Annotated in this window: 47 protein-coding genes, 2 pseudogenes and 1 riboswitch (2 of these 50 only partly in view); of the genes and pseudogenes, 31 read left to right on the top strand and 18 right to left on the bottom strand. The window is 70.9% G+C overall.

The window, feature by feature from the left end:
- Positions 1–140 carry the 5' end (the start) of a toll/interleukin-1 receptor domain-containing protein gene (locus AB0N81_RS10285; RefSeq protein ID WP_365357341.1) on the bottom strand. 949 nt of this gene lie to the left of the window's left edge, so only the first 140 of its 1,089 coding nucleotides appear in the window; it begins with the start codon at positions 138–140; its stop codon lies off the left edge, out of view.
- A gap of 527 nt (positions 141–667) precedes the next feature.
- Between AB0N81_RS10285 and AB0N81_RS10280 the strand changes: the two genes are divergently transcribed.
- From AB0N81_RS10280 to AB0N81_RS10260, 5 genes are read left to right on the top strand one after another with little or no spacing between them, the layout of a single operon-like run.
- Complete coding sequence (locus AB0N81_RS10280; protein WP_365357340.1) at positions 668–1,879, top strand: FxsB family cyclophane-forming radical SAM/SPASM peptide maturase; 1,212 nt, start codon at positions 668–670, stop codon at positions 1,877–1,879.
- Entirely contained in the window at positions 1,876–2,655 is a 780-nt protein-coding gene (locus AB0N81_RS10275; RefSeq protein ID WP_365357339.1) for a hypothetical protein, read from the top strand. Before AB0N81_RS10280 ends, AB0N81_RS10275 begins: the two co-directional genes overlap by 4 nt.
- Positions 2,656–2,679: 24 nt before the next feature.
- Positions 2,680–6,609 (top strand): FxSxx-COOH system tetratricopeptide repeat protein, encoded by a 3,930-nt coding sequence (gene fxsT / locus AB0N81_RS10270; protein ID WP_365357338.1) that lies wholly within the window; start codon positions 2,680–2,682, stop codon positions 6,607–6,609.
- Positions 6,610–6,638: 29 nt separating this feature from the next.
- On the top strand, positions 6,639–7,466 hold the full coding sequence (locus AB0N81_RS10265) for a hypothetical protein (RefSeq protein WP_365357337.1): 828 nt from the start codon (positions 6,639–6,641) through the stop codon (positions 7,464–7,466).
- On the top strand, positions 7,463–8,506 hold the full coding sequence (locus AB0N81_RS10260) for a hypothetical protein (protein WP_365357336.1): 1,044 nt from the start codon (positions 7,463–7,465) through the stop codon (positions 8,504–8,506). Before AB0N81_RS10265 ends, AB0N81_RS10260 begins: the two co-directional genes overlap by 4 nt.
- A gap of 1,233 nt (positions 8,507–9,739) precedes the next feature.
- Here the strand turns inward: AB0N81_RS10260 and AB0N81_RS10255 are convergent.
- Complete coding sequence (locus AB0N81_RS10255) at positions 9,740–10,507, bottom strand: NPP1 family protein (RefSeq protein WP_365357335.1); 768 nt, start codon at positions 10,505–10,507, stop codon at positions 9,740–9,742.
- A gap of 138 nt (positions 10,508–10,645) precedes the next feature.
- Here AB0N81_RS10255 and AB0N81_RS10250 point away from each other — a divergent pair, with 138 nt between their 5' ends.
- On the top strand, positions 10,646–11,917 hold the full coding sequence (locus tag AB0N81_RS10250; RefSeq protein WP_365357334.1) for an NAD(P)/FAD-dependent oxidoreductase: 1,272 nt from the start codon (positions 10,646–10,648) through the stop codon (positions 11,915–11,917).
- Here the strand turns inward: AB0N81_RS10250 and AB0N81_RS10245 are convergent.
- The 3 genes from AB0N81_RS10245 to AB0N81_RS10235 form a co-directional block, all read right to left on the bottom strand.
- Positions 11,914–12,456 (bottom strand): GNAT family protein, encoded by a 543-nt coding sequence (locus AB0N81_RS10245; RefSeq protein ID WP_365357333.1) that lies wholly within the window; start codon positions 12,454–12,456, stop codon positions 11,914–11,916. The two genes, AB0N81_RS10250 and AB0N81_RS10245, sit on opposite strands and share 4 nt — an antisense overlap.
- Before the next feature lie 56 nt (positions 12,457–12,512).
- Entirely contained in the window at positions 12,513–13,673 is a 1,161-nt protein-coding gene (locus tag AB0N81_RS10240; protein WP_365357332.1) for a serine hydrolase domain-containing protein, read from the bottom strand.
- Positions 13,674–13,859: 186 nt separating this feature from the next.
- Positions 13,860–15,341 carry an amidase gene (locus tag AB0N81_RS10235; RefSeq protein ID WP_365357331.1) on the bottom strand — a complete coding sequence of 494 codons (1,482 nt, stop codon included), beginning with the start codon at positions 15,339–15,341 and terminating at the stop codon, positions 13,860–13,862.
- 136 nt (positions 15,342–15,477) lie between these two features.
- Here AB0N81_RS10235 and AB0N81_RS10230 point away from each other — a divergent pair, with 136 nt between their 5' ends.
- A complete protein-coding gene (locus tag AB0N81_RS10230) occupies positions 15,478–16,062 on the top strand; it encodes a helix-turn-helix domain-containing protein (RefSeq protein ID WP_365357330.1) in 585 nt (194 codons plus the stop codon).
- Positions 16,063–16,122: 60 nt separating this feature from the next.
- Here AB0N81_RS10230 and AB0N81_RS10225 read toward each other — a convergent pair whose 3' ends face one another.
- Both AB0N81_RS10225 and AB0N81_RS10220 read right to left on the bottom strand, forming a co-directional pair.
- A complete protein-coding gene (locus AB0N81_RS10225; protein ID WP_365357329.1) occupies positions 16,123–16,494 on the bottom strand; it encodes a VOC family protein in 372 nt (123 codons plus the stop codon).
- 113 nt (positions 16,495–16,607) lie between these two features.
- The gene (locus tag AB0N81_RS10220) at positions 16,608–17,666 is read right to left on the bottom strand and encodes a vWA domain-containing protein (RefSeq protein ID WP_365357328.1); all 1,059 of its coding nucleotides are present in this window, start codon (positions 17,664–17,666) and stop codon (positions 16,608–16,610) included.
- Positions 17,667–17,858: 192 nt separating this feature from the next.
- Between AB0N81_RS10220 and AB0N81_RS10215 the strand changes: the two genes are divergently transcribed.
- Positions 17,859–19,280: an FAD-dependent monooxygenase gene (locus AB0N81_RS10215; protein ID WP_365357327.1), complete on the top strand. Its 1,422-nt coding sequence runs from the start codon at positions 17,859–17,861 to the stop codon at positions 19,278–19,280.
- A gap of 180 nt (positions 19,281–19,460) precedes the next feature.
- Entirely contained in the window at positions 19,461–22,202 is a 2,742-nt protein-coding gene (locus tag AB0N81_RS10210) for a glycosyl hydrolase family 65 protein (protein WP_365357326.1), read from the top strand.
- An 89-nt stretch (positions 22,203–22,291) separates the two neighbouring features.
- Here AB0N81_RS10210 and metE read toward each other — a convergent pair whose 3' ends face one another.
- The 4 genes from metE to AB0N81_RS10190 form a co-directional block, all read right to left on the bottom strand.
- Positions 22,292–24,610: a 5-methyltetrahydropteroyltriglutamate--homocysteine S-methyltransferase gene (gene metE, locus AB0N81_RS10205; protein ID WP_365357325.1), complete on the bottom strand. Its 2,319-nt coding sequence runs from the start codon at positions 24,608–24,610 to the stop codon at positions 22,292–22,294.
- Between the two features lie 163 nt (positions 24,611–24,773).
- Positions 24,774–24,995, bottom strand: a riboswitch (cobalamin riboswitch).
- Between the two features lie 78 nt (positions 24,996–25,073).
- A complete protein-coding gene (locus tag AB0N81_RS10200) occupies positions 25,074–26,054 on the bottom strand; it encodes a hypothetical protein (protein WP_365357324.1) in 981 nt (326 codons plus the stop codon).
- Positions 26,051–27,277, bottom strand: coding sequence for a hypothetical protein (locus tag AB0N81_RS10195; protein ID WP_365357323.1), 1,227 nt, complete (start codon positions 27,275–27,277; stop codon positions 26,051–26,053). Before AB0N81_RS10195 ends, AB0N81_RS10200 begins: the two co-directional genes overlap by 4 nt.
- Positions 27,278–27,357: 80 nt before the next feature.
- Entirely contained in the window at positions 27,358–27,873 is a 516-nt protein-coding gene (locus AB0N81_RS10190; RefSeq protein WP_365357322.1) for a GNAT family N-acetyltransferase, read from the bottom strand.
- Between the two features lie 131 nt (positions 27,874–28,004).
- Between AB0N81_RS10190 and AB0N81_RS10185 the strand changes: the two genes are divergently transcribed.
- Together AB0N81_RS10185 and AB0N81_RS10180 are read left to right on the top strand one after the other, a co-directional pair.
- Entirely contained in the window at positions 28,005–28,880 is an 876-nt protein-coding gene (locus AB0N81_RS10185) for an LLM class flavin-dependent oxidoreductase (protein WP_365357321.1), read from the top strand.
- A gap of 10 nt (positions 28,881–28,890) precedes the next feature.
- The gene (locus AB0N81_RS10180) at positions 28,891–29,847 is read left to right on the top strand and encodes a LysR family transcriptional regulator (RefSeq protein WP_365357320.1); all 957 of its coding nucleotides are present in this window, start codon (positions 28,891–28,893) and stop codon (positions 29,845–29,847) included.
- 25 nt (positions 29,848–29,872) lie between these two features.
- Here the strand turns inward: AB0N81_RS10180 and AB0N81_RS10175 are convergent, their stop codons facing one another.
- On the bottom strand, positions 29,873–30,532 hold the full coding sequence (locus tag AB0N81_RS10175; protein WP_365357319.1) for a TetR/AcrR family transcriptional regulator: 660 nt from the start codon (positions 30,530–30,532) through the stop codon (positions 29,873–29,875).
- Between the two features lie 54 nt (positions 30,533–30,586).
- Positions 30,587–31,528, bottom strand: coding sequence for an alpha/beta hydrolase (locus tag AB0N81_RS10170; protein WP_365357318.1), 942 nt, complete (start codon positions 31,526–31,528; stop codon positions 30,587–30,589).
- Between the two features lie 100 nt (positions 31,529–31,628).
- Here AB0N81_RS10170 and AB0N81_RS10165 point away from each other — a divergent pair.
- The 4 genes and pseudogenes from AB0N81_RS10165 to AB0N81_RS10150 all read left to right on the top strand — a co-directional run.
- Positions 31,629–32,945, top strand: a pseudogene (locus tag AB0N81_RS10165) (MFS transporter); the annotation flags it as partial.
- A 154-nt stretch (positions 32,946–33,099) separates the two neighbouring features.
- Positions 33,100–33,441, top strand: a complete 342-nt coding sequence (locus tag AB0N81_RS10160) for an HAD-IA family hydrolase (protein WP_365357317.1) — start codon at positions 33,100–33,102, stop codon at positions 33,439–33,441.
- Positions 33,442–33,496: 55 nt separating this feature from the next.
- Positions 33,497–34,744 carry an acyl-CoA dehydrogenase family protein gene (locus AB0N81_RS10155; protein ID WP_365357316.1) on the top strand — a complete coding sequence of 416 codons (1,248 nt, stop codon included), beginning with the start codon at positions 33,497–33,499 and terminating at the stop codon, positions 34,742–34,744.
- Entirely contained in the window at positions 34,741–35,493 is a 753-nt protein-coding gene (locus AB0N81_RS10150; RefSeq protein ID WP_365357315.1) for an SDR family oxidoreductase, read from the top strand. The genes AB0N81_RS10155 and AB0N81_RS10150 overlap by 4 nt, the downstream gene beginning before the upstream one ends.
- Positions 35,494–35,533: 40 nt before the next feature.
- Here AB0N81_RS10150 and AB0N81_RS10145 read toward each other — a convergent pair whose 3' ends face one another.
- Together AB0N81_RS10145 and AB0N81_RS10140 are read right to left on the bottom strand one after the other, a co-directional pair.
- Complete coding sequence (locus tag AB0N81_RS10145; protein ID WP_365357314.1) at positions 35,534–36,820, bottom strand: MFS transporter; 1,287 nt, start codon at positions 36,818–36,820, stop codon at positions 35,534–35,536.
- 307 nt (positions 36,821–37,127) lie between these two features.
- A complete protein-coding gene (locus AB0N81_RS10140; RefSeq protein ID WP_365357313.1) occupies positions 37,128–37,697 on the bottom strand; it encodes a helix-turn-helix domain-containing protein in 570 nt (189 codons plus the stop codon).
- A gap of 71 nt (positions 37,698–37,768) precedes the next feature.
- On the opposite strand from AB0N81_RS10140, the gene AB0N81_RS10135 reads away from it, so the two are divergent.
- The 4 genes and pseudogenes from AB0N81_RS10135 (at position 37,769) to pstS (ending at position 41,332) form a co-directional block, all read left to right on the top strand.
- Positions 37,769–38,674: an NADP-dependent oxidoreductase gene (locus AB0N81_RS10135; RefSeq protein WP_365357312.1), complete on the top strand. Its 906-nt coding sequence runs from the start codon at positions 37,769–37,771 to the stop codon at positions 38,672–38,674.
- A gap of 94 nt (positions 38,675–38,768) precedes the next feature.
- Complete coding sequence (locus tag AB0N81_RS10130) at positions 38,769–39,881, top strand: NAD(P)/FAD-dependent oxidoreductase (protein WP_365357311.1); 1,113 nt, start codon at positions 38,769–38,771, stop codon at positions 39,879–39,881.
- Positions 39,882–39,920: 39 nt separating this feature from the next.
- Positions 39,921–40,013: pseudogene (locus AB0N81_RS10125) on the top strand (NADP-dependent oxidoreductase); the annotation flags it as partial.
- A gap of 167 nt (positions 40,014–40,180) precedes the next feature.
- The gene (gene pstS / locus AB0N81_RS10120) at positions 40,181–41,332 is read left to right on the top strand and encodes a phosphate ABC transporter substrate-binding protein PstS (protein ID WP_365357310.1); all 1,152 of its coding nucleotides are present in this window, start codon (positions 40,181–40,183) and stop codon (positions 41,330–41,332) included.
- Here the strand turns inward: pstS and AB0N81_RS10115 are convergent.
- Positions 41,269–42,597 carry a cytochrome P450 gene (locus AB0N81_RS10115; RefSeq protein WP_365357498.1) on the bottom strand — a complete coding sequence of 443 codons (1,329 nt, stop codon included), beginning with the start codon at positions 42,595–42,597 and terminating at the stop codon, positions 41,269–41,271. The genes pstS and AB0N81_RS10115 overlap by 64 nt on opposite strands.
- A 247-nt stretch (positions 42,598–42,844) precedes the next feature.
- On the opposite strand from AB0N81_RS10115, the gene AB0N81_RS10110 reads away from it, so the two are divergent.
- The 3 genes from AB0N81_RS10110 to AB0N81_RS10100 all read left to right on the top strand — a co-directional run bounded on the left by AB0N81_RS10110 (position 42,845) and on the right by AB0N81_RS10100 (position 46,190).
- Positions 42,845–43,171: a hypothetical protein gene (locus AB0N81_RS10110; RefSeq protein WP_365357497.1), complete on the top strand. Its 327-nt coding sequence runs from the start codon at positions 42,845–42,847 to the stop codon at positions 43,169–43,171.
- 571 nt (positions 43,172–43,742) lie between these two features.
- Positions 43,743–45,080: a cellulase family glycosylhydrolase gene (locus AB0N81_RS10105; RefSeq protein WP_365357309.1), complete on the top strand. Its 1,338-nt coding sequence runs from the start codon at positions 43,743–43,745 to the stop codon at positions 45,078–45,080.
- 90 nt (positions 45,081–45,170) lie between these two features.
- Entirely contained in the window at positions 45,171–46,190 is a 1,020-nt protein-coding gene (locus AB0N81_RS10100; RefSeq protein ID WP_365357308.1) for a LacI family DNA-binding transcriptional regulator, read from the top strand.
- Between the two features lie 73 nt (positions 46,191–46,263).
- Here the strand turns inward: AB0N81_RS10100 and AB0N81_RS10095 are convergent, their stop codons facing one another.
- Entirely contained in the window at positions 46,264–47,301 is a 1,038-nt protein-coding gene (locus AB0N81_RS10095; RefSeq protein ID WP_365357307.1) for a LacI family DNA-binding transcriptional regulator, read from the bottom strand.
- Complete coding sequence (locus tag AB0N81_RS10090) at positions 47,298–49,709, bottom strand: glycoside hydrolase family 2 protein (protein ID WP_365357306.1); 2,412 nt, start codon at positions 49,707–49,709, stop codon at positions 47,298–47,300. Before AB0N81_RS10090 ends, AB0N81_RS10095 begins: the two co-directional genes overlap by 4 nt.
- Positions 49,710–49,978: 269 nt before the next feature.
- On the opposite strand from AB0N81_RS10090, the gene AB0N81_RS10085 reads away from it, so the two are divergent.
- From AB0N81_RS10085 to AB0N81_RS10045, 9 genes are all read left to right on the top strand, one after another.
- On the top strand, positions 49,979–51,298 hold the full coding sequence (locus tag AB0N81_RS10085) for an ABC transporter substrate-binding protein (RefSeq protein WP_365357305.1): 1,320 nt from the start codon (positions 49,979–49,981) through the stop codon (positions 51,296–51,298).
- A gap of 87 nt (positions 51,299–51,385) precedes the next feature.
- On the top strand, positions 51,386–52,354 hold the full coding sequence (locus AB0N81_RS10080) for a sugar ABC transporter permease (RefSeq protein WP_365357304.1): 969 nt from the start codon (positions 51,386–51,388) through the stop codon (positions 52,352–52,354).
- Positions 52,351–53,247 carry a carbohydrate ABC transporter permease gene (locus AB0N81_RS10075; protein ID WP_365357303.1) on the top strand — a complete coding sequence of 299 codons (897 nt, stop codon included), beginning with the start codon at positions 52,351–52,353 and terminating at the stop codon, positions 53,245–53,247. The genes AB0N81_RS10080 and AB0N81_RS10075 overlap by 4 nt, the downstream gene beginning before the upstream one ends.
- A gap of 63 nt (positions 53,248–53,310) precedes the next feature.
- Positions 53,311–53,550, top strand: coding sequence for a hypothetical protein (locus tag AB0N81_RS10070; RefSeq protein WP_365357302.1), 240 nt, complete (start codon positions 53,311–53,313; stop codon positions 53,548–53,550).
- A gap of 18 nt (positions 53,551–53,568) precedes the next feature.
- On the top strand, positions 53,569–53,706 hold the full coding sequence (locus AB0N81_RS10065; protein ID WP_365357301.1) for a four-helix bundle copper-binding protein: 138 nt from the start codon (positions 53,569–53,571) through the stop codon (positions 53,704–53,706).
- Positions 53,707–54,098: 392 nt separating this feature from the next.
- Positions 54,099–54,866, top strand: coding sequence for a methyltransferase domain-containing protein (locus AB0N81_RS10060; protein ID WP_365357300.1), 768 nt, complete (start codon positions 54,099–54,101; stop codon positions 54,864–54,866).
- Between the two features lie 81 nt (positions 54,867–54,947).
- Positions 54,948–56,099 carry an iron ABC transporter permease gene (locus AB0N81_RS10055; RefSeq protein WP_365357299.1) on the top strand — a complete coding sequence of 384 codons (1,152 nt, stop codon included), beginning with the start codon at positions 54,948–54,950 and terminating at the stop codon, positions 56,097–56,099.
- The gene (locus AB0N81_RS10050; RefSeq protein WP_365357298.1) at positions 56,100–56,975 is read left to right on the top strand and encodes an ABC transporter ATP-binding protein; all 876 of its coding nucleotides are present in this window, start codon (positions 56,100–56,102) and stop codon (positions 56,973–56,975) included.
- Positions 56,972–57,235, top strand: partial view of an ABC transporter substrate-binding protein gene (locus tag AB0N81_RS10045; protein WP_365357297.1) — the start only. 750 nt of this gene lie beyond the right edge of the window; 264 of the gene's 1,014 nt are visible here — the first part of the coding sequence; the start codon lies at positions 56,972–56,974; the stop codon falls past the right edge of the window. Before AB0N81_RS10050 ends, AB0N81_RS10045 begins: the two co-directional genes overlap by 4 nt.

Genomic DNA, 57,235 nt, shown 5'->3' with positions numbered 1-57,235 from the left:
GCGAGCGCGCCGAGGACGCCGCTGACGCCGAATCCTTCCTGGATCCGCAGCTGATACTCCAGGTCGGTGTGGAAGCGCGTCAGCGCACGCCAGCCGTCGGCAGGTACACAACTCGTATAGAAGAAAGCGGTTGGATCCACGCGCCCCTCACAAACTCCCGCCGTTGGCCCGGCGTGATGGACATTCGCGCAGACTCGGTCACAACAGATGGCCGGTCGGTCAGCGGCGACTCTTACGAGGCCGGTTCGCACTCCCTCAGTACCCCTGAGGATAGGCTTACGTGGCTCTCGTCGATACACTCACAGGTACCTGTTGGGAGCGTTCGGTGAGCGCACCGAGGCACACACGGGCGGGGGGCGAGTGGTCCGAGAACGCGCAAGTCCCGGACTGTAGCAGGAACCACAACTGCCCTTTGACACCCGTGCGTTCGGTCGGCCCCGTGCCGGCCGGCCTCCCCGCGTCGCCGAGCCGGGACGGTCGGGGGCTTGCGTGATGGGACGCGACGCGGCACAACACACGGCACACGCACCGGCGTTGACCGCGGACAGTTCCCCGCACGCCCCACCGGAGGATCCCGCACTGCGCGGCCTGCCCCGCAGCGCGCTCGTCGAGGCCCTGCTGCGCAACGCCGGCCGAGGCGCGGGACCCGAGCGGCCGAGGTGGGAAAGTGCGGTGTGAGGCCGAACCTCGCGCCGCCTCGCCGCCATCCGAACCGGCCGCGAGATTCACCCAGTTCGTCGTCAAGCTGTACAGCCGCTGCAACTTCGGCTGCCCCGACTGCTACATCTACGAGCACCGGGACCGCGGCTGGACCAGCCAACCCCTGGTCATGGGCCCCGCGGTGATGAGACGGCTGTCCGGCAGAATCGCCGAGCACCTGCGCCGTCACCGCCCCGAACGGGTCCAGGTGATCCTCCACGGGGGTGAACCCCTGCTCGCCGGGCCCGCCACCCTGGAGCGCTTCGCCCGCCGGCTGCGCGACGACTGCAAGAGCCTCGCCACCCAGGTCGACCTGCTCGTCCAGACCAACGCCTCACGGCTCGACCACGCCTTCCTGGAAATCTTCCGCCGGTACGGGGTCACGGTCGGCGTCAGCGTCGACGGCACCGCCCAGTCGCACGACCGGCGTCGCCCCGACCGCGCGGGACGGGGCACCTACACCGACGTGGCCCGCGCGCTTTCGCTGCTGCGCACCCCTCGCTACCGGCCCCTGTACGGCGGCTTGTTGTGCGTCGTCGACATCGACGCCGACCCCGTGGAGACGTACGAGGCGCTGCTGGAGCACGAACCGCCCTCCGTCGACCTCCTGCTGCCCCACGCCACTTGGCAGTTCCCACCGCCAAGACCCCCGGACGCGGGGGAGGCGCCGTACGGCCGCTGGCTGGCCGCCGTCTTCGACCGCTGGTTCGACGCCCCTCGGCGGGAGACCGCGCTGCGGCTCTTCGACTCCCTGCTCGACCTGCAACTGGGCGGCACCAGCACCAGCGAGGTGTGGGGCCCCTACGGATCGGACGTCGTGGTGATCCAGCCGTCCGGGCTGATCGAGTACAACGACATCCTCAAGACGGTGAGCGCGCAGGCCGCCCGGTCCGTACTCCACATCGGGGCCCACGACTTCGACCGTGCCGCCGCCGATCCGGGATTCGCCGCCGAGCGCGCCGGTCTGACCGGGCTCTGCGCCCAGTGCCGTTCCTGCCCGGTCGTCGACATCTGCGGTGGCGGCCTGCGCGCCCACCGCCACCGCCCGGACAACGGCTTCGACAACCCGTCGTGCTTCTGCGCCGACCTCCGGTTCCTCATCGACCACGTGCGGGAGCGGACGACGCAGGGCGTCACGACGCTGCGCGCGCGCCTCGACCGAGAGGGGCGGAGCACATGAGCATGCACCGCGAGCCCGACGTTCCCTACTACTACATCAGCCACGCCCTGCCGGTGCCGTCCGACCCCTGGCTGCGGACCTTCCACACCGATGTGCAGACCGAGATGCGCCGGCGCCTGGGCCCCGACCCGGGCTACCGGGGCCTGCTGGCGGAGCCCTTCCACGATCCCTCCGGGGCCCAGTGCCCGGACACGACGCCGGCCATGCGCTGCCGCACGCTGCTCGGCCTGCTCACCGAGCGCTACTACAAGGAGCCCCGCACGCTGCGCGACCTGGCCGTCTTCCGCCGTCGGCAGCTGTGGGAGCAGCACCAGACCGGGGAGTGCTCCTCCGGCCTCGTGCTGGTCCTGTGGAACACCGATGGGCTGCCGCCGCGCGGGGAACCGGACACACTGACCGTGCCGGTGGGCGACTACACCAGGTCCGGGCTCGCGGGGCTCGTCGGCGCCCCGCACGCCCGCGGCGGCTATCTGAAAGTGCTCCGGGCGGTCGTCGAACGGATTCTCACCGGTGCCCGTCACTCGCCTCCCGTGATGACACCCGAGGACCTGTACGGCACTGTTTCCCCAGGCGTTTCGGGAATGCCGCGTATTCCGCTCACAGCCAGAAGGTTCCTTGATAGGCAGTTCGCGCCGGTGCGAGTACCGTGGCAGCCAACGCACGCCGCACCACCGTCCCACCGCGCCGAATCACGATGGGACGAAGCTCCCCACCGGTCCTGGTTCTCCACTCCGGAGAGCGACGAGCGGCCCATCCTCCGGGGACCTCACAGCTGACGCACCCACGCTGGAGCGACATCGATGAGCAGCGCCGAGCCGGCCGGTTCCCTCCGTGGTGGAACCCAGGCGACTGTCGTCACCTTCTACTCGTACAAGGGCGGAGTCGGGCGGACCATGGCCTTGGCCAACGTCGCCTGGCTGCTGGCCGACGCCGGACATCGCGTCCTCGTCGTCGACTGGGACCTGGAGTCGCCCGGACTGCACCGCTATCTGCGCCCCTTCCTCCGGGACCCCGAACTGACCGACTCCACCGGCGTGGTGGAGATGGTCCAGGAGTACGGCCGGGCCGTGGAGGCACTGGCGGCCGAGGAACTGCCCGACGCCGAGCGTGAGGACAGGTTCGCCGAACTGCTGGAGCGGCACACGCAGGTGGGCATGCACACCGACTCGCTCGCGTACCGCTTCTCGAACCGCGCGGGCAGGATCGACTTCCTCGGCCCCGGCTGCCAGGACGGCCTCTACGGCCGGCGCGTCGCGACCTTCGACTGGTCCCGCTTCTATCTGGAGCAGAGCGGCCGGTTCTTCGCGCAGGCGCTCAGGGACAGCCTACGCGCCGAGGAGTACGACTACGTCCTCATCGACAGCCGCACCGGTCACTCCGACAACGCGAGCCTGTGCACGCTCCTCCTGCCCGACGTGGTCGTCGTCGGCTTCAACTTCAGCAACCAGTCCATCGAAGGGTCCGCCGCCGTCGCCCGGCAGGTGCGGGAGCAGTCCGCCGGCCGGATCAGGGTGCTGCCGGTCCCGATGCGCGTGGACATCTCCCACCGGGAACAGGCCGAGATCCGCCGCTCCCGGGCCCGGGACCAGTTCGCGGGAGCGGTCGGCCCCACCCTGCTCACCGGCGAGGAGCAGTACTGGCGCGAGGTCGAGGTGGGCCATCTGGCGAACGTCGCGTACGAGGAGATCCTCATCCCCTTCGCGCTGCAGAACTACGAACGGTCCCTGCAGAAGCAGGCGTACGAACGCCTCGGCCAGGAGATCACCGGTGACGCCGGACTGACCTTCGCCGCCGTGGCACCCGCCGACCGGGAGCGCTACGTCGGCGCGTTCGCCGCGGTGCCCGCCGCCGCCCGTGTCGTACGCCTCGTGTTCGAGCCGCAGGACCTGCGGTGGGCGGACTGGATACGTGCCGAGCTCTTCGCGAACGGGGTGATGTGCGAGTTCGACCGCGGTCCCGGGGACCGGGCGGTCAGGGGAGACGCGGCCGTCACCTATCTGATCCTGATGTCGTCCGCCATGGCCTGCTCCTCCCGGCTCACCGGCATGGCGGCACACATACCGAACCCGGGCGAGCTCGTCGACCGGCCGAAGGTCGACGTGGCCTGGCTCGAGGAAGTCGAGGTGCATCCGCCGTTCCGGGACCGGCCGGGCCCCAGGCTGTACACGCTGGAGGAGGATGCCGCCCGCAACTCCCTCCTCACGCACTTCCTTCCCGGCGAGCGCCGCGGCGTGCCGTGGGCGGACCGGTCCGAGGCCGGCCCCCGCTTCCCCGGCAGGCACCCCCAGGTGTGGCACGTCCCGCCGCGCCGGCAGGGGGAGTTCCTTGGCCGGGAGGACTGCCTCAAGCAGCTGAGGAACGCGCTGCCCCCGGGTCAGGCCGCGAAGCGCCCGGTCGTGCTGCACGGCCCGTCCGGGGTGGGCAAGCGGACCTACGCCCTGGAGTTCCTGAACCGCTTCCGCGCGGACTACGACATCGTGTGGTGGATCCCGGCCGACAGCGCCGAGAGCGTCGTACGCGAACTGGTGCTGCTGAGCGAGCGGGTGGGCGCCTCCCGGCGTTCCTCGCCCCGGGCCGTGGACGCGCTGCGCGAGCTGATGGAGGGCCGGCACGGCGGACCCGAGCGGCTGCTCCTCGTGTACGACGACGCCCGGCACCCCGACGAGATCGAGAGCCTCCTGATCACCAGCAGCAAGGTGCACGTGCTGATCACGTCCGAGAACCCGGACTGGGGCACGCTGGCCCTGCCCGTCTGCGTCGAACCGCCGTCCCCCGAGGAGGCCGTCCGGTATCTGCGCCGGAAATCCCCCCAGCTGACCCGCGAACTCGCCGAACAGCTCGTCGCGGTGGGGGAGACGCTGCCGCAGCTGCTCGACCAGATGGCCGCGTACCTGCAGAGCACCGCGCGCCCCCCGGAGGCGGTGGTGACCGAGCTCGTGCACGCCATCCGCAACCGGCAGGCGGTCGGCCTCGAGCTGGCCTCCGCGGTGTGGCAGAGCGTCACGGAGGACCTGGGCAAGGAGCGTCCGGCCGCGCTGGACCTGCTCAGGATGCTGACGGCCCTGTCCCCGGAAGGAGCGGGCTGGGACCTGCTGGAGTCACCGGCCTCCCTGGAGTTCCTCGGGCTGCCCGAGGGCCCGGAGGGCAGGGCGCAGCTCGGGTTCGCGGCCCGCGGACTGCTCAGCAGGTCCCAGGCGCGCCGCGGCCAGAACGGCAGGCGGCTGACGGCGTCCCGGATGATCCTCTCGGCGCAGCGCCGGGAACTGGAGCCCGAGGAGGCGGCGGAGCTCGCCTCGGGGGTCCGCGGGGTCCTCGCGGCCTACGCGCCGCCGGACGACCGCGTCGACGACCAGGACATGTACCCGCGCTACGCGGAGCTGGACCTCCACGTCGAGTCCTCGGGCGCGGCGCACGACGACGACCTGGCGGTACGCCGCTGGCTCGTCAACCAGGTGCGCTACCGGCGCCTCACCCAGTGCCTGGACGCCGCGTTCAGCCTGGCCCAGCGGCTGGAGCGGCTGTGGACCGCCCGGTCGGCCGCCGACGACCGGGAACGGCAACTTCTCCTGCTGCGCCTGCGGGTGGAGCTCGCCAACATCCACACCGACGCCGGACGGTACCCGGAGGCCAACCGGATCAACGGCGCGGCCCTGGTGGAACTGCGCAGGCTGCAGGACCTGGATGGCGAGTTCGCGCTCCGCAGCGCGCTGGGGCGCGGCGGCGAGCTGAGGGCCCTGGGCCGCCCGCAGGACGCGCTCGCCGAGGACCAGTCAGTCCGGGACATCCTGCGCTCCAAGTACGGCCCGGAGAACCACTTCGCCCTCATGGCGGGCAGCAACCTCGGGCTGTCACTGGACATGGTCGGCCTCCCGAACGACTCGCTGGAGCAGCACCGGGAGGTCCACGAGCAGCGGGTACGGGTGTCCGGAGAGCTGCATCCGCTGACCCTGCGCAGCTCCGTGCACGTGGGCAGCAGGCTGCGCGAGATCGGCCGCTACGACGACTCGTTGAGCCGACTCCAGGAGATCTACCGGCTGACCCAGACGGACGAGAACCTCGGCTGGAGCCATCTGACGACCCTCCTCGCGGCCTGCTCGCTGGCGTCGACGCTGCGGCACATCGCCACGCTGTCCCCCGGCCTGCCCCCGCAGACCCGGCGGGGCAAGGCGGACACCGCCCGCATGCTGGACGTACGGGCGGCCGACGCCTTCGCCGTGTACGGCGGCCCCCACCACCCCGAGGCACTGGTGGCGCGCGTGGGGCTCGCCGCCGACCTGCGGTTCCTGGGCCAGATCGGTGGGCCGAAGGGCGCGAAGGCGCTCGCCGAGGAGAACCTCGCGGCGTACCGGGAGTGGGGGGAGGACCATCTCTTCGCCCGGATCTGCGAGGTGAACCTCGCGCTGGTCCTGCGCGACGCGGAGGACGAGAGCGCCACCGCGCTCAGCGAGCGGGGCCTGCTGGGCCTGCGGGAGATCCTCTACGTGGACCCGCACCACCCGCTGATCCTGGCAGCCGCCCTGTGCCACGCCAACATGCTGGTCTACGCGGGCGATTCGCGGGCCGCGCGGGAACTCGACGAGGAGACGCACCGCGGACTGCTGGAGAAGTTCGGCCCCGACCACCCCCTCACGCTGACCGTGGCCGCGCATCTGGGGCTGCGGGAGGACACGTCGGGCCGCGCCGACCCGGACAACCGGATCGGCATCGAACTCGACATTCCGAAAATCTGAGCCGGACAGCACGGAGCAAGGAGGATCCGATGGCGTATCCGTGGACGGGGTCCATCGGCGTCCCGCACGCGGTGGCGGTGCTCGCGACCGCGCGCGGCTGCGGGGCGACGGTGCTGACGGCGGCGGCCGGTCTGATCGTCGACGACGCCGTGGGCCGTGTCGGGCAGTCGGTGGTGCTGATGGACGCCGACACCGACGGCGGAGGGCTGACCGACCTCACCCGGTACTGGAACGCCACCTCGGAGGCCGGGGCCGACGGGCTCCTCGGCTTCGCCGCGGACCGCATAGACCTGACCAACCGCTCCGTGCACCGCTATCTGCGGCACGTGCACACCGGTGACCCCCGGCGCCAGGACATGGCGGTGTTCCCGCTCGGCCCGGGGGACAAGCCGGGCGAACGCCTGCCGACGGACGGCACGCTCCAGGAGATCGTCGGCGCCGCCGTGGACCGGCTCATGGACCTCCAGGGCTGTCTGATAGCCGACTGCGGTGTCGGCCGGACACCGGTCACACTGGAGGTCTGCAAGCGCGTCGAACACATCATCCTGATCGGCCAGGCGGAACCGGTGAGCGACGGGGACATCGCCCAGAGCCAGGCGTGGCTGACAGAACGCGGACTGGGCGAGAAGGTCCTGGGCTGGGTGTGCAACAGCCCGAACGGGGCCCGGCTCCCCGCGGCCGAACCCGCCGGGGTGCCTCCCGCGCTGATGCGGCTGCCGTACGACCGGGACGGAGCGGCGGCGGTCTCCCTCGGGCGCCTGCCGGGCCGCGGCAGTCCACTGGTGCAGGCGCTCAGCGAGCAGATGACGGCGCGCTGGCCGGACGTTCTCGACGACGGGGCCATGGGGGCGGAATGAGCGACGACAGGACTGTGCCCGGGGCGACGACGGAACAACGGTCGTACGACCCGCCGAAAGTGCACCGCGCGTCTCATGTGACCGACGACAGCGACGTGTTCATCCGCCTGTGCGAGAACGCGCTCAGCGAGACGGGGCTCCATCACGTGGCCGAGTACCGCTGGGGAGTCTTCAGCTACTCGGCGGACATCCTGGAACGGCTGCCCACGTCACAGGGCAGCGGGTTCGGCGGGACGGAACAGGAGCTCAGGCGCGACCGGTTCGTGCGCCTGGGGCGTCAACTCCACTACATCCTGGGCAGGATGGACCACGTGCTGCGCTCTGTCGACAGCGGCAGGCTCATCCGCAGCGTCCTCCGGGTGGGCGACGGCGCCGTCTTCCACTACTACTTCCGCGCGGACGACTGCCTGACCGGGGTCTCCCTGGGCGCCGAGACCGTGACGGCGGGCGACCGGGCGATGGCCGAGCTGGTGAGCGCGTTCCGCCAGGAGATCGGCCTGCCCCTGATGAATCCGGGCGGCTTCGACTCCGACTCGTCGCTCCCGGTGGTGGAGCGGTCGGTCCTCAAAGAGCCCCACCGGGTCGCGGAGGGCGACTGGGGCACGGCGGAACCCGAGATGCTCGCGCGCTGCGCCGAAGCGGTGTCCCCCGACGCGCTGCACTACGCCGGATACGTCGCTCCCGGCACGGGCCGGCTCAGCGCCGACGTCTTCAACGACCCCGCGCTGTCGCGCTTCTTCGGCGTCGGCGGTCTCACCCGGGACGAGCGGCGCACGCGCTACGCAGAGCTCGGCGAGCGCCTGCACTACGTCGTGGCGCGGCTCAACCAGTCCCTGCGCGCGGTGATGCCGGGGCAGCTCTCCCGGGTGGTCCTCGACGTCGAGGAGGGCGCCCTCTTCTACGTCGACCGGCCCGACGACCACTTCCTGCTCGGAGTCTCCCTGGACCAGAGCCAAGTGACCCGCGCCGACCGGCGGATGGACCGGCTGGTGCGCCTCGTCTCGGCCACGACGGGCGAGAAACCGGACGAAAAGCTCTGAACTCCGAAGCCGCGGGTGACCATTCGTTCGCACGGGTACACCATGCGTACGAACCGCGGGCATTCCGTGCCGGTGCGCGCCTCGCTGCTGGGACGCTCTTCGTCGTACGGAGTCGGCCGGATCGGAGCGGGCCATGGCAAAGACGCTGAGAGCGGCGCGCCATCTGTGGATCATGCTCGCTGTCCTCGGCTCCTCCTGGGCCCTCTCCTCCGTCACCGGCATCGGCCTGCTGACCGACTCCGACGCCTACCCGCTGATCGTTTCGGCGCTGCTCGCCGTCGGACTGTACGGATCGACCGCGGGCATCGACCTCGCCGAGGCGCGCCGCGATCTGCGCACGCTGCTTCTCGCCGTCACCGTCGGTGTGCTCGCCAAGGCCGCGCTGATCGTGCCGGTGCTCTGGCTCGCGGTAGGAGAACCGGCGTACCTGATCCTGGCGATCGCGGTCGCCCAGATCGATCCGCTCTCGGTGGCGGCGCTGCGCTCACGCTCCCGGATGTCGGAGCGCGGCAAGACCGTGCTGTCCGTCTGGTCGTCCTTCGACGACCCGGTCACCGTCCTGCTCACGGCCTACCTGGCCCCGGCGGCGCTGAGCGCACTGGACGGCGCGGACTCCTCTGCGCTGCCGGTCACCCCGGACGCGTATGCCCTCACCACGCTGGGCAACGCGGCTCTGGTCGTCGTGGCCGCGCTCGCCTGGTACCTGTCGCGGCCACGGCGGGGGGACGGCCACAAGGCCGCGCTCCTGCGCTCCGCCGGCTCCCTGTCGGTGCTGGCCGGCGTCCTCGCCGTGGCCTCGGTGTACGGCCTGATGCTCGGGGTGGCGGTCGTCGGCCTCTTCTACCGGCCGCCGCCGCTGCTCCCGGTGCTCGGTCCGCTGCTGGACGCCGCCTACCACGCGGCGCTGGTCGCTCTCGGGGTGCTGCTCGTCGACGGGGTCGAGCCGGGGCCCGGCATCGCCCTGGGGGCGGCCGCTTTCGGCTCGCAGGTGGCCGTCGGGTGGGTCATCGCCAGGGACCTGGACCACTACGACCGGGTGTCCCTTGCGCTGGGTCAGCAGAACGGTGTGACGGCGGTCGTCCTGGCCCTGTCCCTGGAGCCGGCGTTCCCGCGCACGGTGGCCATCGTCGCGCCCGCCATCGTCACCGTCAACGTCCTCCACTTCCTGGCGAACGAGCTGTGGAACCGGCGGCAGCCGCCTCCCGACACGCCGGACGTGCCGCCCCGCGGTGCTCAGGCGTTGACGTCGAAGGGAACGCCGGAGGGCAGTGCCGCGGCCAGATGGCTCGGGAAACTCGCGTCCTTCAGACCGAAGTTGGCGCTGCCGAAGTCGTGGGCGCTCAACTTGTCGCGCAGGCCCGGAGGGTAGCCGTTCCAGCCGACGAGGGCGGGGAACTGCCAGCTGCCGCGGTGGTTCTCGGGCGGCTCGTCGCCCGCGGTCGCGGGGCGGAAGCAGTGGGTGCCGATGCCGTCCTTGTGGTAGATGATCTTCGGGTGGGTGCCGTCCCAGCGGATCTGGTCGCGCGAGTGGATGCGGAAGCCGCCGTGCGCGGAGGTGGCGACGTACTCGGCGCGGCCGTCCTTCACCCACACCACCACGTGCTCCCAGTCGTGCCGGTGGCCGCCGAGCCCGCTGCCCGCCACGGCCTGGTCCTTCTCGAAGTAGAGGCCGTACATGACGGCGCACCAGCCGTTGTTGCACTTGGTGCGGGCGTAGCCGTTGGTGCCTGCGAGGTCGCTCGCGTCGTGGCACTGGCCGTTGACGGCGCCGCTCGGCTCGAGGCCGCCGTTCACGGTTCCGTCGGGGCCGATGGCGGGGGTCGGGTAGCAGCCGTCGCCGTCGTAGTCGTACGCGGGCTGGAACGTCTGCTCCGTGCCGTCGGCGTCGGCGGGCAGGGCCGGCGGAGGGGCGGCGACCGCCGACCCCGCGAAGGCCACTACCAGGGCGAGGGCTCCGCCCACGGACAAGGACGTTCTGCGGATCGCTCTGCTCGGCTTCACTGGCGTCTCCTGAGGGCTCCGGATGCACGACAGAGTTGTCATGCCCTCACCATCTTTGGGTCACGCCCGATCTTGACAACTGTTCATGCACCTGACACCAGTTGGCGCACCACACACTTTGAAGGGGGCGACCGGCGCATGACCAGGTCCGACAGCGCGGGGTACGACTACGACGTCGTCATCGGCGGAGCCGGCCTCGCCGGCAGCGCCGCGGCGATCCTGCTCGCCCGACGCGGAGTCCGTGTCGCCCTGCTGGAACGCCGCTCGAACCCAGAGGCGTACAAGGTGCTCTGCACCCACTCCCTCACGGCCAACGCCTATCCGGTGCTGGACGAACTCGGCCTCGTCCCCGCCATCGAGAAAGCGGGCGCCGTCCGCAACGAAGCCCGCTGGCACACCCGTTGGGGATGGATCGAGCCGAGGGCCGCGCCGACGGGGCCCGGTCTCCCGTACGCGTACAACATCCGGCGCAGCACCCTGGACCCGATGATCAGGTCACATGCGGCGGAGACCCCCGGTGTCGACCTGCTCATCGGACACCAGGTGACCGGGCTGGTCAGGAGAGCCGGGCGGACCGTGGGGGTGCGCGCGGCGACGCCGCAGGGCGAGCGCGAGATACGGGCCCGCCTGGTGGTCGGTGCCGACGGCAAGGACTCCGCCGTGGCGAAGTTCGCCGGAGTGCCCGCCCGGACCCACCAGAACGCGCGGTTCGGGTACTTCGCACACTTCCGCGACCTTCCGCTGCACGGCGGGATCAGCCACGTCTGGTTTCTCGAACCGGACATGGCGTACGCGTTCCCGAACGACGACGGCGTGACGGTCGTGGCCGTACTCCCGGACAAGAAGCGACTGCCGGCCTTCAGGGCGGACCTGGAGGGCAGCTTCCTCGACTTCTTCCGCGCCCTGCCCGATGCGCCGCCCATCGACTTCGCCGAGCGCGTCACGAAGATCACCGGCACCGTCGACCATCCCCTGCACAGCCGCAAGCCGACCGCGCCGGGCGTCGCGTTCATCGGCGACGCGGCCCTGACCGGCGACCCGCTGTGGGGAGTCGGGTGCGGATGGGCCCTGCAGTCCGCGCAGTGGCTGACGGAGGCGATCGCCCCGGCCGCGACCGGACGGGGCGATCTGGACAGGTCGCTCACGGTGTACGCGCGCAGGCACCGGCGTCGGCTGAGCGGTCACCAGTACCTGGCCGCCGACTTCGCGAAGGCCCGGCCGTTCAACCCCATGGAGCGGCTGATGTTCTCGGCGGCGGCGCGCGACGCGTCCATGGCGCGGCACATGCACCTGTTCGCGTCCCGGCTGATCGGGCCCCTGCGTTTCCTGAATCCGGCGGCGCTGGCCAAGGCCTCGGCCGTCAACCTCAGGCACCGCGGGGCGGCCGGGCGCTCCGGGCCGGCAGCCTAGGCGTCGAGTCCCGGCTTCCAGTCCTGGGCGAGGAGCCCGAGCAGCACCTCGTCCAGGAACTCGCCCAGGACCCAGGCCGACGAGCGCAGCACGCCCTCGCGGACGAATCCGTTGCGTTCGGCGGAGCGCAGCATCGCGGTGTTGTCGGACAGCGTCTCGATCTGCAGCCGGTGCAGGCCGCGCACGACGAATCCGTAGTGACACAGCACCGCGACCACGTCCGTGCCGTACCCCTTGCCGCGGGCGGACGGCAGCAGCCCGAGGCCGATGTGCGCGGCCCGGTTGTGGGTGTCGATGCCCCACAGCGTCGCGGTGCCGACCAGGGTGCCGCTCTCCAGATCCACCACGGAGAACGGGACGATCGCGTCGTTCTTGTCGTCCGCCAGGAGCCGCGGGTCCTTCGAGCCGGGCGTGATCGGCCGCCACGGCCCGCCCTCCGACCGCGAACCGTTGACCACGTCGTCGTAGAGCTCGGTCCGCAGAACCGGGATGTCGTCCTCATGCCGGGCCCTGAGCCCGACCTTGCCGCCCTTTAGCATGCGGTCTTCCTATCCGACCGGGCCGAAGGGCGGCAAACGGATTTGGCCGGGTGCCGTCAGGTGCCGCAGAACTCAGCCTCGATCACCGCGTTGCTGTCGCCCGTCCAGTCACCGTTGAAGTTGAAGGCGAGCGAGTGGCGGCCGTCCCGCGTCGTCACCGCCTCGGTGGTCGAACCGAGGATGCCGCCGTGGTGGCCCCAGACCTGCCGGCCGCAGGTGAGTTCGCGTCGGGCGATGCCGAGGCCGTAGCGGGCCCCGCCGTACTCCGCGCCCATCGAAACGGTCGTCATCATCTCGGCCAACTGCTTCTTCGGCAGGAGTTCGCCGCGCAGCAGGGCCGAGTGGAAGCGGTTCAGGTCGGCGGAGTCGGAGATCATGCCGCCGCTCGTCCAGGCGGCGGACGGGTTGAACTCCGTGACGTCGTACGACGGGCCCGCGGTGTCGTCGGCGAGCTTCGAGTACGCCCTGCTGCTGGGCCGGGGGACGCGCGGGTCGGTCACGGGGGCCGTGGTGTCGCGCAGTCCGAGCGGCTCGGTGATGCGCCGCCGGACCTCGTACGTGTACGGGTGCCCGGTGACCTTCTGGATGATCATCCCGGCGAGAATGTAATTGGTGTCGGAGTAGTGCCAGGACGTGCCCGGCGTGTCATACGGCTCGTACCGCATGGCGATCGCCACCAGCTGCTCCGGGCGCCAGGTGTCGTAGCGGTGTTCGAAGAAGCCGTCACGCAGTCTGAAGGCGCGGGCGAAGTCGGGGTCCGCGTAGTAGTCGTAGATGCCGCTGGTGTGGTTGAGGAGCTGGCGGACGGTGATGACGCTGCCGTCGTGGCCGTTCCCGCGCACGACGCCGGGCAGCCAGCGGTCGACCTTGTCGTCCAGGTCGAGCCTCCCCTCTCCCGCGAGCTGGAGGAGGACCGTCGCCACGAAGGTCTTGGTGATGCTGCCGACGCGGTAGTGGTCCTCGGCGCCGCGCGGGCGCCCGGTCGTGAGGTCGCCGACACCGGAGGTGCCGGTCCAGGTTCTGTGGTGGTCTCTCGCCTGGCCTGTCACGCCGGGCACGCCGTCCCCGACGGCGGCGTCCATGGCCCGTTGGGTGGCGGTGTGGCGGTCGCTCACGGGGGTGGGGGCATGGAGAGCGGGGGCGGCCGGGGGAGCGGCTGCGGCGGGTGCGGCGAGCGACCCCGCGGCAGCCGCTATCGCCGCCGCCAACGCCGTCATGCCCACCAGGGTGGTCCGTGCTGTTAGTGCTGTTCGTGTTGTTCGTGCTGACATCTGTGGTCCCCTTCGTCGTTGCAGCAGGTGACACGGGGGACCGGGCGGGCCGGTGAGCAGGTTGCCTGTCCGCGCGGGGGTTGAGTACGTTTCAGCCGTTCTTCACTGGCGGCGCGTTGGCCGAGGACCCGTTCATCGACGGTCCGTTGAGGTTCCCGCCCACACCGTGGGGGTCCGGCCCGACCACGGGCTTGCCTGTTCGAGCTGTCCGGCGAGGCGGAAGAGACGGCCTTCGCGCCCGTATCCGGCGGCGAACTGCATACCGATCGGGAGCCCCGTCCCGGCGTCGGCCGTCACCGGCACGGACATGGCGGGTGTGCCCGCCACATTGAACGCCGTCGTGAACGGTGAGCGGTCGTTGAGGCGGTCGATCCACCCCAGGCCGTCCAGCGCGTCCGACCCCTCGGCGAAGGTGCCCAGCGGCAGGGGCAGGTCGGGCAGGGTCGGGGTGAGCAGCACGTCGTGGGTGTCGAAGTGCCGTGCCAGGCTGCGGGCGACCCGGTTCCTGACCGCGAGCGCGGCGACGAACTGGGCGCCGCTCACCCGCTGCCCGTAGTGGTAACCGGCCAGGGTCACCGGCTCGAGGGTCGAGGTGTCGACGGGCCGGCCGAAGGCGGCGGCCAGCTCGTCGACCGACGCCGTGAGATTCGCCGTCATCAGGCGCGCGGTGGCCAGGACGAACTCCTCCCAGCCGATGCCGAGGTCCACCTCGGCCTCCACCACCTGATGGCCGAGGGATTCGAGCAGCCGGACAGTACGGGAGAGGGCGTCGGACACCGGTGCGGTGGTGCGGCTTCCGCCCCATGCCTGGGGGAGGACGCCGATCCGCAGCGAGCCCGGGGCTCGGCCCACCTCCTCCACGTACGGCCGGGCCGGCTGCTGTGCGAAGTAGGGGTCGCCCGGCTCCGGGCCGCGGAACTGGTCGAGCAGCGCCGCACTGTCGCGGACCGTGCGGCTGACGACGCCGGGCACCGCAAGACCGTTGAAGACCTCGTCGGCGCCGGGGCCCATGGAGACGCGACCCCGGGTGGGCTTCAACCCGAAGAGACCGTTGCAGGAAGCGGGTATGCGCAGCGAGCCGGCGGCATCGGTGGCGTGTGCGGCCGGGACCACCCCGGCGGCGACGGCCGCGCCCGCGCCACCGCTGGAACCGCCCGCGCTCCGCTCCGGGTCCCACGGGTTGCGGGTCGGACCGTACGGCGCCGGTTCCGTGGTGATGCTGTAGGCCATCTCCGGTGTCGCCGTACGCCCGAACGTCACGAGGCCGGCGCGACGGAAGCGAAGCATCAGCGAGGAGTCGGCGCGGGCGACGTTCCCGGCGGCGAGACGGCTGCCCAGTTCCATCCGCCTCCCGGCCATGGACACCCCGATGTCCTTGATGAGGAAAGGCACGCCGGCCAGCGGTGCCGACGGAGTGGCGGCTGGGTTGGGGCCGGGGCCGGGGCCGGGGCCGTCGTCCGTCGGCCATGTCTCGACGACGGCGTTGATCCGCGGATCGACCGTCCGTACGGCCTCGCGGGCGGCAGCTTCAAGTTCGGCGGAGGTCACCTCGCCTCCGGCCACCAGCTCCGCGAGTCCGACCGCGTCGTGCTTCACGTACTCGGCAACTCTCACCGCACACTCCCAACATAGATGACAATACCGGTCAGTCCCTCACGATACCGAACGGTATCGTGAGGGGCGACTTGGTATCGTAGCGAGAGGTGGGAGGCCCTCGCCGACCGGACGTCTCACGGAGCAGGCAACAGGTATGGCATCGACCGACAGCAGGCCGAGCAGGGTGGCGAAGCTGCCGCCGCGTGAGCGCATCCTCGACGCGGCGGAGGAGCTCTTCCAGAGCGAGGGGATCCGACGGGTGGGCGTCCAGGCGATCGCCGAGCGGGCCGAGACCACCAAGATGGCGATCTACCGGCACTTCGAGACCAAGGACGCCCTCGTCGCGGAGTGGCTGCGCATCGTCGCCGCCGACTACCAGGCGGCCTTCGACCGGGTCGAGGCCGAGCACCCGGGCCGGCCGAGGGAACAGATTCTGGGCCTCGCCCGCTTCATCGCCGACGGACTGCCGGCGCTCTCGTACCGGGGCTGTCCGTTCATCAACTCCCTTGCCGAGCTGCCCGACCGCTCCCATCCCGCGCGGCAGGTGATCGAGGACCACAAGGCCCGGCAGACCCGCAGGCTGGTCGCGATGTGCGCCGACGCCGGGCTGCCCGACCCCGAACAGACCGCGGCCGAGATCACTTTCGTGCTCGAAGGCGCCCAGGTCAGCACGCAGAACGGGAGCATCGATCAGGCGGGGGACCGGCTGATGAGAATCGTCGAGGCGATCATCGCCTAGGGCCTGTCAGCCCCAACCTCAGCCCCAACCTCAGCCCCAACCCCAGTTTCAACCTCAGCTTCAGCCTCGGCAGATGCAGAAGGGGTGCCCCGCCGGATCGGTGAGGACCCGCGCCCTGGCCGCCTCGTGGGGCTGGTGATCCGGCTTGCCCGCGCCGAGCTCGAGCAGCCGGGCCTCCGCCTCGTCCAGATCGGCGACGTCGAAGCAGAGGTGCAGTTGCTGGGGGACGCTCTGGCCGGGCCAGCGCGGAGCCCGGTAGTCGTCGACCCGTTGGAAGCCGATGAAGAGTCCGTCGCCCCGGTTGAGACCCGCGAAGTCGGCGTCCGACTTCGGGTGCGGCTCGAGGCCGGTGGCCTGCTGGTAGAACGCCGCCAGCGCCAGTGGGTCAGGGCAGTCGAGCGTTATCGCAGCCAGCTTCATGTACGGGGACATGGCACCTCCGGACCGATCAGTGGGCATTCGCGCTGACCACCCTAGAGGTGGCGCCCTGAGAGGTGGCGCCCTGAGAGATGGCGCCGAGTCGGCCGGCCTCGGCGCAAAGGTTCTCAGAGCATGATGAGCAGACGCGTCTTCGGCTTGAGTTTCCTGTTCACGGAACGGCTCTGCACATAGACCTCCAGCTTGGGATTGTTACCCGCCTTGACGGAGACGGTGCCCTGAATTCCCGTGCCGAAAAGAAGGCTGCGCGCCGCGTCTCCCGTGTAGGCGCGGTCGGTTTCCTTCTCCACCACGATGACTTCCTTGTTCGGCTGCACCTGGGCCCGGGCGCCCAATTGGTAGTAACACGCGCCGCGTTCGTACGACACGCCCGGATGTGAATTGACGAAGGGGCGGATCTCGATCTCCTTGTCGACCTTCAACAGCCGGTACCTGTCGGCGGGAATCGGTTCGAGGTTCGCCCGCACTTCGTCCACCGAAATGTCCTGGCCGACCGCGAACAGGTTCTTCGTGCCGCGCATGCCCTGCTCCCGGCCCCGGAGGAAGCTGGTGGCGGCGGCGCGCACGGTGCCGATCGCCTCCTCGACGCCCTGCTGGGAATCCGCGTCCCAGATGGCGATGTTCCCGGCCGGGAAGCCGTAGTTCTGCGCGGTCCGCTTGGCCAGGGAGTTCGGCACGAGGATCGCGGAGGTCCAGTGGCCGGGGAGGCCGCCCATCTTCGCCGCGATCCTGTCGAGCCAGGGGCCGAGGATGGTCATGTCGCCGTCGTGCCGCCGATCGCCGCCCGACGCGTTCTCCTCGCCGTCCGTCACCACGATCTGGAGGAAACTGTGCTCGCCGTACTCCTCCCATATGTGTCCCAAGTCGTCCAGGGACTTCAAGGAGGCCTCGATCAGAGCCGTGGCGCCGTTGTTGACCCGGTACAGGCCGCGCATGGACGGGAGATGCTTCACGTCCATGTCCCAGACCAGGTTCTCCACCCTGTGGTCGAAGGAGTACAGGCTGATCCGGGTCTCGTGGCCGAGGCTGTCGGATTCGGCCTTCAAGCCCGCCACGAACTCGTCCACAACGCGAATGAGTTGGCTCTGGTGCTGATGCATGGAACCCGAACAGTCCACTACCAAAGCGACGTGATTCACCTTGTGCTGAATCTTGTTTGCGGACATGCTTTCGCTCCCCCTTCGAGGCTCCCCGAGTGATGTGTTCACTCTATGGGGAGGCACTGACAATCGCGTTTGGCGTTGTCCGCGTGGACTCGCGCGAGGCCGGCTCGCATGGCCGGTTGCAGAGAGGGGAGTTTGACCTCAACTCCCTTACGGGATAGGCCCGTACGAGCGGCAGGGCGGAGGGTTGTGGTCATGAGGTCACACGACGGGGTGCCCGGCAGGGGTGGCCGAGCGGTGGTGCTGGGCGCGGGGATGGCGGGGATGCTCGCGGCCGGTGTCCTGTCCGGCTGGATGGACGAGGTGGTGCTCGTCGACCGGGACCGCATGCCGACGGGGGCCGGGCCGCGTCGGGGGCTGCCGCAGGCCCGCCACGCGCACATGGTGATGTCCGGCGGCGCACGCGTCGTGGAGGAGCTGCTGCCGGGCACGGTCGAGGCATGGGTGGCGGCGGGCGCGCGGAGAGTGATGGTGACGGAGGGGATCGTCGTGCTCGGGCCGGGGGGCTGGTTCCCGCGCAGGCCCGGCACGAAGTTCCTCGTCTCCTGCACCCGGGACCTGCTCGACGCGGTGGTGCGCGAGCGTGTCCTGGCCCTGCCGCAGGTGGTCCTGCGGGACGGCACCGAGGTGGTGGAGCTGCTCGGTGCCGCGCGCCGCGTGACCGGAGTGGCGGTACGGGAGACCGGCGGCGGCCCGGTCGACAATCTTGAGGCGGATCTGGTGGTCGACGCGTCGGGCCGCGGCTCGCAGGCCGCCCGCCACCTCGCGCGCCTCGGGCTGCCCGCCGTCCGGGAGGAGACCGTGGACGCAGGACAGGTCTACGCCACCCGGCTCTTCATTGCGCCCTCGGGCACGGAGCACTTCCCCATGGTCAGCATCCAGCCCGACCCACGCTCCGGGGGCCCCGGCCGGGGCGCCACCTTGCTGCCCGTCGAGGACGGCCGGTGGCTGGTCACCGTCGCGGGGACCCGTGGTGCCGAACCCGCCAGGAACGCCGCTGACTTCGAGCCGTTCGCCCGGAGCCTGCGCGATCCCCTCCTGGCCGACCTCATATCCCGTGCGGAGCCCCTGACCGACGTCCACCTCACCCGCAGCACCGTCAACCGCCGCCGCCGCTTCGAACGGCTCACCGCCGCACCGGACGGGTTCATCGCCCTGGGCGACGCGGTCGCCACCTTCAACCCCGTGTATGGACAAGGGCTGTCGGTGGCGGCGCACAGCGCGGCAGCACTGGACCGAGCCCTGCACCGGCGGCAGCCCCAAGCCGCGGGGTTCGCCCGGCACGTCCAGCGGGCAGTGGCCCGCACCACGGCAGGACCCTGGGACCTGGCCACCGGCGAGGACCTCAACTACCCCGGCACCAAAGGGAAACGACCGCCGCCGACGGCCCGGCTGCTGCGCGGCTACACCCAGCGGATGATGCGGTCCGCCACCGGCAACCCCGCAGTCCTGATGGCGCTGACGGACCTCATGACCCTGTCCGCGTCACTGACCTGCCTCGCCAGGCCCGCGGTGCTGCTCGGCGTCGCGCGGGGCCCCGGCCGCGACGCGCAGCACAGCCCGCCCATCACAGCCGAGGAACTCGCGCTGTGCGGGCTCGGCGGCACACGACGCTGAACCGACCGCCCCGCCCCCCTCTGCACTCGCCACTACGTGGCCGAAATTCATCACCTCCCCGCACCGTTACTGCTGGCATGCCTTCGAGACTTGACCAGAAGCGCACAGCTATTGACGTGACTCGTTCATGAAATTTATGGTCCCTGGACCCTCGCAGGTGAACCAGAGTGACGGAGAACAATGACGTACTCCCTCGGTGCGCTGCCGCGTGCCGCCCGACTGACCGCGGTGCTGCTGGCGGGAGCCCTCGTCGCCTCGGTGCCGCCGGCCGCCTCCCAGACGGCGCAGACGGCCCGGAGCAGTGACGACGACACGGCTGCGGAGTGCCGGAAGGGTGACGGCTGGACGCTCGCCACCACCACCCGCGCCGATGCCGCCGACACGCACCACGCCTTCGTCGGCAACGGCTATCTGGGCCAGCGGGTGCCGCCGAACGGGTCCGGTTACACCGACAGCGAGGCCAAGACCGGCTGGCCGCTGTTCACCCCGCGCTACGACGGCTCCTTCGTGTCCGGCCTGTACGCGCACAACAAGAAGACCGCCGAGGACCGGCAGGCTGTCGCGGCGCTGCCCACCTGGACCGCGCTCACCGTCGGCACCGGCGGGCCCCGGGGCGATACCTTCAACTCTTCTACACCGGCCGGACACATTTCCGACTATCGTCAGTCGCTCTTTCTCCACTGCGGCCTCGTCCGTACGTCGCTGACCTGGACGGCCGCCGACGGCCGCCGCACCGACCTCGTGTACGAGGTGCTCGCCGACCGCGCCGATCCGCACGTAGGTGCCGTACGCATGAGCATGACGCCGCACTGGAACGGCAGGGCGACCGTCACCGACATGCTCGACGGCCGGGGCGCGCGGCGCATCCGGCAGACGGGCGGCGGAGACCGGACCGGCGAGAACCGCGGCGGCCGGACCGCGCCGAGCATGGACGTCGCCTTCCGCACGGAAGGCACGAAGACCGAAGGGGCCGTCGCCTCCACCCTGCACGCCGGCCGCGGAGCGCACACCGTCACAGCCCAACGGGCCAAGCGCGCAAAGGACCTGACCACACGTCAGGAATTCGCCCTGCCGGTCCGGCGCGGACAGTCGTACGACTTCACCAAGTACGTCGGCGTCGACACGGCCCTGACCTCGCGAGCACCGCGCCGGGACGCCACCGCCGCCTCACGACGGGCCGCCGACCGCGGCTGGCAGGACCTCCTCCGCTCCCACACCGCCGCCTGGTCCCGGCTGTGGCGCGGCGACATCCAGGTGCACGGGCGGCGCGAGATGCAGTCGTGGGTGCGCTCCGCACAGTACGGGCTGCTCTCCAACACCCGTGAGGGTGCGGCGAACAGCATCGCCCCGGCGGGGCTGACCAGCGACAACTACGCGGGCCTCGTCTTCTGGGACGCCGAGACCTGGATGTACCCGGGCCTGCTCGCCACCCGCCCCGAGCTCGCCAGGTCCGTGGTCGACTACCGCTACCGGACCCGCGCGGCCGCCCGCGAGAACGCCCGCGAACTCGGCTACCGCGGTCTCTTCTACCCCTGGAACAGCGGAAGTTCGGGCGACCTGGCCAAGGAGTGCCACAGCGTCGACCCGCCGCACTGCCGCACCCAGGTCCACCTCCAGTCCGACATCTCCCTGGCGACCTGGCAGTACTACCTGGCCACCAAGGACACGCGCTGGCTGCGCGAGCGCGGCTGGCCGGTCATGAAGGGCATCGCCGAGTTCTGGGCGGGCCGCGTCAGCCGCAACAAGGACGGCAGCTACTCGATCAAGGACACGGCCGGGCCCGACGAGTACAGCAACGGCGTCGACGACGCGGTCTTCACCAACGCCGGCGCCGTGACCGCCCTGCGCCACGCCACCCGCGCCGCCGAACTGCTCGGCAAGCGGGCCCCCGCCGAGTGGAAGGCCGTAGCCGACCGCATCCGCATCCCGTACGACGAGCGCCGCAAGGTCTTCCAGCAGTACGACGGTTACGACGGCAGCACCATCAAGCAGGCCGACACGGTCCTCCTGATGTATCCGCTGGAGTGGAAGATGCCCGAGGGCGCGGCGGCCGCCACCCTCGACTACTACGCGGAGCGCACCGACCCGGACGGCCCGGCCATGACGGACTCGGTGCACGCCATCGACGCCGCGGGGATCGGTGAGCCCGGCTGCTCCACGTACACCTACCTGGAGCGTTCCATCAAGCCGTTCGTACGCGGCCCCTTCGCGCAGTTCTCCGAGGCCCGCGGCGACAAGGCGGGCGCCGAGGACCCCCTGTCGGGCTCGCCCGCGCACGACTTCCTCACCGGCAAGGGCGGGTTCCTGCAGACCTTCACCAACGGCCTGACCGGCATGCGGATGCGGGAGAACCGTCTGCACCTCGACCCGATGCTCCCTCCGCAGCTCGACCGCGGCGTGACCCTGCGCGGACTGACCTGGCAGGGGCGCACGTACGACATCGAACTCCGCGCCCACCGCACCACCGTGCGCCTCACCGACGGTGAGCCGATGACGCTCGACACGCCGCAGGGCGAGCAGATCGTCGGCAAGGGCAGCCCCGCCGTCCTCAAGACCCGCCGCCCCGACCTGACACCCACCACCAACGCGGCCCGCTGCACCGCCGCCGAAGCCTCGTCCGAGCAGCCCGGCATGTACGCGGGCGCCGCCGTCGACGGCAACTCCGCCACGGCCTGGGTCCCGGACGGCGCGCGCGGCCACCTGACGACGGACCTTCACAAGCCCGTCCGCGTCCACAAGGTCACGCCCGTCTGGACCGCCACCGAGCCGGCCGCCCACACCGTGGAACTCTCCCTCGACGGCCGCCACTGGCACCGCGCGGAGACGGACGACGCGCGACTCGCACGGTACGTACGGGTGACGGTGCGCGGCGACGAGGGCGCGAAGAAGCACCCCGGCATCGCCGAGCTGAGGGTGGACTAGCGAGGCACCAGGCAGCGAGGGGAGCCGGTGTGCTCTGCCGGGCGGGAGCTGGTCGCTCCCGCCCGGCCGCACCGCGCCGCGTCAGGCCGTCAGAGCTCGGCCAGCTCCGCCCGGACCGTCCTGGCCGCCGAGACCAGGTTCTCCAGGGACGTGCGGGTCTCGGGCCAGCCGCGCGTCTTGAGACCGCAGTCGGGATTGACCCACAGCCGCTCGGCGGGAATGGCGTCAAGTCCCTTGCGCAGCAAGGCCGCTGCCTCCTCGGCGCTCGGCACGCGCGGGGAGTGGATGTCGTACACACCGGGTCCCGCCTCGCGCGGGTACCCGTGGGCGGCGAGTTCGCGCGCGACCTGCATGTGGGAGCGGGCCGCCTCCAGGCTGATGACGTCGGCGTCGAGGTCGTCGATGGCCTGGACGACGTCGCCGAACTCGGCGTAGCACATGTGCGTGTGGATCTGCGTGTCCGGACGCACCCCGCTGGTGGTGAGACGGAACGACTCCGTGGCCCACGCCAGATAGCCGGGGTGGTCGGCGGCGCGCAGCGGCAACGTCTCGCGCAGCGCGGGTTCGTCGACCTGGATGACCCGGGTCCCCGCCCTTTCCAGGTCGTCGACCTCGTCGCGCAGGGCGAGGGCCACCTGCCGTGCGGTGTCGCCGAGCGGCTGGTCGTCGCGGACGAACGACCACGCCAGCATGGTGACGGGGCCGGTGAGCATGCCCTTGACGGGACGGCCGGTCAGGGATTGGGCGTACGTCGTCCAGCGCACCGTCATCGGCTCGGGACGGGAGATGTCACCGGCGAGGATCGGCGGCCGCACATAGCGGGTGCCGTACGACTGGACCCAGCCGTGCTGTGTGGCGAGGTAGCCGGTGAGCTGCTCGGCGAAGTACTGCACCATGTCGTTGCGCTCGGGCTCGCCGTGCACCAGGACGTCGATGCCCGTCTTCTCCTGGAAGGCGATCACTTCCCGGATCTCGGCCCTGATGCGCTCCTCGTACCCGGCGCCGTCGATCCGCCCGGCCCGCAGATCGGCGCGGGCGGACCGCAGTTCACCGGTCTGCGGGAAGGAGCCGATGGTCGTCGTCGGCAGGAGCGGGAGGCCGAGGGCGGCGCGCTGGGCAGCAGCCCGCTCCGCGTACGGCTGGGAACGCCGGGCGTCGGCGCCGGTGACGGCTCCGGTACGGGCTCGGACGGCCGGGTCGCGGGTGATGGGGGAGCCCGCCCGGGAGGCCAGATCAGCGCGGTTCGCGGCGAGTTGGGTGGAGATCGTGTCGGTGCCCTGGGCCAGGCCCCGGGCGAGGGTCACGATCTCGCCGGTCTTCTGGCGGGCGAAGGCCAGCCAGCGCAGGATCTGTGGCTCGATGTCACGTTCGAGGGCGGTGTCGATGGGAACGTGGAGGAGCGAGCAGGAGGCGGCGACGTCGACCCGGTCGGCGAGGCCGAGCAGGGTGCCGAGGGTGGCGAGCGACTGCTCCAGGTCGTTGACCCAGATGTTGCGGCCGTTGACGACACCGGCGACCAGCCGCTTGCCAGGCAGCCCGCCGACGGCGGCGAGCGCGTCGAGGTTGGCGGCGGCCGCCTCGGTGAAATCGAGGGCGAGGCCGTCGACCGGGGCCTTCGCGAGCACCGGCAGGGCATCGCCGAGCCGGTCGAAGTACGAGGCGACAAGCAGCTTGGGGCGGTCCGTGAGGGCGCCCAGGTCGCGGTAGGCGCGCTCGGCGGCGTTCAGTTCGGCCGGCGTGCGGTCCTGGACGAGGGCGGGCTCGTCGAGCTGCACCCACTCGGCGCCCGCCGCCCGCAGGTCCGCGAGCACCTCGGCGTACACCGGCAGGAGACGGTCGAGGAGGGTCAGCGGATCGAAGTCGGCGGCCACACCGGGCGCGGGCTTGGCCAGCAGCAGGTAGGTGACCGGGCCGACGAGGACGGGCCGGGCCGAAAGACCCAGCGCCCGCGCCTCCTCGAACTCGGTGACCTGCTTGGTGGAGTCGGCGCTGAACACCGTCCCCGGCCCCAACTCCGGCACGAGGTAGTGATAGTTGGTGTCGAACCACTTCGTCATCTCCAGCGGCGCCACGTCCTGCGTGCCGCGCGCCATCGCGAAATAGCCGTCGAGCGGGTCCGTGTCGACCGCGGCGCGGTGCCGTTCGGGGACGGCGCCGACCATGACGGTGGTGTCCAGAACGTGGTCGTAGTGCGAGAAGTCGCCGGTCGGAACTTCGCCGATGCCGGCGTCGGCGAGCTCCCGCCAGTTGGCCCGGCGCAGTGCGGCGGAGGCGGTACGGAGGGCGTCAGCGGTGACACGGCCCTTCCAGTAGCCCTCGATCGCCTTCTTCAGTTCGCGGTTGCGGCCCTGACGGGGGTAGCCGTACACGGTGGCTCGTGCTGCCGCGGCTGCGGTCCTGCTGGTCACGGAGATCTCCTTCGCGAGATGAATCCCTGAGATCCCGGGGACGGGACGAGAGCGCGAAGGGGCGACCTACCGGACAGTACGAGTGCGCGCGGTGGCGCGGTCGTCCGTCCGATATGTGCGCCGACCCGCCCTCGAGGTCACCGGGATGTCCGCGCCCGAAACGGTTCGTGCGCGGACAGCGGGCAGGTCTTCGGACTCGCGGGCACATCCTCACGGGGGAGGACACCTACTGGCCGTCGCTTCCCGGGACCGGTCTCCGGTCCCAGTGCGTGTGACGGCGGTCGTTCCCGCTCACCGCTGCGGGGCAGTCCCGGATTCTCACCGGGTTCCCTCTTACGACGCTCCCGCCTGGCGGACGGGGCGAACCAGCTGCACTGATCACCATACGGCGCCGTCCGCAGGCGGGCCGGGCCGGGACCGGATCCGAAAGGTGAGCTGCGACACGCGGCGCCGGACCGGCCGGCTATCCCGAACACTCCCGGGCCCGGCGCCCGGCGCCGCTGAGCAGGTCGACGCGCTGTCCCGCCCCTTCCTTGAGGACGTAGAGGGTGCCGTCCTCGGGCGTCCAGTAGCGGGGAACCAGAAAGACGCGGTCTCCGGAGACGTGGAACAGACGCAGCCCGCCGTACTCGTACGCGTACCGGCTGCCCTGGTCGGTGACGCGGCGGAAGCAGCTGCCGCCGCCGCGGATCATCAGATCCTTCTCGCTGAAGACGACGACGGCGGGGAAATCGCCGCTGAGCAGGGTCCGCTCGGTCAGCTCCGCCCGGCCGCGGCCCGCGATCGCCGCGTACGTCGACACGGCCCAGAACAGCGACAGGACACAGACGAAGAGCGTGAGCCCCCAGAGGCGCAGGTCCGGGCGGTCACGGGTGCGGGCGTACGCGGTGAGCGCGAAGCCGCCGATCGTGGTGAGCGGCAGCAACAGGTCGAACAGCCAGGGACTGAGCGGATACAGCGGTACGAGGGCGAGGGGCACCGCCCACGCGAATCGCAGCACGCGCACGGCGCGGGCGAGCCGTTCCGGTTCGCCCGCCGCCCAGCGGAGCAGTCCGAGCGCGCCGAGCGCGATGCCTGCCGCGCACCAGGCCGGGAGGTAGAGGGCCCCGACGCTGCGCAGCAGGTAGTCGCTGGTGGAGAAGTGGAAGACGGTGTCGCGCAGACCGAGGGCTTTGGTCTCGGCGTCGGTGCTCGCCCAGCCGAAGTAGAACAGGACGGCGGTCAGGAGAGTGACGAGGGAACCGATGGCTCCGACGATCTCGACCCAGCCGATGGCGGGTTCGGGGAGGGCCGGGGGCGGGGCCGGAGCTGGAGCCGGGCCCGGGGCGGGGTCCGGAGTCGGCGCTGGGGCGGGCTGTGGGGCAGGGGAGGGCCGGGGTGCCGGATCAGGGTCGGCGGGCGGTTGCGGTCCGGGTTGCGGCCGCGGTTCAGGAGGCCCGGTCATCGGTGCAGGGCGCCGGACATGGGTGACGCGGAGGAGGGCGACGGAGACTGCTGGACGCCGCTCCAGTCGACGGTGAACGCCGCCTGCTTGGCCACCCTCGCGCCGCTCTTCGTCACGAGCGTCACGTCGATGACCGTCGGACGCCGGCCCTCGAAGCGGTCGGGTCCCGGCAGGTCGACGGTGACCGTCCCGTCCTTGCAGCACCGCACCTTGTCGTCCTCGTCGCCGAAGGGTTCGAGGACGACCGGAGCCGTCAGCTCCGCGGCACGCAGCTCCACGGTGTCCGGCGCGTCGGGCCACGTGCCGTAGAAGCCGATCGACGCGCCCGGCGCGACGCTGCGATCCGTGGCGCTGATCGTGTTGCCGCAGGCCGCGACACCCGCGGGAGCGGACCGCAGCACCACCGGCTCGCCGGGATGCCGCTGGTGGTACGCGACGAAGCGCTGCAGAACCGCGAAGGCGTCACCGTCCTTGCAGAGGTAGTCGTCGGTCCCCGGCCGGTAACCGGCCGCGCGCAACCCCGCTTCGGCCCTGACCGCGATGTTCAGCCCGTCCCGCTCGCCGTGCGCGGCCTTGCAGATCCCGGCCAGCCCTTCGATGACCTTCCAGGACGCGGGCGACGCCGAGTTGTCGGGCCGCTTGTCGGGGTCGACCGCGCTGTCGTACGCCTGCCGGCACTCGCCCTTCTGGAGCGCGTCATACATGCTGTCGGGCTCGGGCGCCTCGTCCGTGTTGGGCGACTTGGGCCCCCACGGCAGCCAGCCCGGCGGCTTCCCGCCCCCGCGGCCCCCGTCGCCGTCCCGGTCGCTGTCACCCTCCCCGCCACCGTCCTTGTCGCCGTCGCCGTCGCCGTCGCCGTCGCCGTCGCCGTCGCCGTCGCCGTCGCCGTCCCGGCCGCCGGTCTGCCACGAGCCTTCCGTCGAACGCCCCGATGAACCACCCGATGAACCGCCCGACGGCCCGTCCGTTCCTCCGCCCGTCGGGCCGCCCCCGCCGGAGCCACCGCTCCCGCTCGCGGTGCCCGTGCCACCGCCGACGGAGTTCGCGCCCGCACTGGTGCCCCCGTCCGAGGAGCCTCCCCCGGCCCCGCCGCCCCGCGCCCCGCCATCGGGCGACGCGACCCCGCGTATCCCGAAGAACAGCCCCAGCACCAGGACGAACCCGACGGCGGCAAAGGCCCAGACCGGCACCCGAACAGCGCCCGAACCGGAGCGAACAGCCATGACGGCACCCCCGTATCGCCTCCCCACATCATGCTGCCGCGGGATGGCGCCCGGTATCCCTTTGGCGGAGTCCGCCCAGCTCAGGGACGCCAGTACAGTGCCGGGTCGGGATGGTCGACGAAACCGAGGTCCCGGTACAGCGGTTCGCCCTCGGAGGACGCGTACAGGTCGACGCGGGACGCCTCCTGCGTACGGAACCAGTCGAGCAGCGCCCGCATGATCGCGCGGCTGTGGCCCCGCCTGCGGTACCGGGGGTCGGTGACCACACCGATCACGTGCCCGACCCGGCCGTTGCGGTTGTGGGGGCCGGGGAACCACTGCTCGACGGTGCCGATGCCGCAGGCGGCGAGGCCCTGTTCGCCGTCCACGACGAAGATGCGCGCGGCCTCCGTCGTCAGCTTCTCCTCGAGTACGGCGGCGAGTTCGCGGCGCCAGTCGTCCTCCTGCGACGAGGGGTTGAAGTACTCCCCGCCGAGGTTCTCGAAGAGCAGCGCCCGTAGGCGCACGAGTTCCGGGAGGTCGGCTTCGGCCGCCCTGCGAACGGCGGTAGTGGGCATGGTGAGTTGGTCGGTGGCGGGTCCGGTGGGCTGGCTCATGATGATCAGCCTCACGGATGACCTCACGCATCTCAACCCTTACCTGCCTCAACCCTTAAGTGTCTCAACCCTTATCCGCCTTACGGGGAAAGGCTGTTGATCACAGGTGAGGAGCGGGATAGGAAGGCACCATGACGACTCTCGGCGTGGTGTTCCGTCCCCAGCTTCCCCCCGAACGCCTGCGTGCCATGGTGCGCACGGCCGAGGACGCGGGCCTCGCGGAGCTGTGGCTCTGGGAGGACTGCTTCCTGGAGAGCGGCATCGCGAGCGCGGCCGCCGCCCTCGCGTGGTCCGAGCGGCTGCGCGTGGGGGTCGGTCTGCTGCCCGTGCCGCTGCGCAACGTCGCCCTCGCCACGATGGAGGCGGCCACGCTGCACCGGCTCTTCCCGGACCGCGTCATGCTCGGCGTCGGGCACGGCGTGCAGGACTGGATGGGGCAGGTGGGAGCCCGCGCCGAGTCTCCGCTGACCCTGCTGCGCGAACACCTCGACGCGATGCGCGCCCTGCTGGCCGGCGAACGCGTCACGACGCGGGGGAGGTACGTCCGGCTCGACGACGTCGCGCTCGACTGGCCGCCCGCTTCGGCCCCCGCGGTCTACGCCGGTGCACGCGGCCCCCGCTCGGTGCGGCTCACCGGCGAGGCGGCCGACGGCACCGTCCTGGACGCGAGCACGTCACCGGACGGTGTGCGCCGGGCCCGTCGGCTCATCGCCGAGGGGCGGGAGGCGGCAGGGCGCGACGGCGCGCACCCCGTGGTGGTCTACCTGCTCACCGCGACAGGACCCGACGGCGAGGCGAGGCTGCGCGCCGAGCTCCGCGGCGAAGGACTGGACGGCATCGCCGGCCTTGGCGCCGCCGGGGGCGCCGAGGACGTGGCGCAAGCCGTCCGGCAGCTCGCCGAGGCGGGCGCCGACACGGTCGTCCTGCAGCCCACCGCCGACGAACCGGACCCGGAAGGGTTCATCCGCTTCGTGACCGACGAGGTGAGCCCGCTGATCACCCCTTAGGCTCCCGGACATGGGAAAGAGCAATGCTGATGGAGGGTCCGGGGAGGCGCCGCCCGGTGCGCCCGGTGCCGCGCCGCTGGACCTGAACCAGCTGCGCACGTTCCTGGCGGTCTACCGCTCGGGGTCCTTCACGGCGGCCGCGCGTCTCCTGGGCCTGTCGCAGCCCACGGTCACCGCGCAGATCCGCTCCCTGGAGCGGCAGCTCGACCGGGAGCTGTTCGAGCGGCTGCCGCGTGGCGCGGCCCCCGCGCCCTTCGCCGACGAGCTGGCGTCCCGGATCGTCGACCCGCTGGACGCCCTCGCGGAGGTCGCGGGCCACGGCGGTGACGGCTCCGCCGAGCCGGTCCATGTGGCGGGCCCCGCGGAACTCCTCTCCCACTGTGTGCTGCCCCGCCTCGCGCCGCTGGTGGAGAAGGGCGTGCTGCTGCGGATCGCGACCGGCCTGACGGAGGAGCTCTTGGAGGAGATGCGCGCGGGCCGGCACGACCTGCTGATCGCCACGGCCCGGCCCCGCGGCCGGGCGCTGGCCGCCGTGCCGCTGGCCGACGAGGAGTTCGTCCTGGTCACGTCGGCGGTCTGGGCGGAGCGGATCGGCGGGCCCGCGCGGATCGCCGCCGACGGGCCCGCGGCGCTGCACGGCGTCCCCCTGGTGGCGTACGCCGAGGATCTGCCCATCGTCCGCCGCTACTGGCGTCACGTCTTCGGCAAGCGGCTGGTCTGCAAGCCCGCCGTCACCATGCCCGACCTGCGCGCGGTCAAGGCCGCCGTCGTGGGCGGCGTCGGATTCAGCGTGCTGCCCCGCTATCTGTGCCTCGACGAACTCGCTTCGGGGGCCCTGGTCCTGCTGAATGATCCGGACGACCCGCCCATCAACACCGGCTATCTCGTCCAGCGTCCCGGCTCCTCGGACAACCCGCACGTCGCCCTGGTCAGGGACCATCTGCTGGAGTCCGCCCGCGGCTGGTAGCGGGGCGCCGGGGAGCCGTCGTCGGTCAGGTCCCGGGCGGCGCGGGGTCCCGCAGTTGCAGGCCGTTCGCCCAGATCGTGTTGAGTGTCGTGACGAGCCGCTCGTACGGAATGCGCTGCCCGAGCACGAAGACCATGTAGGCCATCCGGCTCACCATCACGGACAGGGCGTGGGCGGTGGTCAGCGGGTCCAGGCCGGTGTCGGCCTGGCCGTTCTCCTGGAGGGTGCGGATCAGCTTGGCGTTGCGCCGGGCGAAGGCGTTGCCGCGCTCGATGCGCAACGCCATGAACTGCTCGTCGACCTGGGCGACCTGCTCGAACAGCGCCATGAGGCGGGCGTTCTTCTTGTACGCGCGCAGGTACTCGCGGTTCGACGCGTCGATGAGTTCGCGGGGGTCGGTGATGCCGGTGCGCTCGCGCAGGTGCGGGTGGAGCATCTCCTCCTGCACCTGCTCGACGAGCGCCTGGAAGATCTCTTCCTTGCTGTTGAAGTACGTGTAGAACGACCCGGAGGCGACGTGTGCCGCCTTGGAGATGTCCGTGATGCGGGCGTCCAGATACCCGTCGCGTTCGAAGACCTCGCGCGCGGCGGCGATCAGGGCATTGCGCGTCCTGACGCCGCGGGCGCTGCGGGGCGTGATCGGTTGCTTCTGACCGCCGTCTGCGGCCGGGGCCTGGGCAGCCACTGCGATCCATTCACTGTCGGTCGAACCTGTACGTATCGGTGGCAGCGGATGCTATCAGCCGACCGTGGAGAGGAACTCGAGAAGAGCGGCGTTCACCTCGTCGGGCCGCTGCTGCTGGATCCAGTGGCCGGCGCCTTCGAGCACGATGTGGCCGCGCTGGTCGGTCAGCATCCGGTCGAGGTCCTTCGCGGGCATGAACTGTCCGACGGGGTCCTTGGAACCCGTGACGAACAGCGAGGGCTGGGTGACGCGACGGTCGGCCAGGTGCTCGGTGAGCTCCCAGTTGCGGTCGAGGTTGCGGTAGTAGTTGAGGCCGCCGGTGAACCCGGTCCGCTCGAACGTGTCGACGTAGTAGGCCAGTTCGTCGTCGTCGAGCCACGGCGGGGGAGCCGAAGGGTCGTCCTCCCGCTCGGCCCACCGGGAGGAGTAGATCTCCCGCGCGGTCAGCGTCCTGCGCACGTTGCGGCTCAGGGCCGCGTCCGCGACGCCGGGCTCCTGGAACCACACCATGTAGAAGTCCTCGCCGAGGCGCTTGCGCAGGATCGGCAGCGGCGGCGCCGGAGCCCGCCGCGCCACCGGCACACTCATCCCGGCCACCGCACGCACCCGCTCCGGATGGGCCAGGGCCAGCTGCCACACCACCATGGCGCCCCAGTCGTGCCCCACGAAGACGGCGTCGTCCGCGCCCACGTCGTCGAGGATCGCGGTGAGGTCTCCGCAGAGCGTCAGGATGTCGTACGCGCCGATGTCGGCGGGACGTGAACTCCCGCCGTAGCCCCGCATGTCGGGGGCCAGGACGCGGTACCCCGCCTTCGCCAGCGCGAAGACCTGGTGCCGCCAGGAGAACGCCAGCTCGGGGAAGCCGTGGCACAGCACCACCGCAGGCTTGCCCAAACGTCCGTCGCCGTGGTCGAAGACGCGGAGAGTGATGTCGCCCGAGGTGACCTCGCGCGTCGCGAGACTCTCCCAGTCGGCGATCGGGATGTGTGTCGTCATGTGCAGAACCTCCGAGGTCCGCAGAGCCAGGACGATGAACTCGCACTGGTCGGTGCGGTGTCCAAACTATTGAACTTGACGTTGGGTTCAAATATACAGGGTGCCCCTTGAGCCGACGGCGAGGAGCGAGCCCTTGACATCGTCCCCAGCGCGATCGTCCCGAACACACTCGGCCACTTCAGGGGGCGGCGACTCCCGGACATCCGGCAAACTGCTCGCCGCGGGGCTGATCGGCAGCTCGATCGAGTGGTACGACTTCTTCCTCTACGGGACCGCGGCGGCGCTCGTCTTCCCCGACGTCTTCTTCCCCGAATCCTCGGCGATGGCGGGGACGCTGCTGTCCTTCAGCACCTTCTGGGCCGGGTTCCTCGCCCGTCCGATCGGCGGCGTGGTCGCGGGCCACCTGGGGGACCGGTACGGCCGCAAGGCCATGGTCGTCGCCTCCATGTCCCTGATGGGCGCGTGCACCTTCCTCATCGGCTGCCTGCCCGGGGCCGATGTCGTCGGCGTCCTCGCGCCGGTGCTCCTGGTGCTGCTGCGCTTCGCCCAGGGGCTGGCGTGCGGCGCGCAGTGGGGCGGCATCGTCCTGCTCCTCACGGAGTCGGCCTCGCCGAAACGCAAGGGGTACGTCGGCACGTACGGCCAGATGGGAGTCTCGCTCGGCGTGCTCATCGGCAACGGCGCCTTCCTGCTCGCGAGCCGGGCCGCGTCCGACGAGGCGTTCCTGAGCTGGGGCTGGCGCGTCCCGTTCCTCGCGAGCGGTGTCCTGCTGCCCGTGGTCATGTACGTCCAGCGGCGCGTCGAGGACTCACCCGACTTCCGCCGGCTGGCCCGCGAGTCCGCGAAGGGCGAGCGGGCCGAGGTCGCCAAGGCCCCGGTGGTCGAGGTGATCCGGTCGCGCTGGCGCACGGTCCTGCTCGCGGCGGGGCTCCTGGCCGGCACGAACTGCCTCTTCTACGTGAGCATCGCGGGCGTCGTCAGCTATGGCGCCGACGACCTGGGCCTGGACCGCGACGACCTTCTCCTGGTCACGCTGCCGGTCACCGCACTCGGCGCCCTCTTCGTGCTCGTGTCGGGCCACCTGTCCGACCGGGTGGGGCGCAGGCCGATGATCCTCGTGGGGGCGGCGCTGATCGTGGTGTGGGCGTTCCCGTACTTCTGGCTGGTGAACACCCGGTCCCTGGGGCTGCTCGCGCTGGCGGTGGCCGTCGGGAGCATCGGCCAGTCGCTGACGTACGGGCCGATCGCCGCCTACATCGGCGAACTGTTCGACCCGCGCGTCCGCTACTCGGGCGCCTCGCTCGCCTACCAGCTCTCCGCGCTGACCGTCAGCGGCGGCACCCCGCTGATCATGACGGCGATCATCGGCGGCACCGGCTCGACGACATGGGTCTCCGTGTTCATCGCCGCCATGGGCCTGGTCACCTTCGGCTGTGCGTGGGCCCTGCGGGAGACGAACCCGGCCGCCGTGCGGTCGGACCCGCTGGCGGTGCCGGGGGCGACGGCGGCCGGCGGTCGAAGGGCCGGGACTGGTGCGCCGCATCCAGGAGCGCCTGCGCCCGGACCCGGACATGATCGCTCTGGTGGCGGCGTTGCGGGCCTGCGGACACCGCGCCGGACTGCTCTCCAACTCGCTCGGCGACCACTGCTACGACGGCTTCGACCTGCCCGCGATGTTCGACGCCGTGACGGTGTCCGGGGACATCGGGGTGCGCAAACCGTCCCGCCGTGCGTACGCCACCGCATGTGAGCGCCTCGGTGTACGGCCGGAGGAGACCGTGATGGTGGACGATCTGCCGCAGAACATCGCGGCGGCCGAACGGCTCGGCATCGCCGGGATCGTGCACCGCGACGCGGCCACTACGGCGGCGGAGCTGGCGCGGCTCCTCGCGCCGCCGACCGCCGGCGCGTGAACCAGACTCAGCTCCGGACCAGGAGTGCCGGACCAAGACCGTTGGAGGACGACGCGTGTTCGATGTGACCGACAGGGCCAAGCAGTACCAGGAGCGGCTGCTCGCCTTCATGGACGAGCACGTCCACCCCGCCGAGGCGGTGTACGAGGCGCAGATGGCGGAGTCGGGCGACCCGCACTCCCACCCGCCGGTCCTCGAAGAGCTCAAGGCCGAGGCGAGGAAGCAGGGCCTGTGGAACCTTTTCCACCCGCACCCCGAATGGGGCCCGGGCCTGACGAACCTGGAGTACGCGACGCTGGCGGAGATCATGGGCCGCAGCGCCCACCTCGCCCCCGAGGCCACCAACTGCAACGCCCCGGACACCGGCAACATGGAAGTCCTCACGCTCTTCGGCACCGAGGAGCACAAGGAGAAGTGGCTCAAGCCGCTGCTCGCCGGCGAGATCGCCTCCGCGTTCGCGATGACCGAACCCGCGGTCGCCAGCTCCGACGCCCGCAACATCGAGATGCGGATGGTCCGCGACGGCGACGAGTACGTCCTCAACGGCCGCAAATGGTGGACCTCCAACGCCCTGCACAAGAACTGCCGCGTGCTCATCGTCATGGGCAAGACCGACCCGGAAGGACCGAGCCACCGCCAGCAGAGCATGATGGTCGTCCCGCTCGACACCCCGGGCGTCACGATCCTGCGCAATCTGCCGGTCTTCGGCTACCAGGACCGCGAGGGCCACGCCGAGGTGCTCTTCGAGGACGTCCGTGTCCCCGTCACCGCCCTGCTCGCGGGCGAGGGCGACGGCTTCATGATCAGCCAGGCACGGCTCGGGCCCGGCCGCATCCACCACTGCATGCGCACCATCGGCATGGCCGAGCGTGCCCTCGACATGATGATCGACCGCGCCCAGTCGCGCACGACGTTCGGCGCGCCGCTCGCCGACCGGGCCAATATCCAGGACTGGATCGCCGAATCCCGCGTCGAGATCGACATGGCCCGGCTGCTCACCCTCAGGGCCGCGCACCTGATGGACACCGTCGGCAACAAGGAAGCCCGCACGGAGATCGCCGCCATCAAGATCGCCGCGCCCGAGGTCGCGCTCAAGGTCGTCGACCGGGCGATCCAGGTGCACGGCGGTGGCGGCGTCAGTGACGACTTCCCGCTCGCGAGCATGTACGCCCACCTGCGCACCCTGCGCCTGGCCGACGGCCCCGACGAGGTGCACAAGCGCACCATCGCACTGCGCGAACTGCGTCGCCGCGAGACCGAGCGCAACGCCCGGGACGCGCGGGACCCTCAGGACGCGCGATGAGCGGCCCGCTGGACGGCAAGGTCGCCGTCGTCACCGGCGCGTCGCGTGGCATCGGCCTCGCGGCGGCCGCCGCCCTGCGCGACCGCGGAGCGCAGGTCGTGATCACGTCGCGCAGCGAGGAACGCGCCGAGGAGGCGGCAGCTCAACTCGGCGGTGGCGTGGCCGGGTTCGGCGCCCACGCCACCGACGAGGCCGCCGCGCGGGCCTGTGTCGACCACACCGTCGCGACGTACGGCAGTCTCGACATCCTGGTCAACAACGCCGGTACGAACCCTGCGTACGGCCCGGTCATCGACCAGGACCACGGGCGCTTCGCCAAGACGATGGACGTCAACCTGTGGGCGCCGATCCTGTGGACGTCGCTCGCGGTGAAGGCGTGGATGGGGGAGCACGGCGGGTCCGTCGTCAACACCGCCTCCATCGGCGGCCTTTCGGTCGCCCAGGACGTCGGCATCTACCACGTCTCCAAGGCCGCGCTCATCCACCTCACCAAGCAACTCGCCCTGGAACTCGGCCCGAAGGTCCGCGTGAACGCCATCGCGCCCGGCGTCGTCCGCACCAAGCTGGCCGAGGCGCTCTGGCAGGAGAACGAGGCGCGGGTCGCCGCGGCCACCCCACTGGGCCGCATCGGCGAACCCGAGGACCTGGGGGAGGCCGTGGCCTTCCTCGCCGGGGACGGCGCACGCTGGATCACGGGCGAGACCCTCGTCGTGGACGGAGGGCAGCTTCTCGGGGGCGGGCCGTTGTGAGCGGCCCGTGATGTCTCCGCCGGCGCGGTCCGGGCGGACGTCACAGGGGCAGCGTCCGCCCGAGCCGCGCCAGCGGGGACAGAGCCATGCACAACGGCGACAGCGCCAGGCCGACGGCGGCCACCAGGAGGCCGGAGCGCAGCCCCAGCTCATCGGCCAGGAGCCCGCCCAGCAACGAGCCGACAGGGGTCAGCCCCATGCCGACGAAGTTGATCGCCGCGACGACCCGGCCCTGGATCCGGACGGGCGTGACGGCCTGGCGCACGGCCATGAGCGTGACGTTGACCAGCTGGCTGAAGACGCCGAAGGTGAAGTTGATGCCCATGAGCAGCCAGACCGTGACGGCGGCCGAGCCGTGCAGCGCGGGTACGCAGAGCATCACGCCGTCGGCGAGCACCGCGGCGGCCACCAGGACCCGCCCGTGGCCGAGCCGTCCGGGCAGCCGGGCGGCGAGCAGCGACCCGACGAGCGCGCCCGGCCCTGTAGCGGCGAGCGCGAGCCCCACCGCGGCACCGGAGAGGTGCAGCCCGCGGGGCAGGAAGAGCAGATACACGGTCATCAGGGCCGCGAACGAGAACTGGAACACGGCGGAGGCCAGCCCCACGGCCCGCAATGACGGTTGCCGCGCGACGAGGTGCAGCCCTTCGAGTATCTGCCGCCGGAGACCGGCGGACCGCTCCAGTCCCGGTGCCGGTGCCGGGAGCGCCTCCTGACGGTCCTCCTGCCGATCCTCCTGTCGGCGGATGCGCCGGATCGACAGTGTGGACAGTGCGAAGAAGGACGCGCTCGCCAGGGCGGCGACCGGCGCCGAGAGGAGCGACACCAGCGCACCTCCGAGTGCGGGCCCGCCGATCTGCGCGGCGGACCGGCTCCCTTCGAGCGCGCTGTTGCCGCGCGCCAACTGGTCGCGCCTGACCAGCCGTACGAGGCTCGCCTGATACGCGACATCGAAGAACACGCCGAGCACACCGGCGACGAAAGCGGCGACGAACAGCGCGGGAAGCCCCAGCACTCCCAGCGGGTACGCGAGGGCGATCCCGGCCAGCGCCAGAACCCGCCCGAGGTCGGACAGGACCATCACGTCACGGGCGCGCCGCCGGTCCACCCACGCGCCCGCGAACAGGGAGAACAACAGGATCGGCGCCTGCTCCACGGCACGCAGCGCGCCGAGCCGGCCGGTGGAGGCGTCGAGAGTGAGCACGGCGATGAGCGGCAGGACGACCTGCCCGGCCTGCGCTCCGAACTGCGAGGCGGCCTGCCCCACCCAGAGCAGACGAAAGTCACGGTCACGGAGAACGGTGCCGGAGGCACGCGAGACGGACGGCACGACAACCCCTTGGAGGAGCCGGAAAAGCGAGGAAGAGCTCGCTGTGCCGCGTCACGTACAGGTGTGTTCACAGTACGGGCAGCACGCGATGACGGATCGAACGATCTGAAACGTCAGCGCGTGCTCGTGCGACCGGGCATCTCAACTCCTGGAAGGGGCAGGCGTGTCGGCGACAATACCCGTCCGCGGCAGCGCGTGTGCGGCGGGCCGGCGTCGACCGACGAGGTGGTTCCTGCGGAACCAGAGTTCGCGCTGAGGCCCCGCCCGGCTCTGGATCGACTGTTCGCCGGCGGCCTCGCCCAGAAGATCAGGTGACGTTCCAGGCTGCCTCGATCATCTGGAAGATCTCGTCCACGGCGGCCTGCGGGTCGTCCGCGTCGCGGGCCAGCGCGTAGGCGGCGATCACGAACCTGGCGATCGTCCGGCAGGCCGTCGCGCTCTGTCGCAGGCCGGGATCGGCGAGGAGGGCGGTGGCGAGGGACTCCGCGTGGCGCAGGCGCATCGACTCCTCGTACTCCCGCAGGGCTCGTGACCCGTCGATCATGCGATAGATCGGGGCGGCGCCGTCCGCCGTGCAGTGCTCGACCATGGCCCGGACTTCGCGGCGCAGCGCGGGGACGAGCGGTTCGTGCGGTGCCCGGTCGGTGACCGCCCGGGTGAGGCGTTGTTCGAAGTCGTCGTCCTGCTCGAAGACCAGGGCCTCTTTCGAGGCGAAGTGGGAGAAGAGCGTGGTGACGGCGACGTCGGCCTCCGCGGCCACGTCGCGGATGCCCACCGCGTCGTACCCGCGTTCCAAAAAGAGCCGCAGGGCGGTCTCGGCGATCTTCTGGCGGGTCGCTGCCTTCTTGCGTTCACGGCGTCCGGTCGGCACGGTCATGCCGCTGACACTACCAAATCCAAAGGTGAACCCGTTTCGAAAAGCTAACCGTTAGTGTTACGGTCGGCGGCATGAAGAGAGTGAGCTTTGCCGAGTTCGGCGGTCCTGACGTGCTCCGCCTCGAAGACGCCGAGGAGCCCCACGCGGGCCCCGGCCAGATACGCGTCGTAGTGCGGGCGGCGGGTGTGAACCCCGTCGACTGGCGGATCCGTGAAGGCCAGTTCCAGAAGGTCCGGCCGATCGAGCTGCCTGCCGGAATCGGGCAGGACGCCGCCGGGGTGGTGGACGAGGTCGGCGAGGGCGTCGACGGAGTTCGGGCCGGCGACACCGTGTTCGGGCGGGGTTCCGGCACCTACGCCGAGTTGGCCGTCCTGTCGGCCTGGGCGCGCATGCCCGAGGGGCTGACGTTCGAAGAGGCGGCCGGATATCCCTCCGTGGTGGAGACGGCGTTGCGCGTCCTGCGTGAGTCCGGTGTGCTGCCGGGGCAGACGCTGCTGGTCAGCGGTGCGTCCGGGGGAGTCGGTTCGGCGGTGCTGCAGATCGCCCGCGATCGTGGGATCACTGTGATCGGCACGGCGGGGGCCGCGAACCAGGAGTATTTGCGGAGCCTGGGTGCCCTCGCCACGACGTACGGCGACGGCTGGGCCGGTCGGGTGCGGGAGCTGGTGCGGGGGCTGGGCGGTGTCGACGCGGCGCTCGATTTGGCCGGCTCGGGTGTGATCGGTGAACTCGTCGAACTGACCGGGGACCCGCGGAAGGTGATCTCCATCGCCGACCTGGGCGCACCGGAACACGGCGCCCGCTTCTCGGGCGTGACCGGCGACGTGCCGCGAGCCCTCGCCGAGGCGACCGACCTCATCTCGCGGGGAAAGCTCCACATCCCAGTCGAGAAGTCGTACGCACTCGCCGAAGCCAGGGCGGCGCACGTCGACAGCCGGGCCGGTCACACGCGCGGGCGCCGGGTCATCGTCGTCTGAGCCGTTCCCCGCCCGGTCGCACGGCCCGGAGCCGTCTTCCTTCCAGCGATCCTGCCGGGGCCACCCGGCAGGTGTACGACACGCAAGGAGCCCCATGCACACTCCTGTCACGATCATCGGCGCCGGACTCGGCGGCCTCGTCCTGGCCCGCGTCCTGCACCTCCACGACATCCCGGTCACGGTCTATGAAGCGGAGCCCTCGCCGGAGGCGCGTTCGCAGGGCGGGATGCTCGACATACACGACTACAGCGGCCAACTCGCCCTCGAGGCAGCCGGACTGATGGACGAGTTCCGCGGCCTCGTCCTGGAGGGCCGCCAAGCGATACGACTCCTGGACCGCAACGGAACCGTCCTGTTCGACAAGGCCGACGACGGCAGGGGTGAAAGCCCCGAGGTGCAGCGTGGCGAGCTGCGGCAGATCCTGTTGGACGCACTCCCCGAAGGCACCGTCCGATGGGGCCACAAGACCACTGGCGTCCGCGCCCTCACCGAGAGCCGCCACGAGGTGACCTTCGCAGGCGGCGCCGCCGTCGTCACGAACCTGCTCGTCGGCGCCGACGGCGCATGGTCACGCGTCCGACCGCTGCTCTCCGACGCCACACCTGAGTACGTCGGCCGGTCCTTCGTCGAGACTTGCCTGCACGACGCCGACACCCGGCACCCTGCCACCGTGAAAGCGGTCGGCGGCGGGACGCTCGTCGCGCTCGACCCGGAGGAGAGCGGGAAGTGGCTCCTGGCTCACCGGGAGAAGAGCGGGGTCCTTCGCGCCTACATCACACTGGCCAAGCCGCAGGACTGGTTCGCCACCATCGATTTCACCGATGCCGCCGCGGTCGCCGAGCGGATCGCGGAGGAGTACGACGGCTGGGCCCCGGAACTCACCGCCCTGATCACCGGCGGACAGACCGCGCCGGTCCTGCGCCCCCTCCACGCCCTGCCGGTCGGGCACCGCTGGGACCGGGTGCCGGGAGTGACCCTGCTCGGCGACGCCGCCCACCTCTCAACCCCCAACGGTGAAGGCGTCAACCTGGCCATGCAGGACGGTGCCGAACTCGGCAAGGCCCTCGCCGCACACCCCGACGACATCGAGACCGCCCTCACCTCGTACGAACAAGCACTGTTCCCCCGCAGTGCCGCGGCTGCCGCGGGGGTCGCCCACAACCCCACGCCTCAGGACGTGATCAATTTCTTCACCGACGGAGACTGAGCGGGCGTCTGACAACCCGGCATGACCTTCATGACCTTCATGACCTTGTTGATCGATGGTGCCGTCGGAGGCGTCGGCACCATCACCGCGCAACTTGCCCAGGCCCGCGGCCTCACGGTGATCGGCACCGCGAGGCCGCGGGCCTCGTCTCACTCTGCGTCAGGCTCCCCCTACCGATCGGTCTCCGTACCGCAGTGCGTCGCCCGATGTTCGCCCTGGATTTACCCGCCGACGTCATGGATCGGCGAGCATCTGAGGTCCGGTCGAGATCCATTTCGCGGTACCCCGAGGGGACAACGTTGCAACGCCCACGTCCAGGACGTACATACCAAGGAGGGAGAGCGCGCACCGCGGTCTCCCTGACGGCTCTGCTGTCGCTGGCACTGACGGGATGCGGTGTCCTCGGGGACGACGGAGAGGACGGGGACGGGCCGTCGCCCGTCGGGGCCGCCGCCGTCGCGGGGATCGACTGTGCCGCCGCGGGCAAGGTCCAGGGGACCGGGTCGAGCGCCCAGCAGAACGCGATGAAGTACTGGATCAAGCACTACCAGGCCGCCTGCCCCGGTGTGCGGATCGCCTACAACCCGATCGGATCCGGCGCGGGCGGCGCGCAGTTCCTGCGGGGCGCGACCGCGTTCGGCGGTTCCGACAGCGCGTTGAAGCCCGAAGAGGTCGAGCGTTCGAAGGATGTCTGCCGTGGCGGGCGGGCCATCGACCTGCCCATGGTCGGCGGGCCCATCGCGATCGGCTACGACGTGCCCGGCGTGGACGACCTCGTGCTGGACGCCCCGACCCTCGCCAAGATCTTCGACCGGAAGATCACCACGTGGGACGACCCGGCGATCCAGCGCCTCAACCCCGGCGCCGAGCTGCCCGCCATGCCCGTCCGCCCCGTGCACCGCTCCGACGACTCGGGCACCACGCAGAACTTCCAGGCCTACCTCGCGGGAGCGGCGCCCGAGGCCTGGCCCCACCCGGTGGGCAAGGCCTGGCAGGGCACGGGCGGCGCGTCCGCGAGCGGGTCCAGCGGTGTCGCCTCCGAAGTGACCTCCGGCTTCGGCGCGATCGGCTACTTCGAGCTGTCCTTCGCACGGGCCCGCCACATCAAGACCGTGGGCATCGACACGGGCGCGCCCGCCCCGGTCCGGCCGACGCCCACGACGGCCTCGGCCGGCATCGCGGCGGCCGCCCGGGTCGCGGGCGAGGGCAAGGACATGAAGCTGAAGTTCCGTTACGGCGCCCCAACACCGGGCGCATACCCGATCGTCCAGGTCACCTACGAGATCGTCTGCGACAAGGGGAACCACAAGGAGACCCTGCCCGCCCTCAAGTCCTTCCTGGCCTACACCGCGAGCAAGGCGGGACAGAAGGACCTGTCCCGGCTCAACTACGCGCCGCTGCCCGAGTCCGTCACCGGCCAGGTGCGCGACGTGGTGCGCACCCTCTCCTGAGACGCGCCCCCGGATTCCGGGCTGCCCGTGCCGTCGTCCTCGCCCCAGGTGACGGGTAGTTCGTGGACCCCGAAGATGTTCATGCCCTCGCGCAGCCGTACGTCCCCGGGGGCGACCGCGAGGCGCAGGGTGGGGAAGCGGGTGACGAGGGCAGGGAAGGCCACCCGCATCTCGACGCGGGCCAGCTGCTGGCCGAGGCACTGGTGGACGCCGTGGCCGAAGCCCAGCTGCCCGTTCGCCCTGCGCCGCAGGTCGAGCACGTCGGGGTCGGGGAACTTGGCCGGGTCGCGGTTGGCGGCCTCCATCGACACGGCGACGGACTCGCCCTTCCTGATCAGCAGGCCCTCGATCTCGACGTCCTCCAACGCGGCGCGCAGCCCGGTCTGCGCGATGGTCGCGTACCGCATCAGCTCCTCGACGGCCCGGTCGGCGAGTTCGGGCTCGGCGCGCAGGGCGGTGAGCTGGTCGGGATGGGTCAGCAGGGCGAAGGTGCCGAACGCGATCATATTGGCGGTGGTGTCGAGGCCCGCGCCCAGCAGGAAGGCGCCGACGCCGGTGAGTTCGTCGTCGGTGAGGTCGCTGTCGGTCAGATCGCCGAGCAGGTCGTCAGTGGGTTCGGCGCGCTTCCGCAGGACGAGTTCCCGCATGTACTCCTCGATCGCGGTCATGGCCGCGGCGCGCTCTTCCTCGGTGGAGCTCAGCGTCATGGAGGTGGCGGTGTGCCGTTGGAACATGTCCTGGTCGGCGTAGGGCACTCCGAGCAGCTCGCAGATCATGAGCGCGGGGACGGGCCGCGCGAACGCCTCCAACAGGTCGAGAACGGGGCCCTGCCGCTCCATGGCGTCGAGGTGGTCGGCGGTGATCCGCTCGGCGCGTTCGGTGAGCAGCCGCATGCGGCGCACCGTGAACTTGCCCGCGAGCAGCCGCCGGTAACGGGTGTGCTCGGGTGCGTCGATGCCCGTGAGGTCTCCCAAGGGGGCGGGCGGCAGCTCGCCGGTGAACCCCGTGGGCACGGGCATGTGCTGCAGTTCGTAGCGCGAGCTGAAGCGCGGGTCGCTCAGGACCGCGCGGACGGCGGCATGGCCGGTGGCCAGCCAGCCCACGTGCCCGTCGGGATAGCGCATCCGCGTGAGCGGCCGTTCTTCGCGCAGCCGCGTCAGCTCGGCGGGCGGATCGAAGGGGCAGCCCGCGGGGCGGGACGTAGGAAAGCCGCTGAGCGGTTCGCCGGGGTTGTTGACGGGACCGGTCGACACATCGTTCTGCATGGGCATGGGTGTTTCCCTCCGGTGCGGACGTGCTGTGACATCAGCATGGCGCACATGGTGGCACACATGTGACGCCATATTGAGCCAAGGTGGCTCCCGGTGGCGCGTCAGGAGGGGTGGCGGGCGATCAAGTAGGTCGACCCCGGCCGTCTGAGTACTCGTACTCATGAACGACCCTCGCGGCTCACGCAAGCTGGTCGTACCAGTCGAGAAGGTCGAGGAAAGGGAGTCAGCTGTGGGTAACGGCATGCGAGTCCGCCCGGTGTCACGAGCGATGGGAGGCCGGTCGGTGCGATCCCTCGTGGGGCTCGCGCTGGCGGGCGCGGCGGCGGCCGCGGTGCTGACCGGCTGCTCCATGGAGGACGCGACCTGCGGTGGCGGCGAGTATCCGGTCCTGCGTGTGGGCGGCAGCGGCTCCGCTTGCCAGCCGGACGGCGAAGAGCCGCCGAAGGGCTACGCCCGCTACCCGGAGGGCAAGGTTCCCGAGCGGGTCGGGGGCAAGTGGGACAAGTACTGGAACGACCACACGCTCGACAAGGACGGAAAGATCATCAAGCTCAAGGACGGTCAGTGAGCGCGTGAACGCGTCTCCGAGTCCGTAACCGGAGGCGGCCCGCGGGTGTGAGCGTCTCCTCAGCGGGCACTCGACTGTTGGGCCCCGCCGTGTCTCCCCCGTCGCGGCGGGGCTCTCCGCGTCTTCGGGAGGGGCCGGCCCGGTACCGCAGGCCGGTCGTGCTCGTGATCGCGGCACGCGAGGGCCCCGGGTCCCATGGTGACCACTGGACTTGCCCGGCTCGTCATGCGTACTTAACTGGTGCGTACTTAACTGTGTGCTTAACCGGTTCTGTTCGAACCATTGTGTTCGGTTTCCCTGGCCTCTAGTGTCGTGGCCGTCGCCGGGCGTAAGCATCGGATCGGCTCGCCGGAACGGCGTCTGCGCAGGCAGGACGGTGTGCCGACGGCTTTCTTGCGGACCGCTCAGGCGCGCCGCCGCCCTGGCGTGCGAACCGCGCCGCCCGGGCTCTGGCACTCCCGACGCCGGGCCGTCGGAAACACCGCACCGCCCCTGATGACAAGCCGCGCCGTGCGCGGTCGACCCGGCATGCCCCCGGGCCGCCGCGCCCCGATCGAACCAGGAGCACCAGATGAGACGAACCCGAGCCGCCGTCGCGGCGGGCGCCCTGCTCGCCGCCTGCGCTTCTCTCCTCACCTCCGCCCCGGACGCCCAAGCCGCCGCGGCCCCCGGATTCCACATCCGGGACGGACGGCTGCTGGACGCCAACGACAAGGACTTCGTGCTGAGGGGCGTCAACCACGCCCATGCCTGGTATCCGGACAGGACCGACAAGGCGCTGAAGGACATCAAGGCCAACGGCGCCAACTCCGTGCGCGTGGTGCTGAGCACGGGCGACCAGTGGACCAAGAACGACACCGCCGACGTCGCCCACGTGGTGGACGAGTGCAAGAAGAACCGGCTCATCTGCGTACTGGAGGCCCACGACACCACCGGTTACGGCGAGGCGGGCGCCGCGGTCACCCTGTCCGAGGCCGTCGACTACTGGCTGAGCGTCAAGGGCGCCCTCGTCGGCCAGGAGAAGTACGTCCTGGTCAACATCGGCAACGAGCCCTTCGGTAACACCCATTACGCGGACTGGACCGACGCCACCAAGAACGCCATCGGCCGCCTGCGCGACGGCGGCATCGACCACACCCTGATGGTCGACGCCCCCAACTGGGGCCAGGACTGGTCCTTCACCATGCGGGACAACGCCGCCGGTGTCTTCGCCGCCGACCCGGACAAGAACACCGTCTTCGACATCCACATGTACGGCGTCTACGACACCCCGGCCGAGGTCAGCGACTACCTGAACCGCTTCACCAAGGCGAAACTGCCCATCGTGGTGGGCGAGTTCGGTGACATGCACTCCGACGGCAACCCCGACGAGGGTGCCATCATGGCCACCGCGCAGTCCCTGGGCATCGGCTACCTCGGCTGGTCCTGGAGCGGCAACGGCGGGGGCGTGGAGTATCTGGACCTGGCGCGGAACTTCGACCCGAACCAGCTCTCCGACTGGGGCAAGCGCCTGTTCGACGGCGCCGACGGCATCAAGGCCACGGCCAAGGAAGCCGGCGTCTTCGCCGACCCGGGAGACGGCGGCGGGGCCGGCGCCTGTGCCGTCACCTACCGCCTCAGCGACTGGGGTGACTCCTTCAACGCCGACATCACCGTCCGCAACACGTCCAAGCAGGCGGTCGACGGCTGGGGCCTGGACTTCGCCTTCCCGGCACAGCAGAAGATCAGGTCGGTGTGGAACGCAAGGGCGACCCAGGACGGCGCCCGAGTACACGTCACGCCCGAGTCCTGGACGAGGACGATTCCCGCCGACGGATCGGTGAGCTTCGGCCTCAACGGGTCCTCCACCGGGGGCAACGCGGCCCCGAGCACCTTCACCCTCAACGGGAAGACCTGCACCGTCGCCTGAATCCTGGTTCAGTGACCGGATGAGCGCACTTCGGTGGACGGCCGGTAAGGTCGGCCGCTGAAGTGCGGAACCGGTCCAGCAGGAGGGCGCATGAAACGGCCGACTATCGCGGACATCGCGCGCAGCGCGGGCGTCTCGAAGGTCGCGGTGTCCTACGCCCTCAACGACCAGCCCGGTGTCTCCGCGCAGACCCGCGCCAAGATCAAGGCGATCGCGCGGGACGTGGGCTGGCGGCCGAGCAACGCGGCACGCGCCCTCAACGGCGCCAAGGCCCGCGCGGTGGGCCTCGCCGTGTGCCGTCCCGCCCGCACCCTCAGCGTCGAGCCGTTCTTCATGGAGCTGATCAGCGGCATCGAGTCGGAACTCGCGCCGCGGTCCATCGCCCTCATGCTGCAGACGGTCACCAGCCACGAGGACGAGATCGAGCTGTACCGCCGCTGGTGGGGCGAGGGCAGGGTGGACGGCGCGCTTCTCGTGGACCTGCACGACGACGACGTCCGCGTACCGGCCTTCGCCGCCATGGACCTGCCCGCGGTGGCCCTCGGCCCGCCCGAGGCGGCCGGCGGCGTGCCCGCCGTCTGGTCCGACGACGGCGCGAGCATCCTGGAGACCGTCGCCTACCTGGCGGCGCTCGGGCACCGGAACATCGCGCGCGTCGCGGGTCTTGTGAAGCTCGCGCACACGACCGTGCGCGACGCCGCGTTCGAGGAGGGCTGCCGCGCCGCGGGCCTGCCCGAGCCCGTGGTCGTGCACACCGACTACTCGGGTGACGAGGGAGCACGCGCCACCCGCAAGCTCCTCATCGCCGCGCAACGCCCGTCGGCGATCGTCTACGACAACGACATCATGGCGGTCGCCGGCCTGTCGGTCGCACAGGAACTGAACCTGGACGTACCACGCGACCTTTCCCTGGTGGCCTGGGACGATTCGCCCTTCACCCAGGTCGTACGCCCGCAACTCACCGCCCTGACACGGGACATCGCGGAGTACGGGGCGTGCGCCGCGCGGACCCTGCTGGCCGCCGTGGACGACGAACCCGTCGAGAACCGCCAGGTCACGGCCGCCCGCCTGGTCCCGAGGGCCAGCACGAGCCCGCCACCGCGCGCATAGGAGCAGGCAGCGCGAGAGGGGGCGCCGCACCGTCAGGTGTGCGGCGCCCCCTCTCCCGCTGCCGGGGTACGGCTCAGTCCCGCGGCGCGCGCGGCGCCGCCGTGGACGCGCGAGGCGTCAACGACGGCGTCGGGACCGGACGCGGCGAGACCGCACGCCCGTCGATGACGGCGAACAGCTCGCGGGCGACCTCGGCCCCGAAGCCGTGCACGTCGTGGCTCATCGCCGAGAGCGTCGGATGCGTGAGCCGGCACAGCTGGGAGTCGTCCCAGGCGAGCAGCGACAACTCGTCCGGCACCGGAACGCCCATCTCGGCGGCGACCCCCAGACCGGCCACGGCCATGAGGTCGTTGTCGTAGACGATGGCGGTCGGACGGTCGGGACGCAGGAGCAGCGAACGCGTGGCACGCGCCCCCTCCTCGCCCGCGAACCCGGTCGCCACCTGCGGGCTGGGCGTCAGGCCCAGCTCGCGCAGGGTGGTCTGGAACGCCTGTTCCCGGATGGCGCTGTGTCCCAGGCCCGCGGGCCCGCCGACGCGTGCGATGCGCCGGTGGCCCAGGGCGGCGAGGTAGCGTACGGCCTCGGCCATCGCGGTGGCGTCGTCGGTCCACACCGAGGGAATCCCGCCGGTCAGGTCGGGATGGCCGACCGCGACCGCCGGGATGCCGAGCCGCTTGAGCGGTTCGACCCGCGGGTCGTCCTGATGGAAGTCGACCAGGATGGACCCGCCGATCTGCCGCTCACGCCACCAGGTCTCCTGTAGGACTATCTCCTCGTCCAGGCTGCTGACCAGGCGCAGCAGCAGCGAGCAGGACTGTTCGGCCAGCACGCTCTCGATGCCGGAGATGAACTCCATGTAGAACGGTTCGAGACCGAGAAGCCGGGCCGGCCGGCACAGGGCGAGGCCGATGGTGTCGGTCTTCTGCGTGGAGAGGCTCCGGGCCGAGGAGTTGGGGGCCCAGCCCAGCTCCCGGGCGACGGCGAAGATGCGTTCGCGCGTCGGCTCCGAGAGCCCGGGTTTGTGGTTGAACGCGATGGACACCGCGCCCTTGGAGACCCCGGCGGCCGCCGCGACGTCCTTGATGGTGACGCGCTGGGTGGGAGCGCTCACGCCGGTTCCACACAGAACAGGGCCGCCCGCACGGTGTTGGCCCCGGCGCCCCGCGCACCATGCACGCGGATCAGGGTCCGCTCACCCGGCAGCAGCGTGATCAGGCCGCGGTCGGCGGAGGCGCCGGGGGCGATGCGGTCGGCCTGGAGCAGCAGGTCGCGTACGAGGGTCTGCGCGGTCACCGTGACGTCGACGGTGTCCCGGTCGCCGCCCACGGTCGTGACGGCGACCTCGTAGCGCGGCTCCGGATAGTCGAACTCCCGGTCCCGCACGGGCAGATGGACGGCGCGCAGCTCGCCGGCGTCGGCGACCAGGTACTCCTTGGAGGAGCCTGTCGCGGGTACGGCCTCCGGCGGGACCGGCAGTCGCAGCACCTCGCGCGGCGGGGCGGTCAGCCCGAGCGACACGCGCGCGGCGAGCGTGCCGTCGGCGCGCATCAGGCGCAGCGTGACGGTGGTCGTCCACGGCTCGGCGCCCTGGTTGGCGAGCACCAGGTCGGCGCCGTCGGCTCCCGGCTGGAGGGTGAGGAGACGGTCGGCGTAGACGCGGCGCAGTTCGTGGTGGAGCGGCTTGAGCCTGCCGTCGCCGTCCACGGCGGACCAGGAACTGACCGGCCAGCAGTCGTTGAGCTGCCACACGATCGTCCCGGCGCAGCGCGGCCAGTTCGCCCGCCAGTGTTCGATGCCGGTGGCGACGGCGCGGGCCTGGACGACCTGGGTGAGGTAGTGCCAGCGGTCGAAGTCGCCCTCGGGCAGGGCGAAGTGGCGCTCCACGCCGCGGTCCAGCTTGCCGTTGCCGTCCTCCGCCTTCTGGTGGTGCAGCATGCCGGGGGAGTCCGCGGCGAGCTCCTCGCCCGGCAGGGCGCGGCGCAGCGTCGCCATCGCGGGGGGCGCCTGCCAGCCGAACTCGGAGACGAACCGCGGCACGTTCGCGCGGTACTCCGCGTAGTCCTGCCGGTTCCACACCTCCCACGAGTGGTACGTGCCGTGGTCGGGGTCGTTGGGGTGGTGCTCCCACGAGCCCGACCAGGGGCTGCCCGCGGTGTAGGGCCGGGTGGGGTCCAACTCGGCTACTACTCGCGGCAGAAGCCCGAGGTAGTACCCCTCGCCCCAGGAGTCGCCCGCGAGCTTGTCCTCCCACTCCCAGTCGCGGAAGCCCCACAGGTTCTCGTTGTTTCCGTTCCACACCACGAGGCTGGGGTGGGGCATGAGGCGTACGACGTTCTCGCGGGCCTCTGCCTCGATCTCGCCGCGCAGCGGCTGCTCCTCGGGATAGGCGGAGCAGGCGAACAGGAAGTCCTGCCAGACCATCAGGCCGAGCTCGTCGCAGGCGTCGTAGAACGCGTCGTCCTCATAGATGCCGCCGCCCCAGACGCGGACGAGGTCGATGTTGGCGTCCGCGGCCTGGGTGAGGCGCGCCCGGTAGCGCTCGGGGGTGATCCTGGAGGGCAGTACGTCGTCGGGAATCCAGTTCACGCCGCGTACGAAGACGCGCTCGCCGTTGACGACGAAGGTGAAGGGGGTGCCGTGTTCGTCGGCGGTGCGGTCGAGTTCCAGCGTGCGGAAGCCGACTCGGCGGTGCCATGTGTCGAGCGCAAAGTCGTCGGTGAGCAGCGTCAACTCGACGTCGTACAGCGGCTGTTCGCCGTAGCCGCGGGGCCACCACAGCTGTACGTCGGGCACGTCGAGCACCAGGGTGACGGCATCGCCCCTGACATCGGCCCGCGCCTCGATCCCCGCCACGGTGGCGCGTGCGACGAGCGGCCGGTCCGTGCCCCGCGCGGTGCGCTCCAGGTCGACCCTCAACTCCACGCGCCCCGCCCCGCCCTCGACTGTCACCAGCGGCCTGACCCGGGTGATGCGCGCCGTCGACCAGTGCTCCAGCCGCACCGGACGCCACACGCCGGCGCTCACCACGGTCGGCCCCCAGTCCCACCCGAAGGAGCACGCCATCTTGCGGATGTACTGGAAGGGTTCCGGATAGACGTTGGGGCGCTCGCCCACCGCCTCCCGGACGGCCGCCGCCTCCTTGTGGGCGGGAGCGAACTCCACCCGCAGCTCGCCCTCGCGGCCTGTGACGTCGAACCGGTAGGAGCGGTGCATGTTGCGCGTGCTGCCCAGCTCCGCGCCGCCCAGCGAGATGCGGGCGGCCGTGTCGAGACCCTCGAAGACCAGGTCGGTCCGTTCGTGCTCCCCCGCGAGCGCCCCGACGGCACCGAGTGGGCGCGTGTACGTCCAGGAGCGCTGCGCCACCCAGGCGATGTCGTTCTCGTTCGTGCCGATGAAGGGGTCGGGGATGAGGCTCGCGGCGAGCAGATCGGTGTGGACGCAGCCGGGGACACGGGCGTCGAGGAGCGCCCCGTCATGGCTGAGACTCCAGCCTTCCGTCAGCTGGGTGACGTCCTTCATTTGTGGCTCCAATCGGACAGGCGCAGGCCCTGCTCGGATGCGATGCCGGTCAACCTAACTCGGCGTTAGTTAACCGGTCCAGTAACGGGGAGCGATCAGGGGCGGTTGCGACAGGCCAGGTGGCAGTGCGAGCCCCAAGTTGGGCGTACAGGGCAGGGTAACGATCGGGTATCGCGCTGGAAATCTGAGCTTTACCGGTTCACGGATCGCTGACATAGTGCCGTCAGCCGCTGGGGCCTGAGCCGTAACCCTTGAAAGGAGTTGGGCACATGAGGAGGAAGCCGCTGATCGCCGCGCTGCTTGCCACCGCGCTGCTGACCGTCGCGGGGTGCAGCGGGGGAGGGGCCCCGTCCACCGAGACGGCCAAAGCGCCCTCGGACGCGGGCAAGGTGTCCGGCACCATCACCGTGCTCACCCACCGCACCGACCTCGTGCAGGACGGCACGATGAAGAAGTACGCCGCCGCGTTCAACAAGATCTACCCCAAGGTGAAGGTCGAGTTCGAAGGCGTCACCGACTACGAGGGGGAGGTCAAGATCCGGATGAACACGGAGAACTACGGCGATGTCCTCTCCATCCCGGCCGTGATCTCCAAGGGCGACTACCCGAAGTTCTTCGCCCCGCTCGGCGACACCCGGACGATGGAACGGAAGTACCGCTTCACCGACAAGACCGACGTCAAGGGCAAGACCTACGGCATCGCCAACTTCGGCACCGCCAACGGCTTCGTCTACAACAAGGCCCTGTGGAAGAAGGCCGGCATCACCGAGTGGCCCACCACTCCGGCGCGATTCCTCGACGACCTGAAGACGGTCAAGGAGAAGACGGGCGCCACGCCCTACTACACCAACTTCAAGGACGGCTGGCCGCTGACCAGCCCCTGGACCAACAGCATCGGCTCGGCGAGCTGCGACGCCAAGGCCTCCGACGTCCTGGCCGCGTCCGACAAGCCGTGGGCCGAGGGTAACGACCTCAACGTCATCGACACCCTGCTGCACGACATCGTCCACGACGAGCTCTCCGAGAAGGACCCCACCACGACCAACTGGGAGAGCTCCAAGGCACAGCTGGCCAAGGGTGAGATCGGCAGCATGCTGCTCGGCTCCTGGGCCATCCACCAGATGCGCGACGCCGCGAAGAAGGCGGGCGAGAACCCCGACGACATCGGCTTCATGCCCTTCCCCGTCCAGAAGAACGGCCGGTTCTGCGCCACGCTCCTCTCGGACTACCAACTGGCGGTCAACGCGCACTCCGAGCACAAGGACGCCGCACGCGCCTGGCTCGACTGGTTCACCGAGAAGTCCGGCTTCGCCGCGAAGGAGGGCGGTGTCTCCGCCCTGAAGTCCACGGACCTGCCCGAGGTGCTCAAGCCCTACATCGACAACGATGTCAAGCTCGTCGAGCGTTCCGAGGCCAAGACGGAGGACGTCAACGTCATCGACAACGCCTCCGAGATCGGCCTGGCCAAGCAGGACTACCGACAGAAGCTCGTCGACATCGCCCGCGGCGCGCGGGACGGCGATCTGCGGGGCTACTTCGACGACCTGAACAAGCGCTGGGCCGACGCGGCCGCGGCCTCCGGTTCCTGAACGGGCACGCACGGGGCCCCGCGCCGCCCGCGGGGCCGGGCCCCCCTGCCCCTCAACCCGTCGCGGAACACGAAAGGCCCGCCCGACATGACTGACACGACATCCACCGCGCCGCCCACCCCGCAAACGCCCCCGGCCGCCGCGCGCCGCCGCGCCGGCCGCCCCGCCGGGCCCACGCGCTCCTGGCGCGACCATCCGCTGCGACGGATCACCCCGTGGCTGTTCCTGCTCGCACCGCTCGCGCTGCTGGTCACGTTCACCTACGTGCCCGTGGGCAACATGATCTATTACAGCTTCACGGACTGGGACGGCGTCAGCCCGGACCGGAACTTCACCGGGGTCGACAACTACACCCAGTTGTTCACGCGGCCCGAACTGTTCCGGGTCTTCTTCGTGAGCTTCTACTACCTGGCCGCTTCCGCCGTGCAGATCGTGATCGCGCTGTACTTCGCGACGGTTCTCAGCTTCGACCTGCGGTTCCGGAACTTCTTCAAGGGAATCCTCTTCTTCCCCTACCTGATCAACGGCGTCGCCATCGGCTTCGTCTTCCTCTACTTCTTCCAGGACGGCGGCACCCTCGACTCCATCCTGTCCTGGTTCGGCGTCGGCGGCGACCACGCCTGGCTCGGTGACCCCGAGTCGGCCAACACCTCGCTCGCCGGGGTGTCCGTGTGGCGGTTCACCGGCCTCAACTTCGTGCTCTTCCTCGGGGCGATCCAGTCGATCCCCGCCGAGCTGTACGAGGCGGCCCAGCTCGACGGCGCCACCCGCTGGCAGCAGTTCCGGCACATCATCGCGCCGAGCATCCGGCCCGTACTGAGCCTCAGCGTCATTCTGGCGATCTCCGGCTCGCTGGCCGTCTTCGAGATCCCGTACATCATGACCGGCGGCGCGACCGACACCTCGACCTTCGTCATCCAGACGGTGAAGCTCGCCTTCCAGTTCAACAAGACGGGCCTGGCCTCGGCGTGCGCCGTCGTACTGCTCCTGATCATCCTGCTGGTCACCTGGATACAGCGCCGGCTCGTGCCCGACGACAAGGTGGACCTCGTATGACCACGCTCACCACGCCCGCCCCCGACAAGCGCTCCCACACCGACGGACGGCCTCGGACGGGCAAGCGGCGGCGGCCCCGCGTCGGCACGGCACTGACCTACCTGTCGCTGGTCGTCGCCTCGCTCGTCGTGCTCATCCCCCTGGTCGTCGTCTTCCTGACCTCGCTCAAGACGTCCCGCGAGGTGACCGACGGCAGCGCGATGAGCCTGCCGCACGACTGGCTGAACTTCTCCAACTACGCGACCGCCTTCAACGACGGCAAGATGCTCACGGCGTTCGGGAACACGGCGTTCATCCTGCTGTTCTCGATCACCGGCACCGTGCTCATCGGGTCCATGACGGCGTACGCGATCGACCGCTTCGAATTCCGCCTCAAGAAGACCGTCATGGCGCTGTTCCTCATCGCCACCCTGGTACCCGGCGTGACCACGCAGGTGGCGACCTTCCAAGTGGTCAACAGCTTCGGCCTGTTCGACACACACTGGGCCCCGATCCTGCTCTACATGGGCACCGACATCGTGTCGATCTACATCTTCCTGCAGTTCATCCGAGGCATCCCCACCTCACTCGACGAGGCGGCCCGGCTGGACGGCGCGAACACCTTCACCATCTACCGCAAGATAATCCTGCCGCTCCTGAAGCCGGCGATCGCGACCGTCGTCATCGTCAAGGGCATCACGACGTACAACGACTTCTACATCCCGTTCCTCTACATGCCGTCCGAGGACAAGGGAACGATCTCCACCGCCCTGTTCCGCTTCAAGGGGCCCTTCGGCGCGCACTGGGAGAACATCTCCGCCGGGGCCATCCTCGTCATCCTGCCGACGCTGCTCCTCTTCCTCTTCCTTCAGCGCTACATCTACAACGGGTTCGCGCAAGGGGCCACGAAGTAGGGGGCCACGGTTTTATCCCCCACGCGGCGGCTACCCGTGCGGGACCGAAGGGAGGGGGTCCCCGTGACAGTCACGACATCCCCGCCGACCGCGCGGACGAGGCAGCGGGAGGAAGTCAGCCAGCAGGAGCTCGTCCGGTACCTGGAGGACCGCTTCGCCTGCGCGCAGGCCTGCGACGACTGCGTGCGCGAGTGCGCCGTGCGCCAGGGCCCGGCCGAGTGCGGCGAAGGGGCACGGCTCAACACGGCCTGCGCGGACGTGTGCGACGCGACGTCCCGCGTGCTCGCCGAGCAGAGCGACTAGGACGAGCAGCGGGTCCGCATGCAGGTCGAGTGGTGCCGCGCGGTCTGCCTCCAGTGCGCCTCCCTCTGCGACCTGAACCCCACCTCGACCCGCTGCGCCGACGCCTGCCGCCGCTGCGCGAAGGCGTGCGATGACTTTCTGAGGACGTTGGGCTGAGGACGTTGGGCTGAGGACATTGGGCTGAGGGCCGGGTGGGGCGGTCCGCCGGACGGCGCGGTGCTGCCCGCGAAGACTCTGCAGGCCGGCGCCCCGACCACCACCACCGCGGGCGGCTTCCACGTAGGGCGCGGTGGATTGATGCCTGCCTCCTGTGTGCCCAGGACCGGCGCGAGGTTGCCCACGCCGCGACGGCGGGATCGACTTGCGCCCAGGGCCCGTCGTCGGCCATGTCGACCGCGCCCGGCCCCGCGCGGCAACGACGGCGCTCTGCGCATCCGGACACGCGGCCGCCAACTCGGCGGGAACCAGACCGGATCTTCGTCCGACCACTGCAGCAGAGCCCCACGCGCACTCACGCGCACCACGCACTGGAACGAGGGAGCAGCCGTATGCACTGGTACGAGGACGACGGATTCTGGACGGACTTCTCCGGGACCATGTTCTCCGAGCGCAGACGCACGGAGGTCGAGAGCCTGGTCACCGGGTCGTCCCTGCTCCGGTTCCCGGCCGGGAGCCGCGTACTGGACCTGTGCTGCGGGCCCGGCCTCTACCTCGTGCCGCTGGCCCGCGGCGGCTGCGCGGTGACAGGGCTGGACCTCAGCCCGGCCATGCTGAAGCGGGCCGGCGCCGTGTGTGAGGAGGCGGGGGTCGACGTCAGGCTGGTGCGGGCCGACATGCTGACCCACGTCGAGCCGATGACGTACGACGTGGTGCTCAACCTCTTCACCTCGTTCGGCTACTTCGACGACCCGCTCGACAACGAGCGCGTGCTGCGCAACGCCCACGACTCGCTCGTGCCGGGCGGGCGTCTCCTCGTCGACGTGATGGGCAAGGAGGTCCTGGCGGGCTGGATCGGCCGTCCCCAGGTCGTCGAACTCGACGACGGGGCGTACGTGGTGCAGCGCGACACCGTTCTGGACAGCTGGACCCGGCTGCGCACCGACTGGACGCTGGTGCGGGACGGCGCGGCGCGGGAGTCGTCGCTCACCTCGTTCCTCTACAGCGCGGCCGAGCTCCGCGCGCTCTTCGAGGCGGTCGGCTTCACCGACGTGCGGTGTTACGGCGACTTCGACGGCGGCCCCTACGACAACCGCTCGAAGCGGCTGATCGTGACCGGTACCCGCCCTGAACTGCCCCCGAACACGCGGGAACTTTGAGGCGGTCGCGGCCGACTACTGAACGGCGGACGCGGTCGAGCACGGCGCAGCCGCCAACGCGCACGTGAACGAGGGGACTTCATGACCGAGGCCGCATCCGCGCCGCCCACGCCGACGCCGCTGCCGACGACGCCGGCTCCCAGTCGCGCAGCCCGCTCGCGCGACGCACCGGGCCGGGCAACCGAAGACCGTCCCACCGGGCGCGGCCGGCTGCTGACCACGCTGGTGGCGCTCTCCGTCACGCTCGTCGTCTCCGTCCTGGCCGGCATCGCGCTGGGACCGACCGTCGTACCGCCCGGCGACGTCGTGCGCTTCCTGACCGCGGCCCTCACCGGAGGCGGCATCGGGGCGGACGAGGTGACGGGTTACTCCATCGTCTGGCACGTGCGCACCCCGCGGGTGCTGCTCGCCGCAGTCGTGGGCGCCGGACTCTCCGTCGTGGGCGTCGCCATCCAGGCGCTGGTGCGCAACGCCCTCGCGGACCCGTTCGTGCTGGGCATCTCCTCCGGAGCCTCGGTGGGAGCGACCGGAGTCGTCGTGTTCGGCATCTTCGCCGGTCTCGGGGTCTACGCCCTGTCGGCCGCCGCGTTCCTCGGCGCCCTCGGCGCGACGGTCCTCGTGTACCTGGCCGCGCGCGGCCCGATGGGGCTGACACCGCTGCGGCTTGTGCTGACCGGGGTGGCGCTGGCGTACGGGTTCCAGGCGCTGATGAGTGTCCTGGTGTTCCTCGCCCCGAACGGGCAGGCCGCGCGGACGGTGCTCTTCTGGCTCCTTGGCAGCCTCGGGTCGGCGACCTGGGAGTCCCTGCCCCTGGTGACCGGGGCGGTGCTGGTCGCGGTCGTCGTGCTGCTGCGGCACAGCAGGTCGCTGGACGTGCTGTCGCTCGGCGACGAGACAGCGGCCAGCCTGGGCGTGGACGCGGACGGCCTGCGGCGCGGGCTCTTCGTGCTCACCGCGGCCGTCACCGGGCTGATCGTCGCGGTCAGCGGCGCGATCGGTTTCGTCGGACTCGTCCTGCCCCATGTGGTGCGGATCTGGGTCGGCTCCACGCACCGGCGCGTGCTCGCGGTCGCGCCCCTGGCCGGCGCGTGCTTCATGGTCTGGGTCGACCTGGTGGCCCGTACCGCCTTCGCCCCCGAGGAACTGCCGCTCGGGGTGATCACCGCGCTCATCGGGGTGCCGGTGTTCGTCGTGCTGATGCGGCGCCGCGGCTATCTCTTCGGAGGCCGGTAGATGGTCCTCTCCCTGCACGAACTGACGGTCGAGGCGGCCGGGCGCGCCCTCGTCGACCGGCTGAGCATCGACGTGGCCGGCGGTTCGATCGTGGGGCTAGTCGGCCCCAACGGCAGCGGCAAGTCGACCGCACTGCGCTGCGTCTACCGGGCGTTGAAGCCGACGTCCGGGGCGGTGCTGCTCGACGGGACCGATCTGACGGCGCTGAAACTGCGCGACAGTGCCCGTTCGATCGCCGCCCTGACCCAGGAGAGCCACACCGAACTCGACTTCACCGTCGAGGAGGTGGTCGCCCTGGGCCGTGCCCCGCACGCGCAGGGCAACCACCCCCTGACGGCGCGCGAACGGGACCTGTGCCGGGAGGCGATGGACCGGCTGGACGTCGCCCATCTCGCCGACCGCAGCGTGCTGAGCCTCTCCGGAGGGGAACGGCAGCGGGTCCTCGTCGCCCGTGCCCTCGTCCAGGAACCCCGCCTCCTCGTCCTCGACGAACCCACCAACCACCTCGATGTACGGCACCAGGTGGAGCTGCTCTCCTTCCTGCGAGGCTCCGGACTGACCGTGCTGACAGCCCTGCACGACCTCAACCTCGCGGCCCAGGTGTGCGACCGCATCGCCGTGCTCGGCGCCGGCTGCCTGGTCTCCTCCGGTGTGCCGGCCGAGGTCCTGACGCCGGAGCTGGTGCGGAAGGTGTTCGGCGTCGATGCCGCCGTCGTGCCCCACCCGCGTACCGGAATCCCCCAACTGCTCTACGACCTCGCCCCGGCCTCCGCCACCGTCCCGGCCCCCACTGAGCCCCCGGCGCCCGCTGAGCCCTCGGCCCCCACTGAGCCCCCGGCCTCCGCCGACGCTTCCCCGGAAGGACCACACTCGTGACCAGACCACCGTTCCCCCGAGCCCTCACCGCCGGGCTCCTGGCCACCGGGCTCCTGCTGACCGCCGGCTGCGGCGCCGAGGTCGAACAGGCGGCGGACGGCAAGCCCGACACCGTCACCGTCTCCAACTGCGGCAAGGACGTCACGTACACCCGTCCCGAGCGGGCGGTCGCGTACGACGTGAGCGGCGCGGAGAAGATGTTCGCCCTGGGACTCTCCGACCGCATGCGCGGATACGTCATGAACAAGCTCGGCGATCCC

The organism is Streptomyces sp. NPDC093510, from assembly GCF_040683555.1.
Classification (GTDB): Bacteria; Actinomycetota; Actinomycetes; order Streptomycetales; family Streptomycetaceae; genus Streptomyces.
Note: the sequence above shows the minus strand (reverse complement) of the source record. Positions and strands in the feature narration are given on the sequence as shown.

What these genes read in the sequence shown, in the direction of transcription:
- AB0N81_RS10150 (WP_365357315.1), top strand. Translation starts at nt 34,741, where the DNA reads ATGAGCGGCCCGCTGGACGGCAAGGTCGCCGTCGTCACCGGCGCGTCG.
- AB0N81_RS10210 (WP_365357326.1), top strand. Translation starts at nt 19,461, where the DNA reads ATGACGTACTCCCTCGGTGCGCTGCCGCGTGCCGCCCGACTGACCGCG.
- AB0N81_RS10215 (WP_365357327.1), top strand. Translation starts at nt 17,859, where the DNA reads ATGAGGTCACACGACGGGGTGCCCGGCAGGGGTGGCCGAGCGGTGGTG.
- AB0N81_RS10050 (WP_365357298.1), top strand. Translation starts at nt 56,100, where the DNA reads ATGGTCCTCTCCCTGCACGAACTGACGGTCGAGGCGGCCGGGCGCGCC.
- AB0N81_RS10060 (WP_365357300.1), top strand. Translation starts at nt 54,099, where the DNA reads ATGCACTGGTACGAGGACGACGGATTCTGGACGGACTTCTCCGGGACC.
- AB0N81_RS10185 (WP_365357321.1), top strand. Translation starts at nt 28,005, where the DNA reads ATGACGACTCTCGGCGTGGTGTTCCGTCCCCAGCTTCCCCCCGAACGC.
- AB0N81_RS10190 (WP_365357322.1), bottom strand. Translation starts at nt 27,873, where the DNA reads ATGAGCCAGCCCACCGGACCCGCCACCGACCAACTCACCATGCCCACT.
- AB0N81_RS10090 (WP_365357306.1), bottom strand. Translation starts at nt 49,709, where the DNA reads ATGAAGGACGTCACCCAGCTGACGGAAGGCTGGAGTCTCAGCCATGAC.
- AB0N81_RS10225 (WP_365357329.1), bottom strand. Translation starts at nt 16,494, where the DNA reads ATGTCCCCGTACATGAAGCTGGCTGCGATAACGCTCGACTGCCCTGAC.
- AB0N81_RS10140 (WP_365357313.1), bottom strand. Translation starts at nt 37,697, where the DNA reads ATGACCGTGCCGACCGGACGCCGTGAACGCAAGAAGGCAGCGACCCGC.
- AB0N81_RS10245 (WP_365357333.1), bottom strand. Translation starts at nt 12,456, where the DNA reads ATGCTAAAGGGCGGCAAGGTCGGGCTCAGGGCCCGGCATGAGGACGAC.
- AB0N81_RS10275 (WP_365357339.1), top strand. Translation starts at nt 1,876, where the DNA reads ATGAGCATGCACCGCGAGCCCGACGTTCCCTACTACTACATCAGCCAC.
- AB0N81_RS10055 (WP_365357299.1), top strand. Translation starts at nt 54,948, where the DNA reads ATGACCGAGGCCGCATCCGCGCCGCCCACGCCGACGCCGCTGCCGACG.
- AB0N81_RS10260 (WP_365357336.1), top strand. Translation starts at nt 7,463, where the DNA reads ATGAGCGACGACAGGACTGTGCCCGGGGCGACGACGGAACAACGGTCG.
- AB0N81_RS10240 (WP_365357332.1), bottom strand. Translation starts at nt 13,673, where the DNA reads ATGACGGCGTTGGCGGCGGCGATAGCGGCTGCCGCGGGGTCGCTCGCC.
- AB0N81_RS10250 (WP_365357334.1), top strand. Translation starts at nt 10,646, where the DNA reads ATGACCAGGTCCGACAGCGCGGGGTACGACTACGACGTCGTCATCGGC.
- AB0N81_RS10080 (WP_365357304.1), top strand. Translation starts at nt 51,386, where the DNA reads ATGACTGACACGACATCCACCGCGCCGCCCACCCCGCAAACGCCCCCG.
- AB0N81_RS10130 (WP_365357311.1), top strand. Translation starts at nt 38,769, where the DNA reads ATGCACACTCCTGTCACGATCATCGGCGCCGGACTCGGCGGCCTCGTC.
- AB0N81_RS10100 (WP_365357308.1), top strand. Translation starts at nt 45,171, where the DNA reads ATGAAACGGCCGACTATCGCGGACATCGCGCGCAGCGCGGGCGTCTCG.
- AB0N81_RS10200 (WP_365357324.1), bottom strand. Translation starts at nt 26,054, where the DNA reads ATGACCGGGCCTCCTGAACCGCGGCCGCAACCCGGACCGCAACCGCCC.
- AB0N81_RS10230 (WP_365357330.1), top strand. Translation starts at nt 15,478, where the DNA reads ATGGCATCGACCGACAGCAGGCCGAGCAGGGTGGCGAAGCTGCCGCCG.
- AB0N81_RS10195 (WP_365357323.1), bottom strand. Translation starts at nt 27,277, where the DNA reads ATGGCTGTTCGCTCCGGTTCGGGCGCTGTTCGGGTGCCGGTCTGGGCC.
- AB0N81_RS10110 (WP_365357497.1), top strand. Translation starts at nt 42,845, where the DNA reads ATGCGAGTCCGCCCGGTGTCACGAGCGATGGGAGGCCGGTCGGTGCGA.
- AB0N81_RS10065 (WP_365357301.1), top strand. Translation starts at nt 53,569, where the DNA reads ATGCAGGTCGAGTGGTGCCGCGCGGTCTGCCTCCAGTGCGCCTCCCTC.
- AB0N81_RS10085 (WP_365357305.1), top strand. Translation starts at nt 49,979, where the DNA reads ATGAGGAGGAAGCCGCTGATCGCCGCGCTGCTTGCCACCGCGCTGCTG.
- AB0N81_RS10105 (WP_365357309.1), top strand. Translation starts at nt 43,743, where the DNA reads ATGAGACGAACCCGAGCCGCCGTCGCGGCGGGCGCCCTGCTCGCCGCC.
- AB0N81_RS10160 (WP_365357317.1), top strand. Translation starts at nt 33,100, where the DNA reads ATGATCGCTCTGGTGGCGGCGTTGCGGGCCTGCGGACACCGCGCCGGA.
- AB0N81_RS10170 (WP_365357318.1), bottom strand. Translation starts at nt 31,528, where the DNA reads ATGACGACACACATCCCGATCGCCGACTGGGAGAGTCTCGCGACGCGC.
- AB0N81_RS10180 (WP_365357320.1), top strand. Translation starts at nt 28,891, where the DNA reads ATGGGAAAGAGCAATGCTGATGGAGGGTCCGGGGAGGCGCCGCCCGGT.
- AB0N81_RS10265 (WP_365357337.1), top strand. Translation starts at nt 6,639, where the DNA reads ATGGCGTATCCGTGGACGGGGTCCATCGGCGTCCCGCACGCGGTGGCG.
- AB0N81_RS10220 (WP_365357328.1), bottom strand. Translation starts at nt 17,666, where the DNA reads ATGTCCGCAAACAAGATTCAGCACAAGGTGAATCACGTCGCTTTGGTA.
- fxsT (WP_365357338.1), top strand. Translation starts at nt 2,680, where the DNA reads ATGAGCAGCGCCGAGCCGGCCGGTTCCCTCCGTGGTGGAACCCAGGCG.
- AB0N81_RS10075 (WP_365357303.1), top strand. Translation starts at nt 52,351, where the DNA reads ATGACCACGCTCACCACGCCCGCCCCCGACAAGCGCTCCCACACCGAC.
- AB0N81_RS10135 (WP_365357312.1), top strand. Translation starts at nt 37,769, where the DNA reads ATGAAGAGAGTGAGCTTTGCCGAGTTCGGCGGTCCTGACGTGCTCCGC.
- AB0N81_RS10115 (WP_365357498.1), bottom strand. Translation starts at nt 42,597, where the DNA reads ATGCAGAACGATGTGTCGACCGGTCCCGTCAACAACCCCGGCGAACCG.